Source organism: Moraxella sp. Pampa (assembly GCF_035181385.1).
Lineage (GTDB): Bacteria > Pseudomonadota > Gammaproteobacteria > Pseudomonadales > Moraxellaceae > Moraxella.
The window spans coordinates 1-57,671 of the sequence record NZ_JAXCJK010000002.1; the positions used below are offsets into that span (position 1 = coordinate 1).

Genomic DNA, 57,671 nt, shown 5'->3' on the forward strand with positions numbered 1-57,671 from the left:
TTCAGTTTAATCTTTATAACTAATTAACCCATTGAGTGGGTCAGTCTTGGCTCATTTATTACTAGCAAATTTGCTCATCGTGTAAATGAATTAACTTTGAGTATTTTTGCTTGATAAATGATAATTTATGTATTATCTTGTATTAGCAAAAATCCACACAAGTTGTTCTTTAGTTTTGATTTTAAATAGTGTCATTCGTTGTCTTCCAGCGAATGAGTGCGTATTATACGCTTTTTAAAATTGATGTCAAGCACTTTTTTCAATTTTTTTTAAATTATTTTGAGAGTCAGTATTTATCTAATTATCTCAAAATGTTTCATTAAATTATTGAAATTAAACAAGTTTTTTCATTTGCTTGTCTGCTTGAGTGGTGCGTATTATACGCTAATTTTAATGGTTGTAAAGTGGTTTTTTGGGGGAAATGGGAGAAAGTTTGTATGTTGTTGATTTTTTTGGGGTTTTTTAGAAAAACAAAAAGAAAGGAAAAATACCGAATATCATAACATACATTGTCTTAGACCATCATTAATACATCATATACCATATTCATTTTATAGTTGATCAAGATAGATTTGGTTTATCATTTCTGTTTAACTGCCAATTTTCATGCAATATTGCAAGCCTGAATTTAAAACTTCAGTTTTTTGGTTTTAATGAATCAATTTGCTATTGGCATTAATAATAGATTGTGTGTTTAATTTTTCTTTGAGTTTGGCAATGATCACTGCAACCATGAATGAGATTGCTTGCAACAATACAATCGTTGCCCCTGTGGCCGAATCTAAATGATAACTCAAAATTGCACCAAGCACGCTGGTCAAGCACGAACTTAACACCGCAACCACCAACATAGGAATAAACCGCTTACATAACACAAAAGCAGTAATACCTGGTGAAATAAGCATCGCCACCACCAAAATCACACCGACTGCCTGCATTGCCATCACAATCGTAGCAGACAACAAAACCAACAGTCCATAATGCAGTAGCTTGGGCGACAACCCCACCACTCGTGTATGACTGACATCAAAGCAGTACATTAACAAATCTTTGGCTTTTAACAAAACCAGCAATAAAACCAACCCACATACTACCGCTGTTTGCCACAGCATTTCCCTATCAACACCCAAAAGATTGCCAAACAAAATATGTTTTAAATGCTGTTCGGTGTCAATCTTAGTAAAAATCACCAGACCAAATGCGAACATACCAGCAAAAATCACACCCATCAGTGTATCTTCCTTGATGCGGGTATTGTTCTTCAGATACCCCACTGAGACGGCACAAAATAATCCTGCCACAAAAGCACCAAAAAACACAGGCAGTCCAAGCCATGCAGCAATCACAACTCCTGGAAATACTGCATGAGAAATGGCATCGCCCATAAGCGACCAGCCCTTTAACACCACAAAACAAGACAGCACGGCACACACTGCTCCCACCGCAACAGCTGATAATAAGGCGTGTTGCATAAAAATATGGCTAAGTGGCTCGGTAAAATAATTAAGTATTTGCATAACTTTAATCGGTTTTATTTCAAGTTAGTCTTTTAATTTAAATGGGTGGACTGGCTTTGGTGCTTTATCATATTGCTTTTTTGGCGGTATTTTTGAGTAATCATGCCAAATTTTGGCGAGAATAAAAATGCCAAAACAAACAACAAGGTTTGTAATGATACAATCACACCACCTGTCGTACCATCAAGAAAATAACTTAAATACGCACCGAATCCACTTGTTGTAATTCCAAGCACACCTGCAATGATGATGAGCGGTCGAAATTTGTCAGTCAATTGATAGGCTATCGCCCCAGGGGCAATCACCATTGCAATGACAAGAATCGCCCCCACTGTCTGCAACGCCGATACTACACAAGCAGACAAAAGACCGAAAAATAAAATTTGGTAAAATTTGGGCGACAGCCCTACTGATTTGGCATGAATCTCATCAAAAAACACCAACAGCAAATCCTTCCAAAAAATCAACAAAAAAATGAGTGATACCACCATAATAATGCCAATCTGTACGATATCATCGTCAGAAATGCCCAAAATATTACCAAAAATAATCTCTTGAATATTAACTGAAGTGGGATTGATGGAAATGATAAACAGCCCAAGTGCAAAAAAAGTGGTGAAAATAAAGCCAATTACCGCATCTTCTTTGAGTTTGGTGATGGATTTTACCCACAAAATCGCCAAAGCAGCTAAAATCCCAGCAAAAAATGCCCCCACTGCATACGGTAAGCTAAGTGCATAAGCTATCGCCACACCTGGCACAACTGCATGGGATAACGCATCGCCAATAAGAGACCACCCTTTGAGCATCAGATATGCCGACAAAAAAGCACAAACTCCACCCACAACAGATGACATCACCATCGCTTTTATCATGTACTCGTAAGCAAATGGTTCAGCAAGCAAGGTGATTAATTCGCTCATTTACCACCTCTTGAACGACTATTAGATATCAGGCTCTCGTCTTGCCGCTCGTTGTCATCACAAGATAACAGCATGACAAGATTGGTTTTTGGGTCATACAGTTGCACGCCGTCATTTTTGGCAGTCTTAGGAAGGTTCATATTTACCTGACCGACACGACTTGCCTCAACGGTCTCAGTACAGTACATGCTCTCAGGCGTATTGCTCTGCACCCCGTAGAATACCGCTGGCACTTCATCATCAGCCAAAATCGTCAAAGAACGACCATCATCATCATCGTGCAAGTCCTTGCCAGACAAGCGGATTTGACGCAATACACCACCGAAGACTTTTTCCAAATTTTCCTGTGTGAAAGTTTCTTTGGTTGTACCACTCGCCAGCACAGTACGATTTATCATCACCACCTGATCACAAAATTCTGGGACCGTCCCTAGATTATGCGTAGATATTAAAATTAAATGCCCTTCTGCTCGTAAATCATCAAGTAATGTCATGATGGCCTTTTCGGTCTTGACATCTACACCAGTAAATGGCTCGTCCAGCAAAATAATTTTGCTTTCTTGTGCCAATGCACGAGCTAAAAATACTCGCTTTTTTTGACCACCAGACAGCTCACTGATTTGACGATCTTTAAGATGGTCAATATTGACACGAGCCATCGCATCAGCAACTTTTTGCTTGTCAGTCGCCTTGGGAATACGCAAAAAATTCATGTATCCGTAGCGACCCATCATCACAACATCATAGACAGACACAGGAAACTGCCAATCTACCTCTTCAGACTGAGGAACATAAGCAACCAAATTATGTTTTAAGGCGGTGTGAATCGGCATATCACACAGTAGAATTCGCCCTGATTGTGGCTTCACCAAACCCATGATGGATTTAAATAGTGTTGATTTCCCCGAGCCATTGACACCCACAAGAGCACAAGTTGCACCCCCTGTTAAAGTGAAATTGACATCATACAAAGCGGTATGTCCATTAGGATAATGAACAGAAATATTTTCAACAGATATTTTGGTAGCAATCAATGAATTTTTCATAAAAAGTAAATAGATAAATTTAAAAAAACATAAAAAAAATAAAAAACAGCTTTAATGACAACATCATCATTGAACTTTTATGTTTTTTTTAAATCTAAAAATAACACATTCAAACAAAATAAAGCATCACCCATCTAAAAATGACTTATATGGCACTGACAAAGCTGTATTGTAAAAGATGGTTGGTATTTTGAAAAGTAATTTTTGTAAGGATTATTAATTGAAAAAATCAATTATCTTTTAATCAAACCCAAACCTGATAAGATGCCAATTCATCAAAATCGCCCCTTGCGAACAAAGCAATCATTCAAAAGTATTGCATCAAAAACAAGGGCTATGGCAACAAAACTCAATCATTACACCGCCATAGCCCAAAAACACAATCAAAGCTTTTAAAAAGCAAGGGATAAAAGATGAATAAAAAGACAATATTTCACTTTTCTATCCTATTTTTTGGCGTTTTCAAAGCCCTCAACTATTGTGCTTACTGTAACATTCAATAAGTCTAGATAAGTTGGCACCTTACCGCCTGCTTCGCTCAACGAATCCACATAAAGTACGCCACCATAATGTACGCCAGATTCTTTGGCAACCTGCTTGGCTGCTTTATCTGAAATGGTACTTTCACTAAATACGACAGGAATATTATTGGCCCGCACGGTATCAATTAGGGCTTTGACCTGTTGGGGCGTGCCCTGCTGTTCGGCATTAATATCCCACAAATAAGCCTCTTTTAACCCATAATCCTTAGCAAGATAGCTAAACGCCCCTTCACTTGTTACCAACCAGCGTTCACCCTCTGGAATGCTGGCTAATTTCATGCGAAGTGGCTCGTCCATCGCTTTGATTTTTTGGCGATACTCTTCAGCGTTTTTAATATAAATGTCTTTATTTTTTGGGTCGTGAGCAATGAATGCCTCTTTGATATTATCCACATAAACCAATGCATTAGTCGTAGACATCCATGCGTGCGGATTCGGCATATCTTTATATGCACCTGCCTTAATCGGCAATGGCTCAATACCCTCTGTTACCACCACCGCAGGCACATCTTTGGCATCTTGGTAAAATTTTTCAAACCAGCGTTCCAAATTCATGCCATTCCACAAAATCAAATCAGCATCTTTAACCTTGGCAATATCTTTTGGCGTTGGTTCATAATCATGAATCTCCGCCCCTGCCTTAGTGATTGAATGCACATCAGCAACATCTCCTGCAACATTTTTAGCAATGTCTTCAATAACGGTAAATGTAGTAATGACGGTCATCTTGTCTTTTTGGTCCGCCTTAGTACTTGGCTGTTGACCACCGCAAGCTGTCAAAAGCAAAGTTGCACCAGCTAAGATGGATAGTATTTTTTTCATCATCTACTCCTAAATTTGTCAGTGTAATCATCAAAAACCCAAGTTTTCATCATGGGATTATTTGATAATGATAACTGTTTTTATTAATAAATGCAAGCAATTCACTTAGAGTTTGCCTAGCAAGTACTTTTGCATGACTTAAAAAAAATAGCTTGTAGCATTATTTTGTTTTTTTATTCACTTAAAATGACTCGGTCAAATGGCTTGGCTAAATGGCTTAATTTAGTTCAAACGACAAGTCCAGACTCACCTTTTTTTAGCCCCAAAAACCTGCTATAATAATTAAAAGTGCTTGGTATGCACTTTGTTTTGTTCGCACCGATTTTTGGTGTATTTTATTGTATCCACTGGTAGCGGTTATATGGTTGATAGTACCAACCATCACTACCAACGCCACAACTAGGAATATTTTATGATTGCAATCACCTTGCCAAATGGCGATATCAAGCACTTTGATGCCCCCACCACCGTAATGGACATCGCCCAAAGTATCGGAGCAGGACTTGCCAAAGCGTGTGTGGCAGGCAAAGTCAATGGCAAACTTGTGGACGCCTGCGATCCTATTACGACCGATGCGACCGTGCAAATCATCACCCCAAAAGACGATGAAGGGGTTGAGATTATCCGCCATTCTTGTGCTCATTTATTGGGACACGCCGTCAAGCAGTTATTCCCTGAGGTCAAAATGGTCATCGGGCCTGTGATTGACGAGGGTTTTTATTATGATATTTATTCAGAAAAACCCTTTACGCTTGATGATATGGCAAGTATTGAAAATCGTATGACCGATTTAATCAATCAAGATTATAATGTGATCAAAAAAATGACCCCAAGAGATGAAGTCATTGAAGTATTTAAAAACCGTGGCGAGGATTATAAATTACGCCTAATTGATGATATGCCAGACGAAACACAAATGGGGCTATATTATCATCAAGAATATATTGATATGTGTCGTGGCCCACATGTACCCAATACTCGGTTTTTAAAAGCCTTTAAATTGACCAAAATCAGCGGTGCGTATTGGCGAGGCGATGCCAAAAACGAACAATTACAACGCATTTATGGTACAGCGTGGGCGGACAAAAAACAATTACAAGCCTACATCAAACGCATAGAAGAAGCCGAAAAACGAGACCATCGCAAAATTGGCAAGGCACTCAATTTGTTTCATTTGCAAGAAGAAGCCCCTGGAATGGTATTTTGGCACCCCAATGGCTGGACAATCTACCAAGTGCTTGAACAATATATGCGAAAAGTGCAAAAAGACAATGGCTATTTGGAGATTAAAACCCCACAAGTGGTGGATAGAGCCTTGTGGGAAAAATCAGGGCATTGGGAAAATTATGGCGATTTGATGTTTACCACACATTCAGAAAAACGAGATTATGCCGTCAAGCCGATGAATTGCCCCTGCCATGTGCAAGTTTTTAATCAAGGCTTAAAGTCGTATCGTGATTTGCCTTTGCGGTTGGCAGAATTTGGCTCGTGTCATCGCAACGAACCGTCAGGCTCATTGCACGGCATTATGCGTGTGCGTGGTTTTGTGCAAGACGATGCACATATTTTTTGCACCAATGAACAAATCAGCACCGAAGCGCAAGATTTTATCAAATTGACTTTGCAAGTATATAAAGACTTTGGTTTTGATGAAGTGCAAATGAAACTGTCCACTCGCCCAGAAAAACGAGTGGGGGCAGACGAGCTTTGGGATTTGGCAGAAAAGGATTTGGCGGACGCACTGGACAAAGCAGGGCTTGACTGGCAATTACAAGCAGGCGAAGGGGCGTTTTATGGCCCAAAAATTGAGTTTAGTCTCAAAGACTGCTTGGGGCGTGTGTGGCAATGTGGCACGCTACAACTGGATTTTAATTTGCCAGAGCGATTGGACGCTGAATTTATCAACGAACACGGCGAGCGTGCCAAACCTGTGATGCTTCACCGTGCGATTTTGGGCAGTTTTGAGCGGTTTTTGGGGATTTTGATTGAGCATTATGCAGGCTTTTTCCCTGCATGGCTTGCCCCCCAGCAGGTGGTGGTAATGAACATCACCGACAAGCAAGCAGACAGCGTAACCGATGTTACAAATACTCTAAAATCAAAGGGTTATCGTGCGATTAGTGATTTGCGTAACGAAAAAATCGGCTTTAAAATCCGTGAGCAAACCCTGCAACGAGTGCCGTTTATGCTGGTATTGGGCGATAAAGAAGTAGAGAGCAATACAGTCAATGTGCGTACAAGAGAAGGCGAGAATTTGGGCAGTATGAGCTTAGATGACTTTGTCAAAGTGCTGGATACAGCGATTGATAAAAAGGGGCGAGTTGAAAGTAAAGCCGAGTGATTTTGTCTTTTTAATAAAAAAATCCATTCAAAGTAATTTTGGGTGGATTTTTTGTAAAAAATCTAAAAATTTCAATGATTTAAAAAAATTAGGGGCTGTCCTAGATAACTAACCTAAACTGCCCTTAACTAATTGTTTTAAAATGGAAATTTGAGATTTAAGGTCACTGTTATTAAAACGCCATTCGCATTCTTTAAGATAAAGCTCAAAGTGTTCTTTGGGAACACCGTTAAATTTGCGTAAATGGCGTTTTGCTTGATTCCAAAAATTCTCTATTCCGTTAATGTGATTTTGTTTTTCTGCAAAGTGCGTACTGTGATTGATTCTAAAGTGATTAAACTCACTGACATCAAGCACATCATAACTTTTGTAGAAATCTGTGTAAACAATGCTGTCAGGCTTTACTTTTTCTCGTATAATGGGTAATAAAGTAGTTGACTGTGTATTGGGTGCAGCAACGGTACAAACTTTGCCATTGCGCTTTAATAAGCCAAATACCGCAGTCTTGCCGCCTGCACCACGACCACGCTTACCTTTGCGTGTTCCACCGAAGTAGCTCTCATCAGCTTCAACTTCACCATTTAGCATTTCTAGGTGCTGACTGTGGTGATAGATGAGTAGGCGTAATCGGTGAAAATAGTAAGCAGCTGTTGTTTTGTTTACATTGGCTAATTGAGCTGCCGTTCTTGCAGTAACACCTGCAACAAACAGCTCAATGAGTTTGTTTTGTTTGTACTGACTTAGACGACTTTTTCTCATTGGGTTATTTTAACCTAAATGAGGTTTTTGGTCATTATCTAGGACAGCCCCAAAAATATTGTTTAATCAGTCAAGGTTTTAGGAGCATAAAAATGACCAATTCTACCCCACCCAATCAGCTAATCCCAAGCCAAACAGGGCTGACCCTACGCCGTACCGATACACTCATCAATTTAACCCATAAACTGCTCGCCCATACAGGGGGAAAGGGTATTGGTCAGATGAGCGATGATGAGCTGTGGGAATGGTGGCTATCGCTTAGTGATGAGTGGAAGTGGTTGTTTTTAAGATATGGATTGGAATTGGACTTATGGCAAAATGATGATCGGGAATTTAATAAAGCGTATGATTACCAAGCGGATTTTGATTGGTTAAATAGAAACCTAAGTTTGCACTATGTAAAACAGTTGCAAGGATTAACAGAGCTTGGTTTGGGCGAAAACCAAATCCAAAACATTGCACCGCTTGCTAATTTAACCCAATTAACAGAGCTTTGGCTGTACGACAACCAAATCCAAGATATCACACCGCTTTCTAATTTAACGCAATTAACAAGGCTTGATTTGGATATTAACCAAATCCAAGATATCACGCCGCTTGCTAATTTAACGCAATTAACATATCTTCATTTATCAAAAAACCCAATCAAGCCCCAAGATATTGACTGGCTACAACAAAAACTCCCAGATTGTGAAATTTTTTTTAAGGACAAAAAATGCACACCCAAGCCCTATTTGACAATATCCCACAGCATATTATCGCAGAATTAAATAAAGCCAAAGAAAGCATTTATATTGCGGTAGCGTGGTTTACTCGTGCTGATATTTTTGCCGTATTATCACAAAAAGCCCGTGCAGGCATTAGCATTCAGCTTGCCTTATCCAATGATCGTATCAATAAAAATGATAAAATCGCCATTAACCAAGATGAATTAAATCATTTTAATATACCAATTCAACTTAAAAATTACTACAAAACTCTCTCAATCAATCATCTTTACAAAATCAAAAATTTATATAATAATGACTTAAATGACTGATTAAATGGTCAATTGGTCTAACGACCGTAGTAAATTTCTACTATTGTAGATATAATTGCCAAACTTATTGGATTGGCGATGGCATTTTTAAGGCTCGCTCCGAAACGGTAACGGCACTTGATAAATTAAAAATCATCAAACAGCAATTAAGCCAAAAAGTCGCCCAATTAAAGCAAGCGATTGATGAGATTGAAAATAGCGAAAGTTATCGTTTGGTGAGTGAGATTGTGGATTGGGATAGCTATTTTGATGAGCAAAAAGAACAATTAACCCAAGAAAGAGACCGCCTAACAAAAAAGCTAGGCGATATGCTATTTTGATTATCGTAAACAATATGCCATTACCATTTGTGCCAAAATGCGTGCGGTAACTTTTGCCCCACGCCCGTCAATATCATAGGTGGGATTAAATTCAGCAATGATAAACGAACTAACTTAGGGATAATTTTGCTATAATCAATCATTGTTTGTATATTAATTACTCATTAATTTTTGATGAGCCACATACGATGAATAGATACATCAGTAAGTGGCTTCGCTACTCTTTATCATGAAAATCATCACTTCATCATTATGTATTTCATTTGCATTTTTAATGGGACAGCAATTAATTATTGGTTTGTCCACATATTTTATTGCAAATCTTGCCATAGACATTGCTCAAAATGATAATTTTTTGATAAATTTAGGTGGTTTTGTTTTATCATTAATCATTGTTTATATCCCTGCTTATTTTGCAACCATTTACTTAGAAAAATCAAAATTTGACCTACTAAATAATTATGTGCAAAAATTTATTATGACTTTTTTTGGCAAAACTGCTTTACTTAATAATAAAGAACTAAAAGATCAAAGTACTGTTTTTATTAGTCAAGAAGGTAAATCAGTGATAGATGACATGTTGGACTTTGCATTTGATGGTGTGGCACTGATTTTAAATTTATTGATTAATATCCTAATTTTGGGGTTTTTTCTTGATTATAAATTATTGGCGGCTTATATCGTTGGATTTTTATTGGTGGAATTTTTTATTTTTTACTATCAAAATAAAATATCCAAGATGTCAAAAATATCTCAAAAATCTAGAATATATTTTATCGCTATTTTAAATAAAATTTGGGACAATGTTATTATTTTTAATAAATATAATATAGGCATTTTCAATCATATTTATAAAAATAATTTCAACCGCTCCAAAAAATATCATATTTACAGTCAATCTTTAAATCAATTGATTTCAAGTTTTGGTATGATTCTATTTATGATTCCTGTATTGAGTTTGATTGTTTATTTATTCATAAAACATCAAAATGATTATGTATTTTTATCATTGTTGGTGGCGACATTGCCAAGACAAATACAATTATTGCAAATGGGTCAGGCACTTGTTTTTCATCAAACCAATTTTTCTAGTATTAAAGCCAGATTTATTGGTTTGCAAAATTCTTTAAATGTGCCTGATATTGATATATTGAGCAGAATTAAATTTAAAGAGATTTTTGTTAATAATATGCCATTGAGTAGTTTTGATTTAAATAATTTGCCAAAAAATGGTAGAATGACGATTAGGGGGCGTAATGGCGTTGGCAAAAGTAGTTTTTTATTGTATTTAAAAACATTGTTATCAAACGGAGCTTTTTATCTGCCTGTTAACCATGATTTATTTTTTCATCAAAATAATAAAAAATCAACAGGTCAAAAATTACTATCTCAATTAATGGAAATTAAGAACAATAAAAACGATGTTGATGTTATTATTCTTGATGAGTGGGATGCAAATTTAGATGATGTAAACAGAAATTATCTTGATGAGCTGATAAATGAATTGGCAAAAGAGAAATTGGTTGTGGAAGTCAGACACTAAAAATCCTAAAAAATCCCTGTAACTCTTGAATCCACCCAAACATCAACGATGTAGTTTACACCAAAGTCACCCTACCCAAAAGCGATATCAAAGGCAAATTGCCTTGGCGCCCATCTTTTATAAAATGCAAAATAAGTCCTAAAATATAGGACTTATTTTGTATGGTGCAATCTTATAAATAAAAACCAAGACCATCAGCCAATCACATCAACACCACCCATATAAGGCCGTAATGCTTTTGGGATACTGACCGTACCATCTGCATTTTGGTGATTTTCCAATATGGCAAGTAGCGTACGACCTACCGCAAGACCAGAGCCATTGAGCGTATGCACTAACTGAGTTGTTTTACCATCTTTTAATCTGGCAGACATACGGCGTGCCTGAAAATCACCACAATTTGAGCAGCTAGAAATCTCACGATAAGTGTTTTGAGATGGTAGCCATACTTCAATATCATAAGTTTTTAACGCACTAAATCCCATATCTTTGGTGCACAGCGTCAGCACACGATAAGGCAGCTCCAAGGCTTGTAAAATACTTTCAGCTTGTGCGGTCATTTCCTCTAATGCGTCCAATGAAGTATCAGGATGTACGATTTGAACCATCTCTACTTTTTCAAACTGATGCTGACGAATAAGCCCACGAGTATCTCGCCCTGCCGAGCCTGCCTCACTACGAAAACATGGGGTATGTGCGGTCAATTTGATTGGCAAAGCATTGGGGTCTATGATGCTGTCTCGCACGGTATTGGTCAAAGGAATCTCAGAAGTTGAAATCAGATAGTAATCTTTTTCACGCAGACGGAACAAATCTTCTTCAAATTTTGGTAACTGTCCTGTGCCTTGCAAACTATCAGCATTGACTATATAAGGTACATACATCTCAGTATAGCCACGCTCAGTGTGAGCATCTAGCATGAACTGCACAAGTGCACGATTTAACTTGGCAAGCTGTCCACGCAACACACTAAATCTTGACCCTGTCAATTTTGCTGCCAATTCAAAATCCAACTGCCCCAGATTCTCACCAATGTCAGTGTGATCTTTGATTTCAAAATCAAACTCACGAGGCAAACCCCAGCGGCGTATCTCCACATTATCACTTTCATCTTCGCCCACAGGCACACTTTCATGTGGCAGATTTGGAATTTTTAGACTCTCAGACTTAATGACGGCAAGCAAATCACGCAATCTCACCTCAGCGGTCTTCATGCACTCACTGACCTGCTCCATCTTTGCAAGCAACTCATCAGCATTTTCACCTTTGCGCTTTAGCTCACCAATTTGTTTTGCCCCTGCATTTTTTTGAGCCTGTAAATTCTCAGTTTCAATCTGCAAGGCCTTGCGTTGATTTTCCAAATCCTGCCAAAAATCAATGTCAAATTCATAGCCACGAGTTGCCAGCTTTTCTTTAAGCTCTGTCAAATCGCCACGCAGTAGTTTTGGATCAAGCATACCTAACCTTATTTCTTTATAAAAATGTGGTTATCATAGCAAAAAAAGCGTGAAATTTCAGCAAATTTAGTATTTTTGAATCAAGTTTAGAAAAATTATCCAACTTTGGCAATTTTTTATTGTTTTTTTGGTTTATTTTTTTGCATAAAAACAGTAATATAAGCACTACTCTTTTTAAGAAAATTTTTCATCACAGGAATCTATCGTGAGCAAGGCTCTTTATCCTTACACTCTAAAACCCATTGCACTTAACATGACAGAAGACGAATTTCGTGGTGCACAGCTTGCCTTATTTGAAAAAGGGGCAGACAATTTTACCCTAAAATCCATTCGCACCAAAGAATGGATTGTCATGGCAGTTGTTGTGGCAGCTGCAATTGCAGGCTTGCTACTTGTTACTGGCTATTCAAACATTATTTTTTGGATCATGCTTGTGCTTGTGGCATTATATTTGGCCGTGCGTACACTTGGATTAAAATGGTATATGCGTCGTGAATACGATAAGCAAGTCAGCAATACCAAAATACCTGATGAAATGACCCAAATTCAGCTCGGGGTACAATCACATGGGATTGTGATGAGCATACCCGCACCAGCACACATGAGCAACAGCTCACAGATGCGTGGCGTGCAGATGCGTTCTGCACCCATGCAGTCGGCAGTAATCCCATGGAGTGCAGTAAGTAGCTGGGACGAGACAAGTGATTATGTATTTGTGATGTTTGACATGAAAGGTCAAAAGGGCAGTCAAATCATTCCAAAACGCTTAGAAAAAAATGGCCTGCCTCTTAAAACCATCATCAAACATTTGCATGAGGTGAAAGCCAAAGGTCTGGAATCTTTGACACAATCACCGTTGTAACCAATCATTCATCAATTGTGATGTGCCATGACAAAATAGTAACGATTTTGCCTTGCTGTTTTGTCATTTTTAGCGTAAGATAAAAATAAAATTAAGATAAAGCAAGATAAGAATGCTTGCCTAATTCTTTTAAAATTTCATTTAAGATGAAAAATTTAAGATTAAAAAACATACTTAACTTTCAATTCACACAACAAAAGGTAATCTATCATGACAGACACCATTAACCAAATTGGTCTTGAAAAAGCAGAACTAACCCCTGTCATCAAGGCATTGAATTCTCTATTATCCAGCTATCATTTGTTTTACATCAATGTGCGTGGCTACCATTGGAACATCAAAGGTGAGCACTTTTTTACCCTGCACCCAAAATTTGAAGAGCTTTACACCGAGCTACAACTACAAATTGATGAAATTGCCGAACGCATTCTTACGCTAGGTGGCACACCATTACATGCTTATAGCGACTTCGCCAAGCGTTCAAGCGTTCAAGAAGATAAGGGCGTATTTGACAGTCGTGGTTGCGTTGGCGGTTTGGTTAAGGGCTTGCAAACTCTCATTGAAGAACAACGCAAAGTTGCTGAGCTTGCTGAAGAGGCATCTGACCAAGGTACATCTGACATTGTTACAGGCTATGTACAAGCTCAAGAAAAAGAAATCTGGATGTATAACGCTTTCTTAGGTTAATTTGTGCTTTTATTGATTGGCAAAACACAAAACATCTCAAAACCTTATAAGTTTTGAGATGTTTTTATTAAAACCAATGAGTGATCAAATGATCTGGTAAAAAAATCAGTATTTTAATTCAATGATTTCAATCCAATAGCCATCTGGGTCTTTAATAAAAGCAATGTCCTTCATACTGCCATCTTCTGGGCGTTTTTGAAATTCAACATCATTTTCGTCAAACCATTTGACCGCATCAGTCATATTTGGTACGCTAAAACAAATGTGTCCAAATCCCCGTGGCTCACTGTTGCCATTATGATAACCAAAATCAGCGTCGTCTTCTGTGCCATAATTATGCGTCAATTCCAAGACGGCACGCTGACGAGAAACATAAGCGGTCAGATTGTCAATATGTGGTAAGTTGTCTTGCTCTTCTTTGGTCAATTTGGCTAAAAAGTACAAATCAAATTTGGCATCTGGAAATTGACTGTGACGCAACAAAGTCATACCAAGCACTCCAGTATAAAATTCCAGCGATTTCACAGGGTCTTTGATGCGTAGCATGGTATGATTAAATACATAACCTTCTGACTGGGCTGGAATGACTTGTACGCCATCAGCAGCCAAAACCTGTGTGGGCTGTATGCTTGTTGTCATAAATAAATTCTCCGACCTTGACTAAAAACTTTAAAAAATTAACTAAAAAAATCTACACGCCCTGTGGCGACATCGTACTCAGCACCAATGATGGTTAGGCGTCCTGCATTGACCATATCCTCCAAAATTCGAGACCCATGTTTAAGCTGACTGACTGACATACGCACATTGGCACGCACAGCACGGTCAATGAACTCATCCATATCAATTTCCCCATCACCTGCAGTGGCAATTTCATGTAGATTATAGACACTTGGGCGGATTCTATCAACAATAGATTGTAAGTTTGGTGAATAATATTGATCTGGGTTGGCAAGTGCCTCTACGCACGCCGTTACCGCACCACAATGGCTATGACCAAGAACCACCACAAGCTGTGTGCCAAATTTTTCAGCAGCAAACTCAATCGAACCGATCTGACTGGGTGCAACAATATTCCCTGCCACACGAATCACAAATAAATCCCCAAGTCCTTGATCAAAGATCAGCTCCACAGGCACGCGTGCATCTGAACAACCCAAAATGATCGCATTGGGGCACTGCTCATTCACCAAAGTTGGTGGCGAAATATTCAAAGGCTCGGTGCTGGCAATATTTGCCATATAGCGTTCATTGCCTTTTTTTAACATTTCAAGGACAGACTTAGCATCCAAATTATTCATCGCATTTCTCATTATCCACTATTCGCTGCCAGGGACTTTTGAAGTATTGACATTCGGTACAGCACTCGCCTTTGGTGATTTTTGCTCCAATTCACTCATCTTTTGAGTTTTGCCTTGTTCTTCTTTTGGCTTATCGGTGGCAGGTTTTGGCTTATCAATATTAGGTTTTGGCTTATCGTTATTGATATGCTCAGCTGCAACATCCACCGCCAACGAACCATCATTCTCTTGCACCTGATTCACTTGTTTTTCCACCGATTCATGACTCTCATTTGCATTGGCAAGCATTTCATCATCAAAAGTTTCTGGCTGCACAGGAATCTCTGTTAAAGTTGCTTGTAGTTTTATCTGTCTTGGCTGATGACTTGCTAGGTCTTGTGCCGTATCAGCACGCTCATAGTCCTCAATAATTTTAAGATAATCCGCCATTGCTACCACACTGACATTCACGCTGGCTGGCAGATTAAAATTGACCGTACGCACGGCATCATTTGCCAGTTTTATACCATCAAACTTACCATAAGTCAAAATGTAACGAGGGTTTTGATTGTCATCAAGATAGCGAAAATAGGCAAATTTATCACGGTCGCTATGCGTGTTGAGATAATTAACAATCACATCATTGTGGCTGACATCCATCACTTGAATGGTGAATTTTTTGACATCAAAATATCTTTTATCCTTAAATTCAGCAGGATAAGTACGAAAATCACGAATCAAAGTTGAAAAATCTATCGGTGGCACAGCAGTATTCAACTCACCAAGTGATTCAATATGAACAGGCAACTCTGCGACTTCTGCAACCTGTTGCTTGACATCTTCTTGACCATCAACAACAGCAGTCCTGCTGGTCAGCCACAAAATCAACCAAGCAACAAGCACTACCAATGCCAATACAAGCCAATGCAAAGCCTGACGGCGAAAATATTTTTCTTTCATTGCGGCGCTAATCGCCATAATAAGTGCCTTTTTTGCTGAATTTTTGGATATTGTACCAATTTTCTGGCCATTGTAAATACTTGTCAGACATCGCAAGCCAATTAATCACGATGCCAGCTGGTCGCAATTATTCATAAATATTCATCAATTGAGCTTAGCGTATCAACCAGCACTTGATGATCAAAATCAGCCATCACAAACCCTTTACCAATGCCATTTAGTAATACCAAGCGTAATTTGCCTGATTGGACTTTTTTATCATGCCCCATTAAATCAAGTGCTTGGTCAATAGGAATGATAGGTGGTCTGATTGGTAAATGGAACTGGGTCAAAAGTCGTGCGACACGAGTGACTGATTCACGCTCAATCAACCCAAGCTTATGCGACATGACCAACGCTTGCATCATGCCAGCCGACACCGCCTCACCATGCAACCACACGCCATAGCCTTGGTGCGTCTCAATGATGTGCCCAAAAGTATGACCAAAGTTGAGCAAGGCTCGTAATCCAGACTCTCGCTCATCTGCTGCAACAATATCCGCTTTGAACTGACAGGAGCGACACACCATTTTGGCCAACACCTTTGCATCTCGTGCATTGATGGCATCAGCATGGCATTCAAGCCAAGATAAAAACTCTTCATCTAAAATCAGTGCATATTTGACCACTTCTGCTAACCCTGCAAAAAACTCTCTGGCAGGCAAAGTATCAAAAGTTGTCATGTCTGCAAGCACCGCCACAGGTTGCCAAAATGCACCTATCATATTTTTGCCACGCAGATGATTGATGCCTGTTTTGCCACCTACCGATGAATCCACCTGTGCCAAAAGCGTTGTGGGTACTTGGATAAAATTCACACCACGCATAAAGCTGGCAGCCGCAAAGCCTACCATATCACCAATTACCCCACCACCCAAAGCAATCATCGTACAGTCTCGGGAAAAGTGATGCTCAAGCAACACATCATAAATGCGATTGATGCTGTCTTGATTTTTATGATGCTCACCATCTGACAATACACAAGTGAGCACCGTAAAATTTGCCAATTTTAAGGAATTTTTAAGGCCATCTAAATAAAACGGTGCCACCACATCGTTGGTTACAATCAGTACTTGCTTACCTTTGATAAAAGGAATGATAGGACCTGCCAAATCAAACTGACCGTTCAAATCTCTTGGACTGGCAACAATAAAAATCGGATAATCATGACTTTGGGTGTGTACAATCAATTCATGTTTTATCGTGTCATGTGTGATCATGGTAAACTCGCAAAATTTCCAACTTTGTTTTCATCAAATATTTAAATACAAAAAAATTTATCTGGTCATTAGGCAGGCAAAACAGACTGATTGTATCCAATCGTTACCAGAAGCCCATCGACGCATCAAAATGGCCCTGATGCTTGTTGCGACTGGACATATCTAGACAGCATTTGTACGATATCATTCATCATCTGCTTGGGATAGGCACGCCCTGTGGGTACAGTGATGGTGGCAACTTCTTGGTACAAAGGGTGGCGAATTTGATACAGTTTTTCTAAAACTTCTCTGGGGTTATCGCTTTGTAATAAGGGACGATTTTTGTCTTTTTTGGTGCGAAATAGCTGGGTATCAACATTGGCTTCCAAATAAATCACCAAACCTTTTTTGAGCAATTTGCGATTTTCGGCACGCCCTACCGCACCACCACCAGTCGCCATCACAATATTTGACCGAGCGGTCAGCTCCATCAATGCACGAGTTTCACGCTCACGAAAGCCTTCCTCACCCTCTTTGGTAAAAATCCAAGGAATGTCCGCACCTGTCTGCGATACGATATAATGATCGCAGTCAACGAATTCACGCCCCAATTGCTTGGCAAGCAATTTGCCAATCGTGGTTTTGCCCGCACCCATTGGACCAACCAAAAAAATAGACGGTAGCATCTTGGCGAGCCCTTCACCCGTCTTTTCAACCACCACATTTGCAATGATTGAATTATCTTCTTCAAACATGATTGCTCTATTTATCAACTCTCAAATTGTCTTATCATACAAGGTTTAAGCAAATCTTGCTACTATTTTTCATGAAATCCATGTGCAATTTTTTTTGCACACCTCACCACCTTGATGGTTAAAATTCAAATTAGCAGACACAACTTGAATAATTTTTGAATAATTTTAGTGAATTGGCACCAGCTTTGGTGTAACAAAAATCAGCAACTCTTCTTTTCTGTCGGTGCGATTTTCCTGACGGAATAAGTGCCCAACAGCTGGTAAATCACCAAAAAATGGTACTTTGGTCACGCCTGCATGATTTGTCTGTCGATAGATGCCACCTAAGACAACCGTTTGTCCATCATCAACTATGACATTGGTTTCAAGAGCATCTTCTTGAATGGCGATCACCCCCAAATTGGTTACAGGCGTGCCGTTTTTAACATTAAGTTTTAAATGAATTTTACCATCTAAGGTGATGGTCGGTGTGGCTTCAAGCACCAGTGCCGCCTCTTTAAATGCGACATTGGTTGCACCGCTAGAGGTTTCTTCTTGATAAGCAATCTGCATTCCTGACGAAATGCGTGCCGTTTGTTTGTCAGCAGTCAAGACCTTTGGTGTGGAAATCACCTCGCCAAGGCGGTTTGCCTGCATGGCAGACAGCTCCAAATCCAAGAGTACATCGGGCAAATTAATAAGACCAAAAGCAATACGGCCTGCAGGGTTGGTCGCTCCTAAATTGACCGATAAGTTAGCTGGGCGTGTGATTTTATTGGTCAGATCCCCAGAGCGACGCATATCCCAAAGCGACGCATGAGAGCCCCCAATTTGTAAGTGCTTGGCGTTTGATAATAAACCAAAACTTACCCCCAATTCACGACTAAATCCATCATTAGCACTGACGATTCTTGCTTCTATCATCACTTGTTGCACAGGCACATCTAAGCGAGTTACAAGTGCCAAAATATCATCAACAACAGGTTTGATGTCCTTAATGATGAGTGTATTCGTGCGTGCGTCAACATTGGCCATGCCACGCTTAGAAAGCATGGTGGTCGAGCCGTCGCCATCATTTTTATGAGTGATGAGTGCCAAAATATCCTTAGCCTCGGCATGATTGATGTGAATATATTCAGTCTGCAAAGGCAAATATTGCTCAGATTGATGGCGTGATTGGGCGTGTCTTTGGCTGATTTGTGCAAGCTCATCGGCCGACGAAATACGAATCACACCCTCTTGTTCATGCTTGATAAGATGCTTGGCATCAACAACGACATCAAGGGCCTGTTCCCATGGAATATTATTGAGTCTCAGGGTGATATTCCCCGTTACACCATCACTTGCCACGATGTTTGCCTCTCCTGCGTGTGCCAACACATCTAAGACTGTACGCACAGGCATATCTTGAAACTCTATTGAAATGCGTTTACCCTGGTAACTTTTTTGTGAGGGCTCGCTGGCCAATGCTTTGGGTGCCAGCAGTAGCATGAGTATTATTGCCAGTTGTATTTTTATGATATTCATTATCCGACCAATCCAAATTCATCATAACCTATTCATTACCAACAAATTTTAGCTGCACCAACCGCTCATAATATTGCCCATCTGCCTGCACTACCGCCTCTGCGACGGTGATTTTCTCACGGTCGATATGTATGATTTTACCATGATTTTGCCCAACATATTGACCAATATGCACAGGATACGCCACCTTATCAGGGCCGATAAGTAATGCCGTCAGGCGACCATCTTGTTCTATCCGACCTTGATATTTTAACGATGACAACAAATGTTTTTCAAGCATTTGGCGTGAGCGATTGGGGTTTACCAAAACCTTTTTGCCAAAAACAACTTCCGCAACCACAGCATTTTCTTGCCTTTGATTCTGAGTGGTTTTGGGCATTTGATTGCCTACCAATTCAGCACTTGTATTTGCTGATTGTGCCTGCGTCTTTAAATCGGTTTGGCGTTCTGAATTGGCAACATAAAACGGTGAAACAAAAGGGTTATTTTTTGCCTGATAGTGTGTCTTTTTGACCACCATATCAAGATGTCTGACAGCAGGCGGTGGTGTGCTGGCAGCATGAATGCCAGCAACTTTGGCATCAATCTCATCACTGACAGTTGATTGACGACAACCTGCCATACTTATGCCACATACCATCAGTATGAAGATCAGTTGCAAATTTTTAATTGGCATCATTGGTATTGTCAGCCCTCTTTTCCAGCTCTTTTTTACTCTTAGCTCGATAAGTCTTGGCTTGAATGCTGAGACGAATTTCGCTGACAGCTTGATGTTGGGTAAGTTTGGTCATTTCAAAATCATGAAAGGTAAGCGGTATGGGCAATAACGATAGCTCAGCCAACATTTGCCCAAGCTGATGATAATTACCAATAAAAACCAGACTTACTCTGCGCTCAAAAAACATCGGCGATTCACTTTGCACACCTGTTTTGACATCAGCCACCTGTACACCACTGCGTATCGCTAACGCATGAATCTGCTCAATCAGCGAGTTCATATCAAAAGCATTTGGTAGCTGTTCGGTAATGTCAGTCAGCTCATGATGCAGTGCTTGCGTCTGCAACTCAACTGCCTTTAATTGCCCTGCTTTGGTATATTTTTGAGCGTATTGTGCAATCAAAGTATTTTCTTGGACAACCAGCGAATGTCTTTCAAGCATGATTGGCTTGATGAACAACAACCAACCAAACAGTGCAATAAATACCGCCAACATGACAAGCACCAGTACTCTTAACCAAGCAGGTGCTACACCAAAATTATCCACAGTCAGCTCACCGAGCTGCCGCCATGTCTGACGAAACTTGTCAAAGTCTGGGCGATCATCTGGTAACTGATGATTCATGGATTATTCTCCATATTCATCGCACCAGATGACAAATCCTCACCCAGCGTTGCTGCATGATTGTCCGTATCATGATTTTTTATTTTGTGTGCATCGCTCATTAAGTTTAGCCGAGCTGTCATCACAAAACTCACCCAAGTACCCTCAGATGACTGTTGCAAACTGGTTACTAGCACATCACTCATCATGGGTGTATCTGACATATCAGCACCCAGTCTTTGAGCAAATTGACTCACAGTAGTAGAATTTTTGGATACGCCTGTCATGGTCAATGTCTCGCCTGCATGATTGATGTGTGTAAAATAAACCAAACCGTCACTTAGATCTGCCAGTTGTTCAAAAAATTGCACCATCATCATTCGATTTGACCGCAAATTATTGATACTATTTGCTTTATTTATTAGTTCTTGCTGTTCGTTTTCAAAGGTAGCAATACGGGCAATATCATCATCAAGCGCCGCCATACGCTGCCTAATACCATCATTGATGGCCTGTTGATGGTCAAGTCTGTATTTTTGATAAGCATAAATCATTGACACCAATACCAAAGCTCCAACCGCCACCAACAAGAATGCACGACGAAATTGTGCATTTTGACGAATTTGGCGAAGCTGTCGCCATGGCAACAAGTTTATCATTGGTGCATTCATGCGATACCACCCACATCAGCTCGCATGGCAGCACCGCATGCCATCATCATTTTTGGTGCAAGACAAACATCGATCCGCCCCAAACTCATACCCTCAAAAGCATTGGCCAACAGCACCGTTTTAGTAGTTTTTGCCGATAGTGCACTTGCCAGCCTCTCATCTACCAAGCCTGACAACACCACCACATCAACCGCTGATTGTGTACCAAGTTCATAGGCATCTACCACCTTTTGAATACTTGCTACATCATCGGCATGATTGATATTGTTGGCGTTAGCACCCATCGTCATGTGTTCGGTTTTTTTGCCCAAATCATCATTTGGTTCATCATCACAGTCATTTAAGTCATTAAAACAAATCGCATAGTCATTGTTGCTCTTTACATGATGATGCGTAGCGATTGATTCATAAGATGTTAATGCACAATTTTCTGGCTGGGCGACAGTTCCACAAGCAACATGATCGCCATCACTGATTTGGGTATTGATTTGGGTATTGATTTGGGTATTGATTTGGGTATTGATTTGGGTATTGATTTGGGTATTGATTTGGGTATTGATTTGGGTATTGATTTGGGTGATGCTTAGGTGTGTACTCTCATGAGTTTGGTCTTGTGCAACATATTGCTTGCTGTGCATCGCCAAAAATTCATCAAAACCCATGCCAGTAATTTCTCCGCCATTACTTACGCCCATGTCATCACTTACTTTAGTTTTAGTATCAATTGTGGTGTCCTCTTGGTTTGTTTCATCATTCAAAGATGGATTTAATGTCAAAATCTCGCCCAATTCATCTGCCACATCATGCGACTGCATTGAAGGCTTTAGACTTGCCCTTAGGTACTCTTGACGATAATCAAAGCCTTCAAAATCACCATCATTGTTGATATGGACAGCATACACATGAATCTTAGCATCATTCATGTGTACAACCAACACACGACCATGCACACTTGTTATCGTTAGCAAAAGTGCACGAGATAATGCAAATTCAGACACATCAAACACATTGATTTCAAGCCCACAAGATGCCAAAAGATCCACACACTCATCTATCACCACTGTGCGCACCACCACAAGCAACACCTGCATTTGCTTGCCATCATCGCTGACTACCGAAAAATCAAAATTCACCTCATCAAGCGGATAAGGAATGTGCTTGTGTGCATCTAGACGAATATGGACATCAATCTCATCATCACTTAGACCTGTTGGTAGCATAATCATGCGGCTCATCACAGGTGCAGATGACACCACCGCCACCCGACCTCTATCAATACTTTGCTTTGTCAGCAGTTTGGATAACGCCAATTGCACAGCAGCCACATCATCGCCATCAACATATTCCATGGCACACTTTTTGACATGAAATTTTCCCAAATGGCGAGTAAGTACAACCGTCCGCACCGACAGTGCGTCCAGCTCTATGCCAATCAAATTGTCATTTGGCCGCCAAAAGCTCAGCCAATCCAAGATACGCTCAAACCATCGACCCACGAGACATTCACACCCATAATTTTAAAACATTTTGATGATTTTATCAGTCGTTTTGCCGACTGTTTTGCCGTGTATCCATATCATCGTTGGTCTTTTTTAAATTGAAAAGCATTTTGATGCTCATCATTACAAAAAAACCACTGACCATCGCCATCATTTTGCAAAATCCCACGATAAGTGGCAAGTGAATGCCCACAATAATCGCAAGTACGCAGGCTTGTATCATCGCCTTGTTTTGGAAAAAATGCTTTGGGCGGCTTTGGATACATGAATTTGAAAAAAATTTTCATCGCAATTAAGATGATGATGACATTAATAAAAAAAGCAAACATAAGACCTTCAACCAAAATATCAATTACACAAACTTATCAAACTTTTTAAAAATAACATTCGCCATCTGACGATTGATAACCCCATCTTAATATAGCATAAAAATCCCCCACAAAACACGCAAGCGATGCCAAAAAACGCCAAAAAGTGAATTTTATGCTATACTACTAAGAGTGTGCCAAGTTATTTTACAAAAGAAGTTTAATCATTAAACCAAACACAGGATTTGGCACAAGTGCAAATATGGAATTTGCCCAACACGCCAATGATTCATGGCGATTAACCAAGATAACACTTTTTAAATTTTAAATCATTTGGAATTATAAAAATGTCAAAAATCACAACCAATAACCAAGAAATGTCTATACAAAGTACAGATACGCCACTGGGTAAAATTACTTTTGCCATCATGCAGACCAACTTTTGGGTTGGGGACATCGCAGGCAATGTAAAAAAAATGAGTGCGTTGGCAATTGATGCTAAAAACAAAGGTGCGGACATTGTCATTTTCCCAGAGTTATCACTCATCGGCTATCCACCAGAAGATTTGCTACTTCGCCCAACACTGGCAGAGCGTGTAAAATTTGCCATGGACGAGCTGACCAAAGTTGAGGACATTATCATCATCTTAGGATACCCACATATTGACCAGCACGGTACATTCAACTCTGCTGCCATATTACAAGGTGGCAGTCAAAAAGGATTTTATCACAAGCAGTGCCTACCTAATTATGGCATTTTTGATGAGCATCGCTACTTCACCAAAGGTCGCAATCAGGTACTTTTTGACTACAAGGGCATAACGATAGGATTGCTGATCTGCGAAGACATCTGGCATGAGGCACCCATTCGCACACTCAAAAAAGAAGGTGCCGACCTTGTTGTGGTCATCAATGCCTCGCCATTTGAGGTGGGCAAACAGCAACAGCGTCAAGCGTTATTGCATCAACAAGCCAAAACCAATAGCCTTCCTATCATCTATGCCAACACAGTCGGCGCACAAGATGACATTGTCTTTGATGGTGGGTCACTCATCATGCAAGCGGACGGTGCTATTGCTCATGAAGGTTCAAGATTTTTGAATCAGCTGATCATGGCGAAGTTTGACCCAAATACCAAGACCTTTGATAAACAAATAAAAGCTCCTCTTGTACTGTCTGAAGAATCTGAAATGTATCAGGCACTTGTTGTCGGCCTGCGTGATTATGTCAATCGCTCGGGATTTAAGGGCGTGATTATTGGATTGTCTGGCGGTATTGACAGTGCCTTGACACTGTGTCTTGCGGTTGATGCCTTAGGTGCGGACAAAGTGTATGCCGTAATGATGCCCTATGACTATACCTCAAACATGAGCTTAGAAGACGCTGCTGCCCAAGCTGCACGCCTAAATGTTTCGTACACAGTATGTCCAATTCATGATGCGGTTGAGGGCATGCGTGCAACACTTGCCCCACTACTTGCCAACAGCACGCCTGACAACACTGAAGAAAACCTGCAAGCTCGTGCTCGTGGCAATATTTTAATGGCTTTATCCAATAAGTTTGGTCATATGGTTGTCAGCACAGGTAATAAATCTGAAAATGCGGTCGGTTATGCTACGCTATATGGCGATATGGTGGGCGGGTTTGACATGCTAAAAGATGTCTACAAAACCGATGTCTACCGCCTTGCCAACTACCGAAATCGCCTAGAAGATGATCCTGTCATTCCAGAACGAGTCATCACACGCGCACCATCTGCCGAGTTACGCCCAGATCAAAAAGACCAAGACAGCTTGCCAGAATATGAAGTGCTTGATGCCATCTTGCGTATGTATATTGATGAAGATTTGGGCTACAAAGCAATCTGTGCAGCAGGATTTGAGCCCTCACTTGTTGAAAAGGTATTGCATATGGTTGATAATGCCGAGCATAAACGCCGACAAGGAGCCATTGGCACAAAAATCAGCAAAAAATCTTTTGGTCGTGAACGACGCTATCCGCTTGTAAACGGCTGGTCAGTTACTGGGTCGTTTTGATTGTCTGTACAAAAAGCACCGTCAGTAAGCGGTGCTTTTTACTTTTGACTTACCTTTGAGCAGTCTTGTTTGCTTTGCTGCCAAACATATAGACGATTTGACCATGCAACAAAGCCACAAAGGTAAAACCAACCACAGCAATGATTTACATGACTTATCAAATCTGATTTGCACGCCACAAAAGCAAATCCGCCACATCTTTAGCGATGCCCTGCTTTAGATCATCTAGGTTTGCATATTTTTTCTCACCATGTAAAAAAGTGCGAAAAACCACCTTTAAGGTCAAGCCGTATAAATCCGCCGAAAAGTTTGGCAAATGCACTTCTAGGCGGTTTTGTACACCATTGACACTTGGGCGTGTGCCGATATTGACCGCACCCCATAGACTGCCCTTTGCCACACCTGATATGCCTTTTTGGTTACCAAGTAATGACAAGTCAATCACTCTATCATCTTGATAAGCAAAAATATCCGCACCATAAATTCCCCACAAAGCAGGCTTTGGACGGTTTAAGGCGACATTAGCAGTAGCAAAATTTAGCGTGCGGCCTATCTTATCACCATGTTCTACCACACCTTTGATGGCATAATCTCGCCCCAAAAGTCGCTTGGCAAGGAGAAAATCATTATCCATCAATGCCTGACGCACCGCTGTTGAGCTGATGCGTACACCATCATCAAATACAGTCGCCAAGTTGCTCACACCCAACCCTGATTGGGCGAGCAACTGAGCATCACCCAATCTACCATAGCCAAAACGAAAATCATCGCCAAGCACCAAATGCTGGACATTTAAAGAGTGTAAAAGTTGGATAAAATCATCAACTGACAGCGAACGAAACTCATCATCAAACTCAGCAACGATCAGATAATCGATACCATTCACAGCCATAATCTCTGCTTTTTCAGACAGGCTTGCCAATCTAGGCGGTGGATCGTCAGGACAAAAAAATTCCCTAGGCTGGGGCTCAAATACCATCACTGCCGTTGTCAAATTTCTTGCCTGTGCATCTTTGATAAGGGCACCAAGCATCGCCTGATGACCCAAATGCACGCCATCATAATTGCCAATTGTCAAGGCAATCGGGGGTAGGCTGGCAGGGTTGGCAGGGTTTAGACAAATGATTTGCATGATGTTATGTGATGATAAAAAAACCATTTTAGCATATTTGCCATCAAAATTTGGCGGTTTTGATTATTGTTTTTGTGCCATTGCATCAATAAACAATCCATCTTTTTCGTTGGCAATCTCCCAAGCAGTCTTAGCGTTAATATCTAGCCCCTTGATGATCGGCAGACTCATCACATCAATACGCTTTCGCACTGATAGGCTGACAGGAACCATGCGTGCAAACTCAAACAAATGCAACCACATTTCTTCCCCACCATCAAAGTCTTCTGTATCATCTAGGCGAATGGCAGCAATTTTTGATAAGTCTTTAACCACTTCTTGTTCTTCTTTGGTGAGTACCACACCTGCCACGCCAAGCCCTGTGATATAGCCACCTGCCCAATCTTTCAGAGCAAGCACACGCTCATGCAAATCATGCTCATCATCTGGTACAAGTGGTTCATAATCATAAGCATCGTCCTTATCTTTTAGGGCAAAACTCACATCTTCGCCATATTCAGTCAGCAATTGTAGTGCAGTGTCGCTTGGCATCTCAAAGCTCAGCTCTTCTAGTAGTCTTGCCCAGCCTGCTTCATCGGGTGCATTGCATGCTGTCATCACGCCTGTCATGATGCCATGCAATTCACTGATAGAAACATCTGACCAACCGTCAAATGCAGTCGCCCAATCATCAAAACCTGACAAAAAATCACTCACACCCAATCTCCTAACTTAGAACTTAGATTTGTTATGCAATACCAATCAATGCCAACCCCATTCACCAACAGCGACAAAGTAAGCAAACATTGATATTAAGAAAAATGACAAAAACTGCCTCGTTTTTATGATAAAAATTTATCCAAATCAATGTATTATATCATTTTTAAGAAAAATTTTTGTGCAAAATATCATTTGACAGCACACATCATGACAGCGATAATATGATCATTATAAATGAATCAGTTTCATATTTTCATACTTTATTTTAAGTTTTCAAGGAATCACCATGCTAAGCCAGCTGCAAACGCTAGAACAAAACATTTTAGAGATAAAAAAACAGCACAATGTTACAGCAACCGAGCTTGCCAATCTCAAACATAAACTTGCCAATGATGACAGCCCTGCCATCATTCGTAATTTACAGCTAAATCTAGACAAAGCCGAACAAGATTTAAAAGAACAAACCAAGCGAGCAGATGGCCTTGAACAATCTCGCAATGCCTTACAAGCACAAATCGAAGAATTGATTGAAAAAAATCAAACACTTTTGGCACACAACCAAGAACTGAAAGATAAAAACAAACTTGCCATCTCGCGTGCTGAAATCATTCAAGAGTGGCTTGCTAAAATTGACAATTAGTACCAGCTTTTAGCAATGTTGGTAAACAGCACTGACCATAACACAACCTATTAGCATTTTAGCAAAATTAAAAATTAAGGATACGCCATGACCAATCACAATGACCTAAATATCAAAGACGCCACCGAGTTCAAACCAGTTCATATCAGTATCGCAGGCACGCCACACCGCATCATTTGCCCCATTGATCGCATCAAATCACTTGAAACCAATGCCGACAAACTTAACGAAAAAATCCGAGAGATTCGCCAAGCCACCAAAGGCAAAATGCTCAACAATGAAGAGCTTTTGGTCCTTGCTTGCCTAGATTTGTATGACCAAGTACAGTTTTTGACAAATGATATTCAGCTACGCACCCAAACAACCACTCAGGCTGCTGCTTTGCTTGAAAAAATCAACAAAGACGCAAAATCAATACTCAGATGACATAAATTCTAGATGCTTATTCATCTGACACACAATCTGATGCTTGCCCAATCTGTATATTTAAAATAAATCTATAATCTATGCAACATTGTATGGCCGATTGTTATTGACAAATGATGGCAGATTGGTTAAATTTACCATCAAGACGGTTTAACTTTTTATTGGTTTTATATTATTGATTTTATAAGGATATGTCTTATGACCATAAATTTCAAAACTTTGGCACTATCTGCCACTTTCGGTTTTTGCACCCTTGCTTTGTCTGCTTGCGATGGCAACAAAACCAAGACCGCTGATACTGCTAATGAACCACAAACCCAAGTTGCTACTGCCGATGACAAGCTAGAAACCAAATTTGTTACCGTTGGTACAGGCGGTGCGTCTGGCCCTTACAATATCATTGGTACAGCATTAACCGACCACTATGCCAAACTGTTTGGTGCAAATGCCAAAACTCAAACTACAGGTGCATCGGTTGAAAACCTAAATCTACTGGCACAAAAAAAGCTTGAAATGGCATTTGTGATGAGTGATGCATTAAGCGATGCAGTACAAGGTCAAAACAGCTTTAAGACCAAAATTGATAATGTCTCACAAATCGCCAGTTTATATCCAAACTATGTGCAAATTGTTGCATCTGGTGCATCAGGCATTAAGTCTATTGAAGACTTAAAAGGTAAGCGTGTCGCCGTAGGTGCTCAAGGCTCTGGCGTAGAAGTGGCAACTCGTGCCTTACTCGAAGGCTTTGGCATGACCTATGATGACATTACTGCTGACTACTTAGGTTATGCAGAAGCTGCTGACAGCCTAAAATCAGGCAAACTGGACGCAGCATTTTTGACCAGCGGACTACCAAATTCATCATTGATGGAGCTACAACAAGGCTTTGATTTACAAATTGTTAGCATACCTGCCGATAAGCTCAATGAAATCGCCAAAACCAAAACTTTCTTTATCCCAATGGATATCCCAGCTGGCACTTATAACAATAGCGGTGCCGTACCAACAGCAGCCATTTTAAACGCCTTGGTAGTACGCTCTGACATGAGTGATGACGATGTTTATAAGCTGACCAAAGCCTTTTTTGAAAATTTAGATTCACTCAAAAATGCTCATCAGGCCGCTGCTGACATCAGCATCAAAAATGCTCAAAACGGCTTGGTCGCACCACTACACCCAGGTGCCAAACGCTACTATGACGAAGTTGCTACCAAATAAATATGCCTCTTAGCCTCAGTCATAAAACAGCCGTCGTGTCAGTCATGGCGGCTGCTGTGGTTATTTTTATGTTTTTTATGCCAATAAAAAGTACGCCTGTCGTATTTGGCGATAACATCACTTGCAAATTACCCAGTACATTTAGCCTAAAATGGCAACATTCTGTTGAGAAACAATACTGGCAGGAAGTGTATCAGCTAGATTTTCCCAAACTGATCCTGACCAAAGCTTATCTACAAACCTTTGGTGCTGGCACACCCAGCACAGGCAAACCTACGCTTGCACCCAAAGGCTATCTTGGCAAACGGCTTGATATACCAGTAGAGACACTCAACTGGCTTGTTTCAACCAATATGCAAGGCGAGATTTTATTAGGCGACGCCATTCAAAGCACGCCCAATGTTTTGCCAATTCACCAAATTGTAAGCAACCAAAGCACTGTCGTCATAAAACCAATACGGCTGACTGTTTGGCAAAGCGTGCAGATTGACAGTTGCCAAACCTTTTCTCATCAACCAAGCTGATCGCCTCATGACACCTTAATATCACATGGATAGCATCATGAATAACAACCAAACCTCCACCAGCCCAGACCATACCCAACAAATTTTAGAAAAATATGACCGTGAGTCAGTCACTCGCAATGGGCTTAACAAGATGACCAATCACATCATCGCTGTCATCGCTGTCATTTATTCAATTTTTCATTTATACATCACATTTAACCCCATGCCAGAACTATTGCAACGCTCCATTCATGTTGCAGTAGGCACCGCCTTGATCTTTCTGATTTATCCTGCCACCAAAAAATCTGCTCGCAATAAGATTGGCATCTTTGATTGGCTGTGGTCGGGTGCTTCTTTGACAAGTGCAGGCTATTTGTTGTGGCAATATCAAGACATCGTTACTGTGCGTGGCGGCATACCAAACAGTATAGACATTGTCTTTTCGGTCATTACCGTGTTGGTGGTGCTTGAAACAGCACGACGCATCACAGGTTGGGTTCTGCCAGTATTTGCACTTATCTTTTTGGCTTACCCATTCATCAGCCATATGGATTTTATGCCAAATCGCTTACTAACCAGACCTTATGATTTGGGTGATATTTTTGGGCAATTATACCTAAAAACCGAAGGCATATTCTCTACCGCCATCGGTGCATCAGCAACCTTTATTTTTCTATTCATCTTATTTGGTGCATTCTTAGCACGCTCTGGCATGGGGCAACTATTTAACGACCTAGCACTCGCCTTGGCAGGGCATAAGCAAGGCGGACCTGCCAAAGTGGCTGTCATTTCAAGTGGTTTTATGGGCTCCATCAATGGTGCTGCGGTTGCCAATGTCGTTGGCACAGGTGCATTTACCATTCCGCTGATGAAGAAAGTTGGTTATGACAAAAACTTTGCAGGTGCGGTTGAAGCCAGTGCATCTGTTGGTGGTCAAATTTTACCTCCTATTATGGGTGCAGCAGCATTCATCATGGCAGAAACCACAGGCGTTAAATACAGTACCATTGCCCTTGCAGCAGTACTACCAGCCTTGCTCTACTATTTAGGTGTGGTCGCCCAAGTGCATTTTCGTGCTGGCAAAAATAACCTAAAAGGCATTCCAAAAGCCGATTTGCCAAGAGTTAAAGCGGTTCTAAAAGTTCGTGGGCATATGCTCTTACCCATTGTATTTTTGGTATATCTACTAAGCAAAGGCATGCCTGTTGGCTATGCAGCAGCCTACACGATTGGCATGACTGTTGTTGTTAGCTGGTTGCGTCCTGAAACACGCATGGGGTTTGCCGATATCATCGCAGCACTTATCGATGGTGCTAAGCAGTCACTGTCTGTTATGGTTGCCTGTGCAGTGGTTGGCATCGTGATTGGTGTTGTAAACTTAACAAGCTTTGGCATGGTGATGACCTCATCAATCGTGGCTTTGGGTGCAGGCTCATTATTGCTAACACTATTTTTGACCATGCTGGCATCAATGGTGCTTGGCATGGGTCTGCCATCTATCCCCGCTTACATCATCACAGCAACGATGGCAGCACCTGCACTTGCCAACTTTGATGTACCTGTGATCGTTGCTCATATGTTTGTATTTTATTTTGGTATTTTTGCTAACATCACACCGCCAGTAGCACTGGCCGCCTTTGCTGGAGCAGGCATCTCTGGCGGAGATCCTATGAAAACTGGGTGGCAATCGCTCAAACTGGCCCTAGCAGGATTTATCGTGCCATTCATGTTTGTCTATAACCCCAACATGATGATGATTGATACAACAGGCATTGCTGTTACGGCTAAAGAATTTACCATGCCAGCATGGCACATCATCGCCAGTGTTACTATAACATCAGTCATCGGAGTGCTTGCTTTGTCTGCCGCTGTTGAAGGCTACTTTAAAACCCTAATGCCCATCTGGCAAAGACTGGCTCTCTCGGTAGGTGCGTTTTGCTTGATTGTGCCTGAAACCACAACCGACATCATTGGCATCATTATAGTGTCAGCGATTGTCTTACTCAATACTCGCTCTGCCAAGCACGCCACCATTTAATCATCAAATGATCAGACCGCAGCACCAAAAAAACAAAAAACCAAGTTTAGGCTTGGTTTTTTGTTTAATAGTCCAATCGCACGCCCTTTTGTCAATCAGAGTTTATCAACAATTTGCTTGACGCTTGGTTTATTATGAGGTATTTTTATTCGCAGACAACTTTTTTTATTAATTTACCTATCATCTTATATGCTACGATATTTTTTACGCTATAGCAATATTAAAATCATTGCCATCTTATTTGTTTTATTTTTACAATTTGCCCACGCCACCATCACAGCCCCCACTCTCATTGCCATTCATGACAGCGACGAAAATGCTTTTGTGCAGGGCTTTGAAGTGATAAAAGACGACAAGCTACTCATGGCAACAGGTCTTTATGGCAAGTCTTTCATCGGGGTTTTTGATTTAGCGACGCAACGCTATACAATCAAAGACACATTGCCTGCTGAATTTTTTGGTGAAGGAGCAACAGTTACCCCTTACGGCATTTGGCAGCTCACATGGCGTGAAAACACAGCGTTTTTGCGTAGCTTACAAGATTTGCGACCAATACACACCAAACACTACGATACAGAAGGCTGGGGGCTGGCTTATGATGATGCCAACGACCGTCTTTATATGTCTGATGGCACATCAAAACTACAAATCCGAAACGCCCAAACCTTTGAACTCATTAGCACCCTACCAGTGCGTTATCATGGAAAGGACATCAAATTCATCAATGAGTTGGAATTTGCCAATGGTTTTATTTACGCCAACATCTGGCAGACCAATTTCATCATAAAGATAGACCCAAAAAACGGAAACATCTCCCAAATTTATGATGTCAGCAACCTGCTTGGCACCCATCTCAACCAAAGGGTACAACAAAATATAGATGTCCTAAATGGCATTGCCCACATCAAAAATGATCGATTTTATATTACAGGTAAGTTTTATCCTGTGATTTTTGAGGTTGAGCTACCCTAGTGTTTGCTGGTTCAATCCACCCTACAAATACAAAAAAAGCAGGTCTGACAACCTGCTTTTTTAAATGATGAAACCAAAAATTAGCTAAAACGCAATTTTTCAAACACAAGCTGACCATCATCCACACTCACCGAGATGGTATCACCTGCAACAAAATCACCTGCCAAAAGCTTTTGGGCCAATGGATTTTCAATTTGCTGGGCGATGGCACGCTTTAAGGGGCGAGCACCGAACACAGGGTCATAGCCTGCCAAGACCAACTCACTCATCGCTTCATCGGTCAGAACCAGACCCAAATCACGCTCTTTTAGGCGGTTACGCAAACGGTCAAGCTGAATATCTGCAATACCTGCCACCTGCTCTTGCCCAAGTGGGTGAAACACGACAATTTCATCAATCCTATTGATAAACTCTGGGCGAAAGTGTGCGTTTACCGATTCCATCACAGCGGATTTGATGTCCTCATAGTCGCTTCCTGCCATATCAAAGATGCTATGGCTACCCAGATTTGAAGTCATGATGATTACTGTATTCTTAAAATCCACCACACGCCCTTGTGAATCCGTCAAACGACCATCGTCTAAGACTTGCAGCAGAATATTAAACACATCAGGGTGTGCTTTTTCTACCTCATCAAAAAGCACCACGCTGTATGGCTTGCGGCGTACCGCTTCGGTCAGAACACCCCCCTCTTCATATCCCACATAGCCTGGTGGTGCACCCACCAGACGACTCACGCTGTGCTTTTCCATGAACTCGCTCATGTCAATACGCACCATCGCCGTTTCATCATCAAACAAAAAATTTGCCAATGACTTGGTCAGCTCTGTTTTACCCACACCAGTAGGCCCAAGAAATAAGAATGAACCGCTAGGCTTATTTGGATCAGAAAGGCCAGCTCGGCTACGACGCACGGCATTAGCAACGGATTTAACCGCCTCATCTTGACCAACGACACGATCGTGCAATTTATCTTCTATTGCCAGCATTTTTTCACGCTCCCCTTGCATCATCTTGGCAACAGGAATGCCAGTAGCGGCAGCAACAACTTCGGCGATTTCTTTATCGGTCACTTTATCACGCAACAACTTAGGCTCGGTATCATCAGCCATCTCATCATGTTCAAGCTGTTTTTGTAGCTCTGGAATCACGCTATATTGTAGTCGCCCCGCTTCGGTGTAATCACCTTCTCGCTGAGCCTTTTCCAACGCAATACGAGCTTGATCTAGTTTTATTTGAATATCTTTTGTGCCTGCAACCAAAGCTTTTTCTGCCTTCCAAACTTCCTCTAAATCATTGTATTCTTTGGACAATTCAGCAATCTGACTTTCTAGATGTGCCATCTCAGACTTAGCACTTTGACCATCATCGTTTTTTACTGTTTCTAGTTGCATTTTTAACTGAATGATTCTACGATCCAGTTTGTCCATGACCTCAGGCTTGCTGTCAAGCTCCATCTTGATACGACTTGCCGCCTCATCAATCAAATCAATCGCTTTATCAGGCAATTGACGATCGGTGATATATCGATGCGACATTTTAGCAGCAGCAATGATGGCACTGTCTAATATACGCACACCATGATGCAACTCATAGCGTTGTTTTAAGCCACGCAAAATTGCAATCGTATCCTCAACACTTGGTTCATCAACCAATACTTTTTGAAAACGACGCTCCAATGCAGGGTCTTTTTCTATATACTGACGGTATTCGTCCAAAGTTGTCGCCCCCACACAGCGTAGCTCGCCTCGTGCTAAGGCAGGCTTTAACATATTGCCTGCGTCCATTGCCCCACTTGTCTTACCTGCACCAACCATCGTATGTAGCTCATCAATGAACAAGATGACATTGCCATCTTGTTTGGCTAGGTCGTTTAGCACACTTTTTAGACGCTCTTCAAACTCACCATGATATTTTGCACCTGCGATGAGCGAACCCATATCAAGCGACAATACTTCTTTGTTTTTTAGGCTGTCAGGCACTTCTGCATTAACAATACGCTGAGCCAAACCCTCGACAATGGCGGTCTTTCCCACACCAGGTTCACCGATTAAAACAGGATTGTTTTTGGTGCGTCGAGACAAGACTTGCACAGTGCGGCGAATTTCATCATCTCGCCCAATTACAGGGTCCAATTTGCCATCACGGGCACGCTCGGTTAAATTGATGGTGTATTTTTCTAGGGCCTGTCTGGCATCTTCAACATTTTGGTTTTTCACGGTATCTCCCCCACGAATATGATTAATAATTGCTTGAAGTCTTTGGGCGTTCACACCCGATTTTTCTAAAATGGTCTTGGTATCAGAAGTTTGCATCATGGCAAACAACAGCCATTCACTTGCCACAAATTCATCACCCGCCTTATCGGCAAATTTTTGTGCCAAATTCAAGACCTGCACCAAATCAGGTGCAAGATTGGCCTGACCTGTTGGTGTGGCCAGCGTTGCCAGTGCTTCTAGTTTACCAGCAAGCTCGCTTTGTACCCGACCCAAATCCGCCCCAGCTTGAACAAGCATGGACAAACAACTTTCATCTTCAATCATCGCAGACAACAAATGCACGGCAAAGATGGCGGTATTATCACGAGCCACCGCAAGAGCTTGGGCGGCCTGCAAGGTTTTTTGTACTTTTTGAGTCAATTTATCAAAATTCATATTATTTTTTCACCCATTCGTTGTTTATGGGAAAAATATTTTCCCCAGATGCCAAATATATGCTTGACAAATTTAATTTTTTCAATGAAGTTTTTTTTCATTATGCCAAAAATTTTGTAACTTATTGATTGTAATGGTAAATTATAAATTTTTTAAAAGACCTTGTAATTTCTTAAACAATTCCTATAATAGATTGATGGCACAAAATTAGTGGAAATTAGTGGAGCAAAATAGTAGCGTAAAATAGTAAAAATTTGGTATGAATTTGTTGGTATATGCCATCACAGCCATTTGATTAAAACATTTGATTAAAAATAGCAAATACCAAATAACCTAATTAACAAAGTTGCCATACTTAAATGGCTTAAATAAAATCACTAAAAAATAATGAACCTTAATTAATAAAATATCTAATTAAATCAATATCTTAATATTACCATCACAACCAAGCATGAATTTTAATAGGAGCAAAATGATGACTCGTCTGACCTTACACACCTTAGACACCGCCCCAGAAAAGGCCAAAGAGCGTGTAGAAGCAGTACAAAAAGCCAATGGTTTTATCCCCAATCTGATCGGTGTACTGGCAAACTCGCCACAAGCTCTTGAAATGTATCAAGAAGTAAGTAAACTCAACAGCAAAAACTCTCTGACCCCAGAAGAAATAGAAGTTGTACAGATCACCGCTGCCGTACATAATGGTTGCGATTTTTGTATTGCAGGACACACTAAAATTGCCGAGTCTCGTCTAAAAATGTCGCCAGCAGTGGTCGAGGCTTTACGCACTCGTACTAATATTGACGAGAATGCCAAATACCAAGCATTGGCACAATTTACCATGGCACTTATTGATCAGCGTGGTCAGATTTCTAACGAAGAGCTGGCTGTTTTTAAATCGGCAGGTTACAATGACCAAAATGTCCTAGATGTCATCATGGGTGTCGCACTGGCCACTTTGTGCAATTATGCCAATACCGTCGCACAAACAGACATCAACCCAGAATTGATGGCATTTGCTCCAAATCGTTCAGCCTGATTAAAACCGATTAAAAAAATTAATTCAATCATCATTTGATCCAAATGATTTTATTAAATAAATTAAAAAAACCTGCTGATATGGCAGGTTTTTTTAATTTTGGTGTTTTTTTATTAAAGAGCTTTTGGCTTTTAAATTCACATCATCGGCATTTACCATCACATTGAATATAGGCCTAAATGATACAAAACTTGTAATGATGAACGATGAATATTCATAAAGATTTAACTTGGATGAAACAGCTTAAAATGGTAGATCAGCCATAAACCTATCGCCCAAACAATAATTTGAAACATCAACACAAAACGCTTTTGCCCCACGGTGGCAGTCGCCATCTTATTGCCTGATTTAATACTGATCAAGTCAGCCAACACCGACAATAATGCACATAATGCAAAAGCATGATAAGCATGGCCATTATTCTGAGTGATACTGATGGCAACCGCCACCACGCCAACAAAAAACAGCGTCAAAGATAAGACATTGGCAAGTCGTTTGTTCATAAAAATCCTACTGGTTCATCAACCCAAAATCAGCGAATCGTCTGTTACTTTTTCACCACGAGTTCGTTCAAACATTTCCAATAAATCATTAACCGTCATGCCACATCGCTCACTACCTGACACATCAAGCACCACTTTACCCTGATGCAGCATGACCGTACGAGTGCCATGCGTGAGTGCCTGATGCATGGAATGCGTAACCATCATGGCAGTAAGCTTACTGCCGTGGACGATTGTGTCGGTCAATTCTAGCACAAAGGCGGCTGTTTTTGGGTCTAGGGCAGCAGTATGCTCATCTAGTAGCAAAATCTTGGACGGTTGTAGGCTTGCCATCAGCAAACTCACTGCCTGACGCTGACCACCAGAAAGCAAACCCATGCGATCAGTCAAACGATTCTCCAAACCCAATTTTAATACAGACAGTTTTTCACGAAAAATTTCACGGTTATTTTGATTAAGTGCCGCTGACAAAGTACGCACACTGCCACGCTTAAAGGCAAGTGCCATATTTTCTTCAATCGTCAACGCTTCACAAGTGCCTGCCATTGGGTCTTGAAACACTCGTGCGACCAAGTGACTGCGCTGATGCGTGGGTAGCTTTGTAACATCTTTGCCGTCAATCACAATAGAGCCTGAATCTGGGCGTAATGCACCACTAATGGTATTTAAAAATGTGGATTTTCCTGCACCATTAGTGCCAATGACAGTAACAAATTCACCAGCGGCAATATTTAAGCTAACACCTTGTAAAGCAGGGTTTTCAATGGGCGTGCCTTTATTAAAGGTCAAGTATAAATCGTTTGCGGTCATCATTAGGCTGTCTCCTTTGACCTACTTTTCGATAAGTCTTTTTGGGTATTTCTACCAAAACCCAAGACATACAAGGCTTTTGAACGATATTTTGGCAACATCAGCACAATCACAACCAAAAGTGCCGTTACTAGGTTTAAGTCTTGGGGTCCAAACCCAACACTACGCAAAGTCTGATTAGACAAGGCAATCTGAATGAACAACTTATATAACACTGCACCAATAACCACCGATAAAGTAATCCAAAAAATCCGCTTGGCAGTCAATACTGTCTCACCAATAATGACCGCCGCCAAGCCAATCACAATTGTTCCGATACCAATCGATACATCAGCACCACCTTGGGTCTGTACAAATAGTGCTCCAGATAAAGCAATCAGGCCATTACTGATCGCCATACCAAGTATGATGACCGCCGAGGTATTGATGCCTTGTGCTTGTGCCATCTTGGCATTTGAGCCAGTAGCACGCATGGCAAGACCGATTTGTGTACTAAAAAACCAATCCAGCAACAGCTTAACAACCACAACCACGCACAGTGCCACAACCACTCGCACCCATACGCCATTAGTGCCATCAGTAAAGATGCTAAAAACAGTGGATTCACCAAGCAATGATAGATTTGGCGCACCCATAATTCGTAAGTTCACCGAGTACAGTGCTGTCATCACAAGAATACCCGCCAGCAAATGCAAAATGCCCAGCTTGACATTGAGCAATGCCGTCGCCATGCCTGCCATCATGCCTGCCATCATGGCAAAAATACAAGCCAACCAAGGGTTAAATCCCGAGACAATCGCCAACGCTGCCACCGCACCGCCAAGCGGAAAACTGCCGTCTGCCGTTAAATCTGGAAAATCTAAAATACGGAACGAGATAAGCACGCCCAACGCCATCAGTGCATAAATCAAGCCACTTTCTAACGCCCCAAAAAAGGCAATCATCGACATAAGTATTCCTAAAACTGAATATAAAGACACACACCAAAAAAAATTGCGGTGTGTGCCCAACTATCCTATTGTAACATTTTAACAATCGTGATGGCTATTTTGTATGCAGCCATCACAAGAACCAATCAATACATCAATTTATTCATGTCATTCATAAAATCTAACAAGATTGGTTTGTACCACGAACCAACACAATCACTCAGCCACTTTACTGGCACGGTCAATGATAGATTGAGGCACGCTGATGCCTTGTTCGGCAGCGTATTTTTTACTCACCAACAAGTCAAGTTTTTGTGATGAATATACAGGAATGTCGCCTGCTTTTTCACCTTTTAAGATGCGTGCAGTGATTTTGCCTGTTTCACGACCCAAATTCAGATAATTCACACCAAGTGCAACTGCCGCACCACGCTCAATCACTGATGGATCAGAAGACACCAATGGAATTTTGGCCTCTTTGGCGACCTGAGTCAAGGCCTCATAAGCATTAATGACATTATTATCTGTTGAAGTATAGATGACATCTACTTTGCCAACCAAACTTTGGGCAGCCATAGCAATATCACTAGATTTTTGTGCTGGGGCTTCAACAATATTTAAACCTTGCATTTGTGCTATCTTTTTTAGGTTTTTTAGGGTAACTGTTGAATTAACTTCACCTGGGCTATACACAAAACCGATATTTTTCACGCTTGGCAAAAGCTCTTTAATCAGCTCAATTTGTGGTTCAAGTGGTAAAACATCAGAAGCACCTGTAACATTGGTGCCAGAGCCATCTAACTTGCTGACCAATTTGGCCTCAACAGGCTCGGTTACCGCAGAAAAAACCACAGGAATGGTATTGGTCGCTGACACAACAGCCTGTGCTGATGGCGTAGCAATAGCAATAATGACATCGGGCGTATCTGCCACAAATTGCTTGGCAATTTGTCCTGCGGTCGCCATGTTGCCTTGTGCTGATTGGAAATTGACCGTTAAGTTTTCACCCTCTTTATAACCTGCCGCCGCCAGCTCTTCAATCGCACCTTTGCGAACCGCATCAAGTGCTGGGTGCTCAACGATGGCGGTGATGGCAACTGTTTTTGTTTCTGTGGCGGTATCAGCTGGCGTGCTTGCTGTTTTATTATCACCACAACCAAATAAGACAGCACCCAACAAAGTCATACCCAGCAGTTTTGAAAATCCATTCATGCGATTGGGGTTGAACATAACATTCTCCATTTTTTTAAGATGACGCCTCACAGAGCGAAAATTTAATAAGATATCATTCATCATAAACAAAATATTTGTAAATTTCAATCATATATTGAAAAAATATTTAATTTATTGGATATTCCAATAATTAACCAATGAGCCACAAAAAAACACCCACAGATTGCAACTAAACCCTTGGGGTGTTTTTATGATGAAATTTAAACAAAAACAGATGTTTTGACGATCAAACAATCATTATTTTTTAGGCACTACATCTACATCAATGGCGTCTTTTTTGATTTCATCAACCAAGGCCACTCCCTGTTCTAAAGCGTGCTTTGGACTGATATACAGCGTCAAATCATTCATGATACTAGGCTTGATGTCAGCAGGTTTTTTACCATCAAGCACGCCTGCAACAAGCTTGGCAGTTACCACACCAAAATCAAAATCATTCACACCAAGAGCAGCCGCCGCACCACGACGCACCGAAAATTCATCTGAGGCGATGATGGGTAAGTCAAGCTCATTTGCCACCTGAACCATCGCTTCCATGGCTGAGGCGACATTATTATCAAGCGATGTATAAATCAAATCAGCACGGCCGTCCAACGCACGAGTTGCAGCCGCCACATCTGCTGAACGATTGGCAGGGATATCCACAAGCGTCATGCCGTATTTTGGCAAGAGTTCATTTAAGCGGTCTTTTAAGGCCACCGAGTTGGCCTCACCTGGGCTGTACACATACCCAATGCGTTTGGCATTTGGCTTTACCTTGGTAAATAACTCAATCTGCGGTTCAAGAGGCAACTGACTTGATAAACCTGTAATATTAGCCTGAGTAGCCACACCGTTATTGTCAATGAGCTTGGCTGCCACAGGGTCGGAAACAGCAGTGTAAATGAGCGGAATGGTTTGGGTTGCTGCCGCAAGACTTTGGGAAGTTGGTGTTGAAATGGCAACTATTGCATCTGGGTTTTCTGAGGCAAATTGTTTTGCGATTTGGCTGGCGGTTGCCATGTTGCCTTGTGCTGATTGGAAATTCACTGTTAAATTTTGACCATCTTTATAACCCAAATCTGCAAGACCTGATATGATGCCACGACGAATGTCATCAAGCGATGGATGCTCAACAATGGCACTGATGGCGATGGTTTTTGAGTCTTTGGCGATTTCAGCTTGTGATTCGGCTTTGGCAGAATCGGCAGTATCCACTTTTTTTTCTTGGTTACAACCAAATAAGGTGAATGCTGACAGCATAAAAGCTGATAACTTAAGAACAGGATTATATTGCATCTTTTTCTCCAAAAGGAATTTGCCAAATTGGGCAAATTCGACACTATTAATTTTTCCGTTGTGCTAATACTTGGGTACTAAGCAGTCTTGGCTTAGCGATTAATAAAGTCTCAACATGAGTTTTTGATAAAATGGCGATATTTTTTGATTAATTTGCCTGCAATTGCCAAGACCACCTGCTATTATACCGCATTTGTCAGCGTTTTTTATCATGATTAGTAAATACATCAAAACCCCAAATTAAGCATATAATTTGGGGTCGTCAAATCAATCATTAAAATGATATTGGCTGATATCAGTAAGTTTCATTGCTTTCAACAATGGTCAGCTCAACATTTTCATCTGCCACATGATTGCGTTTTGGCTTAGATTCGGTTTTCGTTGACTCTGCTTTTGACTTGGTCTCAGCTTTTGGCTTGTTTTTGGCAGGCGTATCAACTGGTGAACGACCTTCTGTTGGTGGCAAAAAAGCCTCATGCTCACGAGCTTGTGGCTCTTTTACCGCTTCTTCTGACGATTGAACTCGTGGCGTGGCAATTGGCTCAACTGGCTCTAAGCGAACTGGTGCATTTTGAGCATTAGTTCGTGATTGGCGTACCATGCTATGCGTTGATGCCACAATGGTATCTGCCACCAAATCAAGAATTGCATTATCCGAATCGAGCAAGGCTCTATTGTCCTCAATGGCATAAGAAAAACCTTTGGTCATCAATCGATTATTACCAATGAGTGCCGAACCAATCTCAGCGGCTTGCTCATCAAGCGGTGCAAGACCCGATTTTTTAAAGGCTTGACTGGCATGAGTCATGGTTTGAGCAGGCAAGGTAAAATGCACATCAGCACTACAAGTCGCTCCAGACGATGCGACATTTTGTAGGTCAATATTCACCTCGGTAAGTTTTTGACGAACTTGTTGTTCCAATCCCAAACGCATGGCATCATCGTAGTTTTGAATCGCCATCAAAGCACTGTCAAGCAAGCCTGCTTGCAGAGCATCAACCAGACGGTTACGCAAACTTGGCTCATCACAGACAACCTGAATCTCTTGAACCACAGGCTCAGCAACTTCCATTTCTGGCTCAGCAGACTGCCCCTCTTTATTGCCACATGCCGACAGCACCACAGCCACCAAAGATGCACTCACAGCATATTTTAATGCGTTGATTTTTCTCATAAAATACCTATTTGCTTTTTTAATTTAACAATTCCGCACAGCTTTGCTTTATGATAAAATACACACAAAGTCCGTCCGATATACTTTTTGTTATTATAACACAGCAATAACACAGCCATCACGACTTTTTGAGCACAAACCCAGACAAAAAACCCAATTCAAACCCAAATCTTGTTAAATATTCGCCATTATTACCAAAATGCGACAACATCATGAATGAAATTTTTACACCAATCATCACACCCACCGACCGCAATTTTGACTGCATTGCCGACCACTTTGCCAAAAAAATCTATGGCGGTCTAAAAGGACAAATCCGCTTGGCCGTACTCAGCCGAGACATTGACAAGATGACAGCAAAGCTTGGCAAAAAACTTGGCAGACCTTTAAAAATACTTGATGTTGGTGCAGGACTTGCTCAGATTAGCCTACAACTTGCCAAAACTCATCACTGCACCATCAACGACATTTCTGCCAATATGCTAAACAAGGCACGCCAGACTGCTTGTGATGAAAATCTGGCAAATATTCGCTTCATCACTTGCCCTTATCAAGATTTACCAAGCACCATTAAAGGTGAAAAATTTGATCTTATCTTATGTCATGCCGTACTTGAATGGCTTGGCAATCCTGAACAAATCATGGATTTTTTTGATGAGTTTTTAGCAGATGATGGTGTGCTTTCGCTGTGTTTTTATAACCCTGCCAGTCTGGTTTATCGCAATCTGATTATGGGAAACTTTTATCAGCTCGATAAACCAAAACCTGCCGACAACAACAGCCTGACACCAAACAGCCCTGTTGATAACAACACGGTCGAACATTGGCTGTCATCTTACGGTTATACCGTTTATGCTCACTCTGGCATTCGGGTGTTTTCAGACTACACGCCCTTAAAGCGTGGTGGGCTAAATAATGATGATGCCGTCATTGAAATGGAGCTAAAATATTCACAAGTCATGCCATTTCGTCTGATGGGGCGGTATTTGCACATTTTGGCAGGTAAAAACCATTCATCGCCTTAAACGGCTTGGGCTTGGTGTTATGATTCACGCCAAGCCAACCAAAAATTTGTCGCCAAATTCTAATGGTTGGTTCAATATATTTGCCACAAATAGCGTTCTAACCATACACCAATTTGCCGTCATCAAGATTTAAAATCTTTGTTAATCATCATAATAAATAGCGACCAAGTACCGCATTAACCACACCCTCGGTGCGTAAAATTCGCTCGCCCAAAGCCACAGAGACAACACCAATTGACCTTAATAGCTCAATCTCATATGGCACAAATCCGCCCTCTGCACCGATAGCAACAAAAATAGGCAAGTCATTTTTACCACAAAATTCACCAAAACCCTGAGAATCATAGGGGTGAAACACCACCGCACGATTTGGCGTGATAAGAGCTGGCAAGCTATCTTGAACAAAAGGTTTAAAACGCTTGGCAAGGGTAATCTTTGGGGCCATCGTATCTACACCCTGCTGCAATCCCTCTATGATAAACTCATCAAGGCGACCAAGCAAGGGTGACCCCCAATAGCTTTTATCAGTACGGACACTGTTGATTAAAATGATGTGATCAACCCCAATGGCTGTCATATCTATGATAAGCCGTCTTAACACCTTTGGGCGTGGCAAAGCAAGCATGAGAGTAACGCCAAGTTTGGCAGGTGGCGACTTGTCCAGCACAACATTGGTAAACACCGCTTGAAAATCACTCAATTTAGCCAATACACCAATGCCCAAATGGCCACCAAGCTGACCTATTTTTAAAACATCGCCAATTTTGGCTTTTAATACGGTTTTAATGTGCAAAATTTGCCCTGCATTTGTGATGACGGCCGTATCACCATTAAAGCATTCACTACCTAACAATAAGACATTCATCTTAGTTTTCCTAATCATACATTACCAGTATCAATTGATGTGCCAAATTGATGAACTGGCATGGCAATGCCAACCATCAACCATATCACCCACAACCATTGTCATATGACTAAAACATATCAGCATTTCAAGATGATACGCATCATACACCAAAAAAATGCACAAAAATCAGCCTTACAGTTTTAAGTTGTCATATCAACAACCAAGTTTTGGCTCACATTTTAGCTCACACCAAAAGCCCAATTTCAAAGCCTTCTTTAATCGCACGCTTGGCATCTAGGCGTTCAGACTTTTTTGCCCCACCGATGACATGATACTGTGCGTGCGGTGCATCGCCAACATGAGGCATGAGTGCATTGACCGACTCTTGCCCCACACAAACAACCACCGTATCCACACGCAATAATTGCAACTGACCATTCACGGTGATCCACAGACCCTCATCAGTGATTTTGTTGTAAGTCGCCCCACCAATTTGCTTCACGCCCGCTTGTTTAATGACAGCTTTATGCACCCAACCTGTGGTCTTATTTAAAGTTTTTCCAAGCTTGCCCTCAGAGCGTTGAAGTAGATAGACTTGACGACATGGCTTGGCAGGACACGGCTTAACCAATGCCCCACCAGTTGTATAGTGAGCATTGCCATCTACACCCCATTGTTTAAAAAATTCATCTGGCGTCTGCCCATGGGGCTGATGATTGAGTGTATTGTTCTGCCTATCAATACCCAACCCATGCACCAAAAATTCCGCCACATCAAACCCAATGCCACCAGCCCCAAGCACCGCCACACGCCTGCCAGCCACCTTCTTACCCGACAGCAGATCAGCATAGCTCATCACATTTGGCAAATTCACCCCTTCAATATCAAGCTGTCTTGGCATGACGCCAGTTGCCACAATCACATCATCAAACGCCATATCATCTAGCATTTGGCGAGTTACGCTTGTATTGACACGAACATCAACCTGATGCAAGGCCAGTTGTGCATGAAAATAACGAATCGTCTCAAAAAACTCTTCTTTGCCAGGGATAACTTTTGCATAATTAAATTGCCCACCCAATATCTCTTTGGCCTCAAACAATACCACACGATGGCCACGACGCGCTGCTGTCAAAGCTGCCATCATACCAGACACACCGCCACCAACGACAGCAATATCTTTGGGCTTTTTGGTAGATTTGATGGTATATTCACTCTCATGGCACGCCAAAGGATTTACCAAGCAACTGACACGATGATGATCAAAAACATGATCCAAACACGCTTGATTACAACCAATGCAGGTATTAATTAGATGCACTTGATTACGCTCTACCTTATTCACCCAATGACTATCTGCCAAAAATGGGCGTGCCATTTGAATCATGTCCGCCTGACCATCTGCCAAAATCTTTTCGGCAGTTTGGGGCATATTGATGCGATTGGCGGCAATAACAGGAATGTCAACCGCCTGTTTGACCGCTTCGGTATAACGCACAAAACTGCCACGAGGAACAGAGGTTATGATGGTTGGTATGCGAGCTTCATGCCAGCCGATGCCTGTGTTTAGCAAAGTTACGCCAGCGTCCTCCAACCATTTGGCAAGCTTGATGACATCTTCCATAACCATACCGTTGTCTACCAGCTCCACCATAGACAAACGAAAGCTGATAATAAAATTCTTGCCCACCTGCTCACGCACAGCACGAACAATATCAAGGGCAAATCTGGCACGATTTTCAAGGCTACCGCCATAATCATCGGTACGCTGATTGGTGCGCTTTGATAAAAATTGGTTAATCAGATAGCCCTCTGAACCCATGATTTCCACACCATCATAGCCTGCTTTTTTGGCAAGACTTGCTGTATGAGCAAAATCCTGCACCGTTGCATGGATATTTTTCACACTCATTTGGCGTGGCTTAAAGGGGGAAATTGGCGACTTAATCGCACTTGGCGCCACCACAAAGGGGTGGAAACCATAGCGACCTGAATGCAAAATCTGCAAAATAATCTTTGCCCCATGTCGATGCACCGCCCGAGTAACACGCACATGATGAACAACATCACCCAAGGTATTGAGTGTGCCACCTAATGGGGTCAGCCAGCCTTCACGATTAGGAGAGATGCCACCTGTAACAATCAACCCAACACCACCTTTGGCACGCTCTTCAAAATACGCCGCAAGCTTTGCATAATTAAAAAATCTGTCTTCAAGCCCTGTATGCATTGACCCCATGACAATGCGGTTTTTTATTGTGGTAAAACCCAAATCCAACGGGCGTAGCAGGTGTGGATACGCCAGATGCCCCTCGTTTTGTTCGGCTGGTTGATTCGGCTGGTTGAGGTTTTTGGCTGATTTATTAAGCAGTTTGGCAGATGGTTTTTGGCTGATTTGTAGGGCGTTTTGCAGTACTGACTTCAACAATGCTTTCATAATGATCCTTATGGCTGGCGTGAGCTGGCATCTTGTCAATTTTATCATAATACCATCTTGATATTTTAGGATTTTTTGGGCGTTTGACCACATGGTCATGACACACTCAGAATAAAGCTTTGTCTTTTTTATTATCATAATCATTATCATAAAATACCATTTGCCAAAAACCATAAAACAAGGTAATCTAATCTTTTTCCCCCATGCTCATATTTTTAATATTTTAAGTACCAACTTTTAAGCACCAACAAGGATAAAAAATGACCGAAGTCGCCCCAGAATTTCGCATCACCATCTCAGGACAAATCACAGCCAATGATGTTGTCAATCTTGCCGAACAAGGCGTAAAAACCATCATCAACAACCGACCAGATGGTGAAGAAGCAGGTCAGCCAACTTCTGATGAAATCAAAGCCGCCTGCACCAAACATAACATCGCCTATCAACAAATTGCCTTTGCTGGTGGTATGCTTGACATGAATCATGTACAAGAATTTGCCGATTTTTTCAATGCCACTCAACGCCCATTACACATTTTTTGTCGCTCGGGCAATCGTTCTAGCAACATATTGCAGGCAGCTCGAGAACAAGATTTGTTAGATGAAGAGTAATTTTCACTGAAAAACTAAGCAAAATTTGTCAATTTTTAGTAAAATGGGCGTTAAGATTCGCCCATTTTTCATTCTAAAAGTGTGCAACCAAGTTCGTTTATGAGCAAAAAAACATGAGTAAATAGAGTAAAAAACCATGAGTAAAAATATCCCCATTTTAAGCAACGAAGAAATTGAAAAAATGAAAATCGCAGGTCGTTTGGCCGCAGAAGTATTAGAGATGCTAGACTCTCATGTCAAAGCTGGTGTCAGCACAGGTTTTTTGGACGATTTGGCATACAAGCACATTACCGAAGTTCAAGATGCCATTCCCGCCTGCCTAAACTATCAAGGTTATCCATTTACGCTTTGCACCTCAATCAATCATGTGGTCTGCCATGGTATGCCCGACCATGAGCGTATCTTAAAAGATGGTGATATCATCAATATTGATGTTACTGTCATCAAAGATGGCTACTATGGCGATACTTCGGCCATGTGGATCATTGGCGAGGGATCTATCATGGCAGAACGCATTTGCGACACCGCTCAAAAAGCCCTGTACGCTGGCATGAAGGCTGTCAAAAATGGTGCATATCTTGGCGACATTGGTGCTGCCATTCAAGAGGTGGTTGAGCCTGAACGATTTTCTATCGTGCGTGAATTTTGTGGGCATGGCATTGGCAAGACATTTCATGCCGAACCACAAGTGCTACATTATGGCAAAAAAGGCACGGGCGTACAGCTAAAAACAGGCATGGCACTTACCATAGAACCTATGATTAATCAAGGCGTGTGGCAAACCAAAATCATGAAAGATGGTTGGACTGCCATCACCAAAGACCGCAAACTATCCGCCCAATGGGAGCATACACTGATTGTTACTGACAATGGTTGTATTGTTACCACACAAAGACAAGGTGAGGATTTAAGTTTTTTGCGTGCATAATTGTTTAGCATGGCCTAATTAAAATGGCATACCAATCAAGCCATCAATCAAAATGCCAAGCACAGGATATTTTAATGGATTATTTTTTTATCCATTAAAATATCCACCCAATAAGCCAATAAATCAATAGGCCATCAAGTTGCAATAAAACTAAAAAAATAAAACTAAAATTAGCCACAATGTTTAAATTTTTAAACCGTCATGAATGCACCTGCAACCCTACCACCCTTACCGCAAATTAATCAGCCAGCCGATAACACACCCTTTGATGGCACAACCATCAAAACATGGCTTGATGAATTAAACCGCCAAATTGATGAACAGTTATTAATTTCAGACGACCCCACCAGCCAGATTGGCAATTTAATCAAACAACGCACACACGCTGTTGATTTGTTACTGACCAAGCTATTTGATCAACACCTACCCAATACCCTTGCCTTGTTTGCCATTGGCGGTTATGGACGCACGGAGCTATTTCCTCAATCCGACATTGACATACTCATCTTGGGCGATGAAATACAGCCCTTTGAACAATCCATTGAACGCTTTGTGGCGGTGCTATGGGACATTGGCATCACACCTGCCATCAGTGTACGCACAGTAAAAGACACCGCTTTTGCCGTTACCGATCACACCATCGCCACGGCATTGCTTGAATCTCGGCTCATTGCAGGCAACCTTCATCTTAAAAATATCCCCATGCAGTCAATAAAAAAAGCATGGAGTATCAAAACTTTTTTTTATGCCAAATTTGATGAATTAAAGACTCGCCACTTGGCTCATAACGCCACCGAGTACAACCTAGAACCCAACATCAAAAACGCCCCTGGTGGACTTAGGGACTTGCATATTTTGGTTTGGCTTGGCAAGTTTTATTTTGATGGCGTGCATGATTTGGCAGATTTGGTCAAGGTGGGCTTTATCAGTGATGATGAATTCATTGACCTAAAAAATGCCCAGCAATTTTTATGGTGCATTCGTCATCATCTGCATATGCTGTCAGGTCGCTGTGATGATCGCTTGCTTTTTGACCAACAAAAAAATATCGCCAAACGCCTAAATATTTTGTCAGATTCAACCGATGGTAAAATACTCACACACGCCCTAGAGAACATGATGCGTACTTATTATCAACACGCCATGCAAGTTGCTGCCCTTTGTGAGATGCTGTGTGCCTACTATCAAGAGTCCCATCTGACGCTTAATCATCATCACATCAGTATCGATCAAGACTTTTATCAAATCCTCCAAGCACATCAAACTGCAGAAACCAACAGCCAAAATAATTCAAATTCACCCGCACAAATCGCCGCTAAAGATGGCAATATTTTTATCAAAAAACCTGAAAACTTGCTAAAAATTTTTCTCATCATGGGGCAGCGTGGCATTAAAAAGATTGCCGCCAGCACACTTCGTGCTCTACGCCTTGCCAGCCATCAAATTGATGATGATTATCGTCAAAGTCATATCAATCGCACGCTGTTTTTGGCCAACTTACAAGAGAGTAACTTGCTTTTTTACCGCCTACAAATCATGAAACGATATGGCATTTTGGGCAACTATTTACCTGCTTTTGGGCAAATCATGGGGCTGATGCAGTATGACTTATTTCATCGCTATACAGTAGATGAGCACACGCTGCTACTTGTAAAGATTTTACACCACTTTGGTGATGCGAATAATATTGAATATCAACAAAAATTTGACCTAGTTGGCGAGGTGTATCAAAAAATCAACCGCAAAGACCTGCTCATCATCGCTGCTATTTTTCACGACATCGCCAAGGGGCGTGGTGGCAACCACAGCGAACTTGGTGCAGACGATGTGCGTGAATTTGCCAGCTTACACGGGCTGTCAGATGAAGATACAGATTTTGTGGCTTGGCTGGTGCGTGAACATTTAACCATGTCTTTAACCGCCCAAAAACAAGACATTTTTGACCCTGATGTGATTCGCAACTTTGCCAGATTTACAGGGACGATTGCACATCTAAACCATCTTTATGTATTGACAGTTGCTGATATGAACGCCACCAATTCACAGCTTTGGAACTCATGGCGTGCATCGTTATTAAAACAGCTTTATATCAGCACCCACCGTGTACTCAGTCTTGGTGAGGAAGTCATTGATAAAGACGCTGTCATCACTCACCGCAAAGAACGAGCAAAAGTCTTGATGAATGCACCAAATGATGCGATTGATACGCTATGGACAAATTTTGGCGAAGATTTTTTCTTAAAGCAAAAACACTCCGACATTGCATGGCAAAGCCAAGAAGTCATCACCCATGCCAGTCAACTCAAAGAACATCAGCCCATAATCTCCTTACGCAGGCATTCTGATTTGGCATTAAATGCAGTGCAACTATTCATCTGCACACAAGACCAAGACGATTTGTTTGCCGCAACAGTGAATGTGCTTGACCAGATGGGGCTGTCCGTGCTAGATGCAACAATTTTAACTGCAGACATCGATGGCATATCTGCCGCACTAGACTCTTATGTCTTGATTGACCGCTATGCCATCGGCGCTGGCAATGAACAAGACAACATCTTAACCAACGACATTCGCAGGCAAATGCTCATTGACAATCTAAGCAGAGCTTTTAAAGATGGCAAAAGTAAATTTGCACCACGCCGCTTTAGTTTGGATAGACAGCTCAGACATTTTAGCGTACCAACACAGGTACAATTTAGCGAAGCGACATCATTAACTCGCTCAGGTCAACACATGATGCTCATCACCACCAAAGACCGCCCCACACTATTGGCAAAATTAGGTAATGTATTTAGCCAGCTTAATATTGAGGTGCACGGTGCACGCATTACGACACTGGGTGAGCGAGCCGAAGATATATTTTATTTAAGTGATAAACACAAACAAGTGTTAAGCAGTGATAAACTAAATGCCCTAAAAATCGCTGCCATCGATGTTTTGTCATGATACAATAGGTACAACTTGATTAATGATATTTGATTATGAAACCAGCAACACTCAAACCAATACCAATATCTCTTGCCACAAGCATCATCTTGTCTTGTACTGTCAGCCATGCCATGCAATCACAACCACTCAACTTACCAGAATCGGCCATCGCTTGCGAAAGTCAAATCACCCTATCTGATGGCTATCAATTTTTGCACGAAAGCGAAGACTGCCAATACAACGAAAATCTCACTGTCGTCAAAAAAGGCAATCTGTATGGTTATGCCAACGCCCAAGGTAAAATCATCATTGAAGCACAGTTTGATATGGCAGCCAACTTTGATGATGGCTTGGCACTCATCAAAAAAGGTGGTAAATACGGCTACATCAACCCCAAGGGCAAAATCATCATAGAGCCACAATTTTCTAACGCATGGGGCTTTTGGGAAGGTCGTGCCAAGATCAAACAAAACGGCAAATACGGTTTTATTGACAAAAAAGGCAAAATTGTCATTGCCCCTATTTATCTTAATACTGGTGATTGGTTTGAAAATGGCTTGGTGCGTGTGGCGGTTAATGGCAAATGGGGCTTTATCAATAAAGATGGTAAAATTATCGTTGAACCAAGATTTGACACAGCAGAGGATTTTTCCGAAGGATTGGCATCTGTCGGCATTAAAGTTGATGATGGCTATAAATACGGCTACATCAATCCCAAAGGCGAGCTGGTCATTGCCACCATCTATGATACACCTGCCAATTTCATTGATGGCACCGCCTTTGTTATCAAGGACAATCATGCTTACTACATTGATAAATCTGGCAAAGAGGTTAGTTTTTGATACCAAGATACAAAACACTACATTCAAACCGTTGCAATTTGGCAGCTTATTTGTTAGGATACTAAGAATTGGGGATGTTCTGGCTTCGACGCTGGTAATGAAACTCAATAGTGCATGTCAAGAGTGGTAATCTCTTGTAAATACAATACCAATTAAAATAGTCGCAAACGACGAAACTTACGCTCTAGCAGCCTAAGGGCTACTTGGGTCGGCACAGATTGCCTTTGGTCTGGTTGCTCACCCCGAAGCGAACGCACAAAGGATAGTGCCTGTTAGTGTTGCGATGACAGGTGCGAAACTTTTAGCAAATCGTCCAATCCATCCTGACTGTCGGTTCGGTGCGGATTAAAGCCATAGACAGATTCTAAGCATGTAGAACTATGGGCGTAGTGCTGGCGGACGCGGGTTCAACTCCCGCCATCTCCACCATTTACATAAATCAAAGAAAATTAAAGTTAATCAAACTTAGTCAAAAACCCTTGAAAATAATAGTTTTCAGGGGTTTTTTGTTGTATAATCTTAGGCAAACTTAAACACGGTTAATCAAGGTTAATCAAGGTTAATCAAGGTTAATCAAGGTTAATCAAGGTTAATCAAGGTTAATCAAGGTTAATCAAGATAAAAAGTTACATTTTTGTTACATAAAATGTAACACCTAAGACGGTACAACTTATGCTAACAGATACCAAAATCAAAAGCCTTGTAAATCAAGGCTTTTTTGATGGTTTGTTGTGCATCATAGTCAATCAACAAATATTAAAACAATCGCCAAAATTTTTAAGACAAATCCAAAAAAATGCGTTATAATACTTCAGACTGGAGACGTGGCTGAGTGGTCGAAAGCGCACGCCTGGAAAGTGTGTATACGTTAATAGCGTATCGAGGGTTCGAATCCCTCCGTCTCCGCCAAACTGGATTTTTAGCAGTAAAATCAATCATTATCACACCGTATCAAACAACATAAAAAACCCCATTCAAACCCTTGTAGCATAAGACCTACAGGGGTTTTTAATGCCTTGTCATTGTCTCAAAGCGTATCAAAAAACATCAATGGTTTGCTTGCAAGCTCAAGTTTTTAACAGTAAAATTGACAGTAAATAAATTTACCGTTAGGGCTTTTTTTGGCATAGCAAGAACCACTATGCCGCCCAAATCATCAAAACCACCAGCCCAAAATCTACAGCCGTGAATTGGTTGATATGATTTTTAAGATGTCGTATTGTCAGATTATCAATATGATTGATAAGGGCATTGCCAAATACCAAACCGCCAGAAGTGTGAGTAAAATCTAGGTAATTTAGCAAACAGGTCGTCTTTGAGCAGATTAATGACCGTATCGTCAAATTGCGCTATGTTATTTATGATAGCCTATGTTTGTATTGTTGAGATTTTTATGGTATCGATACTTGCATTGGATAATATTTATTGATACTATGGCGTGATGCCAGACAAGCCAATATCTTAAAAAACATCAAAATACCACAAGCCATTTTAGACCACACCCAAACCCAAATACCAACAAAATGGAGGGGGTAGGTGTAAAAAAAACGAGTTGATGGTACAAACATCGCACCAACGGAGCTAAAACAATGACCAACACCATGACAATTAATGACCACGAAGCCATCATCACTTTTGACAGTGAGATTGGTTTATTTTATGGGGAGTTCATCGGACTAAACGGCAGTGCAGGCTTTTATGGTGATAGCACAGACGACTTATACGAGCAAGGGGCGTTGTCATTACACAGGTTCTTGGAAGTATGTAGTGAACAAGGCATCAACCCCTATCAATCATAATCACATTAGAGCAATCGCACGCCCGCCAAAAAAACCATACAAAAAACCCTGCTTGCACTGGCAGTCTTTAGTTATACAGTATCAATAAGAAACTGGTGAGTTTGACTCAGCCATCAAATTGACAGCAAAGCGTTAGACAGCTCAAAAACCCACTTAAATGCTCCAAATAGGTTTGTATGTATAGTCATTATTACCGCATGGGCTGTAGGGCAGGGTCTGATCTCCCATATAATTCTAATTTGGTACAACAAATCTCACCAAACAGTGATTTGTACGGCTTTAAAACATCAATGACGCCACCTATAGCTCACCGATGATTTAAGTGCCAATCCACCATACTCTCCACCATATCCAAAAATTTCTCTCGCTCCAGCTCATCTAATCTGGACAAAATATCATGCATGCGTTCAAGTTGATCTATCAGCCGTGGACTACTACCAATCAAAAAGTCCGTCGTCTTACAATCCAAAATCTCTGCAAGCTGTATCAATCGTGGTATGCTGGGCATGATGCCACCCCGCTCCATTCTGGACATGGCATCATTGCTGATATTCATCTTTTCAGCAAGCCCAGCCTGAGTAAGCTGCTTTTGTTTACGATATTTAGCAATCATTTGTCCGATACGTTCTGCAATTTTTTGATTATCATCACTCATGGCCGTCATCTTATTGGCATAATTTTACGCAATATTAGACATTTACCACTTGATGTACAGGGAGTTTTAGTTATATACTAAGAGTTTAATTCTTATATATGGCTATTTGGGTTAATTTTGTAAGCATATCGTAAATTTTTACCAAAGAAAACAGCCAACAGACAGTGTTGCGACATACTATGACGGAGCTTTTAGACAAATGCCTATATTTTTGGTGAGGATTTTGTTATTTTATTAACAACTTAACAAACTTAGTGAAACAAAATGAGTATAACCAACGAAAATCACATCAAAAGACAATGGCAGATTATCCAGTTTTTAATCGGGCAAGGCAACTATACATCTAGCGATGATGTATTGAGGCATTTGCAAAATTTGGGCTTTGATGTTAAAGAACGCACTGTGCAAAGAGACCTAAATGCTTTGGCAAACATCTTTCCGCTTGAATGCCGAAAAGATGACAAGCCGTACAGCTGGCGGTGGCAACGAGTAGCGGGTAGTAAAAAGAATAAAATGAGCTATGAGCAGGCGTTGATTTTTATGTTGATGGATAACGAATTAAGAGATATGCTGCCTGATGATTTGCTACAGCGATTGCAACCACTATTTGTCAAAGCAAAAATGGTGATGGCAGGGGTAGATTATCAAAAACGTGAAATGTCCGCACCTGACCGTAAAACCACCTTACCTGGCTCTCATCTCTATAATCGCAGAAAAAATGCAATTCCACCAGGGCCGCCCAAAAAGTTTTTTGCGATTGCAGGTAAGTTAAATGGTTTGTTTAGAAAAGATAAACTTGGTGTCATGCTGGGTTTTTATGATGATGGTGTGGATAAGGACAGTTTGCTTGCTTTAAAAAGTGAATTGGAAAAATTTGGACTGTCAGAATTTGTTGTAGAAGTGGAAAAATTTATTCAGTTGAATAGATTGTGATTTTGTATTAACTTTTTGGAGTAAGATTGTGTCTCAAATCAGGAATTTGGATATAGAAAATCCCAAAACTGTTTATAGTTTTGTAAAAAATATGGTTGATGTTATTGTCCAAGATTTAGGTAAGGTTCAAGGCAATACAAAAATGGATAAAGAAAGCTATCAAAAATCTGCTGAGATTTTGCAAAAAGTTCAAAGCGAGATTGACGGGTCTGTCATTCAGCTAGAAAATAATGCTGAGTGGGATACATTTTCTATTGCTTTTTTTGGGGAAACCAAAGCAGGTAAATCAACTTTAATTGAAACTCTGCGTATTTTAATGAAAGAGAAAACCAAGCTGGAACAGCAAGAACAATTTAATAATTTAGCCAATCAACTCGGTTTATCTGAAGATAAATATTTAGATGCAAAAGAAGAATTAAATAGCATTCAAGAATTACTTTATAGATTAAATGATAAAAAATCAGAAATCCATGCTACATTTAATGAAAATATTTCAAAAATTCAGCATAAAAAAAACGATATCGAAAAACAATTTCGGCAACAACTCATTAATTTTGGTAGAAAGCCAAAGATTAAACAAAAAAAGCATCACAAACCAAAAAATGACATTGCAGAATGGCAAGAGAGTTTAAGATTTTTTGAAAAGCTTTTTTATATAATGATCGAGTTTTTAAGAAAAACTGATGCTGAGAAAGAGTTTATTTTATCAACCTATCGTCTGAATAAGTTGACAAAGAAAGATGAGTCAACCGAAAAAATTAGCGAATTAATGAATCAGGAACTTAGCCATATACAACCAAAAATCAACCAACTGCAACAAGAAAAATCAAATAAACTAAACCAAATTGAAGGTGAAATCTCTAATGCAAACGACGTATCGGCTAAATTAACAAACTGGCTAAATAGCTTTGAATTCCAAACCAAGCAATTAGAGCCTTATGCTGATGGTGGTATTATTGGTGATGGTACGTCCGACTTTACAAAAAATATAACAGCTTATTTATTTAATATTAGCAATCAAAACATTAGCATTTTTGATGTGCCAGGTATCGAAGGCAACGAAAAAATTGTTACTCAAGAAATTAATAAAGCTGTGCAAAAGGCTCATGCCGTGATATATGTTATTAATAAAAATGGTAAACCAAATGAAGGAACTTTAGAAAAAATAAAAAGTTACTTAACCAGTCAAACGGAAGTTTGGGCAATTTATAATAAGTCTATAAGAAATCCTAAGGCCTTAAAAGAGAACCTGATTTCTAACGATAATGAAAAAAATGCCCTTGATGAATTTGAGACTACATTAAAGCAAAGCCTAGGTCAAAACTATAAAGGGTTGCTATCAATAGCAGGGTTACCCGCATTTTTATCACAGGCAAAATGCCTGGTTCCTCTATCACAACATTTTAATTACCAAAAAAAATTTTTGGAAAACACCGATTCTGATGGTTTATATTCAGCATCAAAACTTGATAACTTAGAAAAATTGCTAACTGAAAAAATTATTTATAATGCTCAGGGTAAAATTAAAAAGAGTAATTTTAATAAAGTGAAAGTTGTCTTAGACAAAACAGCAGAACAACTAAAACTTGCGTTAGAGACCTCAAAATTATTTGAACAAGATATCACAAAAAAAGTACGATTAGCCAATAAAAATATTGATAGTCATTTTCAAACAGTTGAAATGCAATTAACGGCTAAGCAAAATACTGAAATTAATAACTTTAGAAATTGTGTCCGTAAAGAGATATATGCATACATCGATTCAGATGTCAGCAATGATAGCTTTAAATCTGAATTTAATGATATTTTAAAATTTCAATCAAATGATTTTGAAGTGGCATTAAAAGACTCGTTTGGGCAAGTTTTTGATGAACTTCGTGAAAATATTGAAAAGACACAAAATGAATTGATGCATAATATACAAAAATTAAGCTCAGATTATCAAAATTTTTTTGATATGAATAATAGCCTTGACTTTGATTTAG

51 protein-coding genes, 1 tRNA gene, 1 other RNA gene and 1 pseudogene (1 of these 54 running past the window's edge) are annotated in these 57,671 nt (G+C 40.7%); 25 read left to right on the forward strand and 29 right to left on the reverse strand.

Features of this window, described 5'->3' with window-relative positions; translation table 11 throughout:
* Window positions 1-650: 650 nt before the first annotated feature.
* The 4 genes from R0123_RS04420 to R0123_RS04435 form a co-directional block, all read right to left on the reverse strand.
* Complete coding sequence (locus R0123_RS04420) at window positions 651-1,517, reverse strand: metal ABC transporter permease (protein ID WP_323841264.1); 867 nt, start codon at window positions 1,515-1,517, stop codon at window positions 651-653.
* 32 nt (window positions 1,518-1,549) lie between these two features.
* Complete coding sequence (locus tag R0123_RS04425; protein WP_323843247.1) at window positions 1,550-2,440, reverse strand: metal ABC transporter permease; 891 nt, start codon at window positions 2,438-2,440, stop codon at window positions 1,550-1,552.
* Window positions 2,437-3,486, reverse strand: coding sequence for a metal ABC transporter ATP-binding protein (locus R0123_RS04430; RefSeq protein ID WP_323843248.1), 1,050 nt, complete (start codon window positions 3,484-3,486; stop codon window positions 2,437-2,439). Before R0123_RS04430 ends, R0123_RS04425 begins: the two co-directional genes overlap by 4 nt.
* Before the next feature lie 446 nt (window positions 3,487-3,932).
* On the reverse strand, window positions 3,933-4,850 hold the full coding sequence (locus R0123_RS04435; RefSeq protein ID WP_323843249.1) for a metal ABC transporter substrate-binding protein: 918 nt from the start codon (window positions 4,848-4,850) through the stop codon (window positions 3,933-3,935).
* Window positions 4,851-5,262: 412 nt separating this feature from the next.
* Between R0123_RS04435 and thrS the strand changes: the two genes are divergently transcribed.
* Window positions 5,263-7,191, forward strand: coding sequence for a threonine--tRNA ligase (gene thrS, locus R0123_RS04440; protein WP_323843250.1), 1,929 nt, complete (start codon window positions 5,263-5,265; stop codon window positions 7,189-7,191).
* 108 nt (window positions 7,192-7,299) lie between these two features.
* On the opposite strand, the gene R0123_RS04445 is transcribed toward thrS, so the two are convergent.
* On the reverse strand, window positions 7,300-7,950 hold the full coding sequence (locus R0123_RS04445) for an IS1595 family transposase (protein WP_323843251.1): 651 nt from the start codon (window positions 7,948-7,950) through the stop codon (window positions 7,300-7,302).
* Window positions 7,951-8,042: 92 nt separating this feature from the next.
* Here R0123_RS04445 and R0123_RS04450 point away from each other — a divergent pair, with 92 nt between their 5' ends.
* The 3 genes from R0123_RS04450 to R0123_RS04460 all read left to right on the forward strand — a co-directional run bounded on the left by R0123_RS04450 (window position 8,043) and on the right by R0123_RS04460 (window position 10,852).
* Window positions 8,043-8,720 carry a leucine-rich repeat domain-containing protein gene (locus tag R0123_RS04450; protein ID WP_323843252.1) on the forward strand — a complete coding sequence of 226 codons (678 nt, stop codon included), beginning with the start codon at window positions 8,043-8,045 and terminating at the stop codon, window positions 8,718-8,720.
* The gene (locus R0123_RS04455; RefSeq protein ID WP_323843253.1) at window positions 8,666-8,989 is read left to right on the forward strand and encodes a hypothetical protein; all 324 of its coding nucleotides are present in this window, start codon (window positions 8,666-8,668) and stop codon (window positions 8,987-8,989) included. Before R0123_RS04450 ends, R0123_RS04455 begins: the two co-directional genes overlap by 55 nt.
* 549 nt (window positions 8,990-9,538) lie before the next feature.
* Window positions 9,539-10,852, forward strand: a complete 1,314-nt coding sequence (locus tag R0123_RS04460; RefSeq protein ID WP_323843254.1) for an ABC transporter ATP-binding protein — start codon at window positions 9,539-9,541, stop codon at window positions 10,850-10,852.
* Window positions 10,853-11,046: 194 nt separating this feature from the next.
* Here the strand turns inward: R0123_RS04460 and serS are convergent, their stop codons facing one another.
* A complete protein-coding gene (gene serS / locus R0123_RS04465) occupies window positions 11,047-12,309 on the reverse strand; it encodes a serine--tRNA ligase (protein ID WP_323841257.1) in 1,263 nt (420 codons plus the stop codon).
* Between the two features lie 205 nt (window positions 12,310-12,514).
* Between serS and R0123_RS04470 the strand changes: the two genes are divergently transcribed.
* Window positions 12,515-13,171: a YcxB family protein gene (locus R0123_RS04470; RefSeq protein ID WP_323843255.1), complete on the forward strand. Its 657-nt coding sequence runs from the start codon at window positions 12,515-12,517 to the stop codon at window positions 13,169-13,171.
* 210 nt (window positions 13,172-13,381) lie between these two features.
* A complete protein-coding gene (locus R0123_RS04475; protein WP_323841255.1) occupies window positions 13,382-13,858 on the forward strand; it encodes a Dps family protein in 477 nt (158 codons plus the stop codon).
* A gap of 105 nt (window positions 13,859-13,963) precedes the next feature.
* Here the strand turns inward: R0123_RS04475 and gloA are convergent, their stop codons facing one another.
* The 11 genes from gloA to R0123_RS04530 all read right to left on the reverse strand — a co-directional run bounded on the left by gloA (window position 13,964) and on the right by R0123_RS04530 (window position 23,418).
* Window positions 13,964-14,497, reverse strand: a complete 534-nt coding sequence (gene gloA / locus R0123_RS04480) for a lactoylglutathione lyase (RefSeq protein WP_323841254.1) — start codon at window positions 14,495-14,497, stop codon at window positions 13,964-13,966.
* A gap of 38 nt (window positions 14,498-14,535) precedes the next feature.
* Window positions 14,536-15,159: a carbonic anhydrase gene (locus tag R0123_RS04485; RefSeq protein WP_323843256.1), complete on the reverse strand. Its 624-nt coding sequence runs from the start codon at window positions 15,157-15,159 to the stop codon at window positions 14,536-14,538.
* Between the two features lie 18 nt (window positions 15,160-15,177).
* On the reverse strand, window positions 15,178-16,116 hold the full coding sequence (locus R0123_RS04490) for a hypothetical protein (RefSeq protein WP_323843257.1): 939 nt from the start codon (window positions 16,114-16,116) through the stop codon (window positions 15,178-15,180).
* Between the two features lie 113 nt (window positions 16,117-16,229).
* A complete protein-coding gene (gene aroB, locus R0123_RS04495; protein WP_323843258.1) occupies window positions 16,230-17,357 on the reverse strand; it encodes a 3-dehydroquinate synthase in 1,128 nt (375 codons plus the stop codon).
* A 125-nt stretch (window positions 17,358-17,482) separates the two neighbouring features.
* Window positions 17,483-18,091: a shikimate kinase AroK gene (gene aroK, locus R0123_RS04500; protein ID WP_323841250.1), complete on the reverse strand. Its 609-nt coding sequence runs from the start codon at window positions 18,089-18,091 to the stop codon at window positions 17,483-17,485.
* A 165-nt stretch (window positions 18,092-18,256) separates the two neighbouring features.
* On the reverse strand, window positions 18,257-19,597 hold the full coding sequence (locus R0123_RS04505) for a type IV pilus secretin PilQ (RefSeq protein ID WP_323841249.1): 1,341 nt from the start codon (window positions 19,595-19,597) through the stop codon (window positions 18,257-18,259).
* A gap of 28 nt (window positions 19,598-19,625) precedes the next feature.
* A complete protein-coding gene (locus tag R0123_RS04510) occupies window positions 19,626-20,219 on the reverse strand; it encodes a pilus assembly protein PilP (RefSeq protein WP_323843259.1) in 594 nt (197 codons plus the stop codon).
* Window positions 20,220-20,262: 43 nt separating this feature from the next.
* Window positions 20,263-20,940, reverse strand: a complete 678-nt coding sequence (locus R0123_RS04515) for a type 4a pilus biogenesis protein PilO (RefSeq protein WP_323841247.1) — start codon at window positions 20,938-20,940, stop codon at window positions 20,263-20,265.
* A complete protein-coding gene (locus R0123_RS04520) occupies window positions 20,937-21,590 on the reverse strand; it encodes a PilN domain-containing protein (protein WP_323843260.1) in 654 nt (217 codons plus the stop codon). The genes R0123_RS04515 and R0123_RS04520 overlap by 4 nt, the downstream gene beginning before the upstream one ends.
* Entirely contained in the window at window positions 21,587-23,086 is a 1,500-nt protein-coding gene (gene pilM / locus R0123_RS04525; protein ID WP_323843261.1) for a type IV pilus biogenesis protein PilM, read from the reverse strand. Before pilM ends, R0123_RS04520 begins: the two co-directional genes overlap by 4 nt.
* Before the next feature lie 80 nt (window positions 23,087-23,166).
* A complete protein-coding gene (locus tag R0123_RS04530) occupies window positions 23,167-23,418 on the reverse strand; it encodes a hypothetical protein (protein ID WP_323841244.1) in 252 nt (83 codons plus the stop codon).
* Window positions 23,419-23,744: 326 nt separating this feature from the next.
* Between R0123_RS04530 and R0123_RS04535 the strand changes: the two genes are divergently transcribed.
* Window positions 23,745-25,433, forward strand: a complete 1,689-nt coding sequence (locus tag R0123_RS04535; protein WP_323843262.1) for an NAD+ synthase — start codon at window positions 23,745-23,747, stop codon at window positions 25,431-25,433.
* 157 nt (window positions 25,434-25,590) lie between these two features.
* Here the strand turns inward: R0123_RS04535 and ribF are convergent, their stop codons facing one another.
* A complete protein-coding gene (gene ribF / locus R0123_RS04540; protein WP_323843263.1) occupies window positions 25,591-26,565 on the reverse strand; it encodes a riboflavin biosynthesis protein RibF in 975 nt (324 codons plus the stop codon).
* Window positions 26,566-26,628: 63 nt separating this feature from the next.
* Window positions 26,629-27,261, reverse strand: a complete 633-nt coding sequence (locus tag R0123_RS04545) for a UPF0149 family protein (RefSeq protein ID WP_323841241.1) — start codon at window positions 27,259-27,261, stop codon at window positions 26,629-26,631.
* 289 nt (window positions 27,262-27,550) lie between these two features.
* Between R0123_RS04545 and R0123_RS04550 the strand changes: the two genes are divergently transcribed.
* The 6 genes from R0123_RS04550 (at window position 27,551) to R0123_RS04575 (ending at window position 33,064) form a co-directional block, all read left to right on the forward strand.
* Window positions 27,551-27,904, forward strand: a complete 354-nt coding sequence (locus R0123_RS04550) for a hypothetical protein (RefSeq protein WP_323843264.1) — start codon at window positions 27,551-27,553, stop codon at window positions 27,902-27,904.
* An 87-nt stretch (window positions 27,905-27,991) separates the two neighbouring features.
* Entirely contained in the window at window positions 27,992-28,330 is a 339-nt protein-coding gene (locus R0123_RS04555; RefSeq protein WP_323841239.1) for a cell division protein ZapA, read from the forward strand.
* 198 nt (window positions 28,331-28,528) lie between these two features.
* The gene (locus tag R0123_RS04560; RefSeq protein WP_323841238.1) at window positions 28,529-29,548 is read left to right on the forward strand and encodes a TAXI family TRAP transporter solute-binding subunit; all 1,020 of its coding nucleotides are present in this window, start codon (window positions 28,529-28,531) and stop codon (window positions 29,546-29,548) included.
* A gap of 2 nt (window positions 29,549-29,550) precedes the next feature.
* Window positions 29,551-30,072 (forward strand): DUF1850 domain-containing protein, encoded by a 522-nt coding sequence (locus R0123_RS04565; RefSeq protein WP_323843265.1) that lies wholly within the window; start codon window positions 29,551-29,553, stop codon window positions 30,070-30,072.
* A 37-nt stretch (window positions 30,073-30,109) separates the two neighbouring features.
* Window positions 30,110-32,092 (forward strand): TRAP transporter permease, encoded by a 1,983-nt coding sequence (locus R0123_RS04570; protein ID WP_323843266.1) that lies wholly within the window; start codon window positions 30,110-30,112, stop codon window positions 32,090-32,092.
* Window positions 32,093-32,281: 189 nt separating this feature from the next.
* Window positions 32,282-33,064: a glutaminyl-peptide cyclotransferase gene (locus R0123_RS04575; RefSeq protein WP_323843267.1), complete on the forward strand. Its 783-nt coding sequence runs from the start codon at window positions 32,282-32,284 to the stop codon at window positions 33,062-33,064.
* Window positions 33,065-33,144: 80 nt separating this feature from the next.
* On the opposite strand, the gene clpB is transcribed toward R0123_RS04575, so the two are convergent.
* Window positions 33,145-35,718 (reverse strand): ATP-dependent chaperone ClpB, encoded by a 2,574-nt coding sequence (gene clpB / locus R0123_RS04580; protein WP_323843268.1) that lies wholly within the window; start codon window positions 35,716-35,718, stop codon window positions 33,145-33,147.
* Window positions 35,719-36,190: 472 nt separating this feature from the next.
* Here clpB and R0123_RS04585 point away from each other — a divergent pair, with 472 nt between their 5' ends.
* The gene (locus R0123_RS04585) at window positions 36,191-36,754 is read left to right on the forward strand and encodes a carboxymuconolactone decarboxylase family protein (RefSeq protein ID WP_323841233.1); all 564 of its coding nucleotides are present in this window, start codon (window positions 36,191-36,193) and stop codon (window positions 36,752-36,754) included.
* Between the two features lie 224 nt (window positions 36,755-36,978).
* On the opposite strand, the gene R0123_RS04590 is transcribed toward R0123_RS04585, so the two are convergent.
* From R0123_RS04590 to R0123_RS04615, 6 genes are all read right to left on the reverse strand, one after another.
* On the reverse strand, window positions 36,979-37,257 hold the full coding sequence (locus R0123_RS04590; RefSeq protein WP_323843269.1) for a hypothetical protein: 279 nt from the start codon (window positions 37,255-37,257) through the stop codon (window positions 36,979-36,981).
* A gap of 18 nt (window positions 37,258-37,275) precedes the next feature.
* Complete coding sequence (locus R0123_RS04595) at window positions 37,276-38,070, reverse strand: ABC transporter ATP-binding protein (RefSeq protein ID WP_323841231.1); 795 nt, start codon at window positions 38,068-38,070, stop codon at window positions 37,276-37,278.
* On the reverse strand, window positions 38,070-39,017 hold the full coding sequence (locus R0123_RS04600) for an ABC transporter permease (RefSeq protein WP_323843270.1): 948 nt from the start codon (window positions 39,015-39,017) through the stop codon (window positions 38,070-38,072). Before R0123_RS04600 ends, R0123_RS04595 begins: the two co-directional genes overlap by 1 nt.
* Before the next feature lie 195 nt (window positions 39,018-39,212).
* Window positions 39,213-40,226, reverse strand: a complete 1,014-nt coding sequence (locus R0123_RS04605) for an ABC transporter substrate-binding protein (RefSeq protein WP_416381694.1) — start codon at window positions 40,224-40,226, stop codon at window positions 39,213-39,215.
* Window positions 40,227-40,466: 240 nt separating this feature from the next.
* Complete coding sequence (locus tag R0123_RS04610) at window positions 40,467-41,507, reverse strand: ABC transporter substrate-binding protein (RefSeq protein WP_323843271.1); 1,041 nt, start codon at window positions 41,505-41,507, stop codon at window positions 40,467-40,469.
* Window positions 41,508-41,802: 295 nt separating this feature from the next.
* Complete coding sequence (locus tag R0123_RS04615) at window positions 41,803-42,681, reverse strand: hypothetical protein (RefSeq protein WP_323843272.1); 879 nt, start codon at window positions 42,679-42,681, stop codon at window positions 41,803-41,805.
* Window positions 42,682-42,893: 212 nt separating this feature from the next.
* Between R0123_RS04615 and R0123_RS04620 the strand changes: the two genes are divergently transcribed.
* Window positions 42,894-43,706 (forward strand): methyltransferase domain-containing protein, encoded by an 813-nt coding sequence (locus R0123_RS04620; protein WP_323843273.1) that lies wholly within the window; start codon window positions 42,894-42,896, stop codon window positions 43,704-43,706.
* A gap of 148 nt (window positions 43,707-43,854) precedes the next feature.
* Here R0123_RS04620 and R0123_RS04625 read toward each other — a convergent pair whose 3' ends face one another.
* A complete protein-coding gene (locus R0123_RS04625) occupies window positions 43,855-44,571 on the reverse strand; it encodes a 16S rRNA (uracil(1498)-N(3))-methyltransferase (RefSeq protein ID WP_323841226.1) in 717 nt (238 codons plus the stop codon).
* 226 nt (window positions 44,572-44,797) lie between these two features.
* A complete protein-coding gene (locus R0123_RS04630) occupies window positions 44,798-46,990 on the reverse strand; it encodes an NADPH-dependent 2,4-dienoyl-CoA reductase (protein WP_323843274.1) in 2,193 nt (730 codons plus the stop codon).
* Between the two features lie 260 nt (window positions 46,991-47,250).
* On the opposite strand from R0123_RS04630, the gene R0123_RS04635 reads away from it, so the two are divergent.
* From R0123_RS04635 to R0123_RS04670, 8 genes and pseudogenes are all read left to right on the forward strand, one after another.
* Complete coding sequence (locus R0123_RS04635; protein WP_323841224.1) at window positions 47,251-47,601, forward strand: beta-lactamase hydrolase domain-containing protein; 351 nt, start codon at window positions 47,251-47,253, stop codon at window positions 47,599-47,601.
* Between the two features lie 136 nt (window positions 47,602-47,737).
* Complete coding sequence (gene map, locus R0123_RS04640; RefSeq protein ID WP_323841223.1) at window positions 47,738-48,529, forward strand: type I methionyl aminopeptidase; 792 nt, start codon at window positions 47,738-47,740, stop codon at window positions 48,527-48,529.
* 201 nt (window positions 48,530-48,730) lie between these two features.
* On the forward strand, window positions 48,731-51,475 hold the full coding sequence (gene glnD / locus R0123_RS04645) for a [protein-PII] uridylyltransferase (RefSeq protein ID WP_323843275.1): 2,745 nt from the start codon (window positions 48,731-48,733) through the stop codon (window positions 51,473-51,475).
* 35 nt (window positions 51,476-51,510) lie between these two features.
* Window positions 51,511-52,299: a WG repeat-containing protein gene (locus R0123_RS04650; RefSeq protein WP_323841221.1), complete on the forward strand. Its 789-nt coding sequence runs from the start codon at window positions 51,511-51,513 to the stop codon at window positions 52,297-52,299.
* 70 nt (window positions 52,300-52,369) lie between these two features.
* Window positions 52,370-52,728, forward strand: a transfer-messenger RNA (tmRNA) gene (ssrA, locus tag R0123_RS04655).
* Between the two features lie 389 nt (window positions 52,729-53,117).
* Window positions 53,118-53,208: transfer RNA gene (locus R0123_RS04660), tRNA-Ser, on the forward strand.
* Between the two features lie 260 nt (window positions 53,209-53,468).
* A pseudogene (locus R0123_RS04665) lies at window positions 53,469-53,591 on the forward strand (Fic family protein); the annotation flags it as partial.
* Window positions 53,592-53,888: 297 nt separating this feature from the next.
* On the forward strand, window positions 53,889-54,098 hold the full coding sequence (locus tag R0123_RS04670; protein ID WP_323841220.1) for a type II toxin-antitoxin system HicB family antitoxin: 210 nt from the start codon (window positions 53,889-53,891) through the stop codon (window positions 54,096-54,098).
* Between the two features lie 307 nt (window positions 54,099-54,405).
* Here R0123_RS04670 and R0123_RS04675 read toward each other — a convergent pair whose 3' ends face one another.
* Window positions 54,406-54,753 carry a helix-turn-helix transcriptional regulator gene (locus R0123_RS04675; protein ID WP_323843276.1) on the reverse strand — a complete coding sequence of 116 codons (348 nt, stop codon included), beginning with the start codon at window positions 54,751-54,753 and terminating at the stop codon, window positions 54,406-54,408.
* A gap of 264 nt (window positions 54,754-55,017) precedes the next feature.
* Here R0123_RS04675 and R0123_RS04680 point away from each other — a divergent pair, with 264 nt between their 5' ends.
* Together R0123_RS04680 and R0123_RS04685 are read left to right on the forward strand one after the other, a co-directional pair.
* Entirely contained in the window at window positions 55,018-55,686 is a 669-nt protein-coding gene (locus R0123_RS04680; RefSeq protein ID WP_323843277.1) for a hypothetical protein, read from the forward strand.
* Window positions 55,687-55,714: 28 nt separating this feature from the next.
* Window positions 55,715-57,671 carry the 5' portion of a GTPase gene (locus tag R0123_RS04685; protein WP_323843278.1) on the forward strand. Its footprint extends 404 nt past the window's final position, so the window shows 1,957 of its 2,361 coding nt (coding positions 1-1,957); it begins with the start codon at window positions 55,715-55,717; the stop codon falls past the right edge of the window.

What these genes read in the sequence shown, in the direction of transcription:
- R0123_RS04420 (WP_323841264.1), bottom strand. Translation starts at nt 1,517, where the DNA reads ATGCAAATACTTAATTATTTTACCGAGCCACTTAGCCATATTTTTATG.
- R0123_RS04425 (WP_323843247.1), bottom strand. Translation starts at nt 2,440, where the DNA reads ATGAGCGAATTAATCACCTTGCTTGCTGAACCATTTGCTTACGAGTAC.
- R0123_RS04430 (WP_323843248.1), bottom strand. Translation starts at nt 3,486, where the DNA reads ATGAAAAATTCATTGATTGCTACCAAAATATCTGTTGAAAATATTTCT.
- R0123_RS04435 (WP_323843249.1), bottom strand. Translation starts at nt 4,850, where the DNA reads ATGAAAAAAATACTATCCATCTTAGCTGGTGCAACTTTGCTTTTGACA.
- thrS (WP_323843250.1), top strand. Translation starts at nt 5,263, where the DNA reads ATGATTGCAATCACCTTGCCAAATGGCGATATCAAGCACTTTGATGCC.
- R0123_RS04445 (WP_323843251.1), bottom strand. Translation starts at nt 7,950, where the DNA reads ATGAGAAAAAGTCGTCTAAGTCAGTACAAACAAAACAAACTCATTGAG.
- R0123_RS04450 (WP_323843252.1), top strand. Translation starts at nt 8,043, where the DNA reads ATGACCAATTCTACCCCACCCAATCAGCTAATCCCAAGCCAAACAGGG.
- R0123_RS04455 (WP_323843253.1), top strand. Translation starts at nt 8,666, where the DNA reads ATGCACACCCAAGCCCTATTTGACAATATCCCACAGCATATTATCGCA.
- R0123_RS04460 (WP_323843254.1), top strand. Translation starts at nt 9,539, where the DNA reads ATGAAAATCATCACTTCATCATTATGTATTTCATTTGCATTTTTAATG.
- serS (WP_323841257.1), bottom strand. Translation starts at nt 12,309, where the DNA reads ATGCTTGATCCAAAACTACTGCGTGGCGATTTGACAGAGCTTAAAGAA.
- R0123_RS04475 (WP_323841255.1), top strand. Translation starts at nt 13,382, where the DNA reads ATGACAGACACCATTAACCAAATTGGTCTTGAAAAAGCAGAACTAACC.
- gloA (WP_323841254.1), bottom strand. Translation starts at nt 14,497, where the DNA reads ATGACAACAAGCATACAGCCCACACAGGTTTTGGCTGCTGATGGCGTA.
- R0123_RS04485 (WP_323843256.1), bottom strand. Translation starts at nt 15,159, where the DNA reads ATGAATAATTTGGATGCTAAGTCTGTCCTTGAAATGTTAAAAAAAGGC.
- R0123_RS04490 (WP_323843257.1), bottom strand. Translation starts at nt 16,116, where the DNA reads ATGGCGATTAGCGCCGCAATGAAAGAAAAATATTTTCGCCGTCAGGCT.
- aroB (WP_323843258.1), bottom strand. Translation starts at nt 17,357, where the DNA reads ATGATCACACATGACACGATAAAACATGAATTGATTGTACACACCCAA.
- aroK (WP_323841250.1), bottom strand. Translation starts at nt 18,091, where the DNA reads ATGTTTGAAGAAGATAATTCAATCATTGCAAATGTGGTGGTTGAAAAG.
- R0123_RS04505 (WP_323841249.1), bottom strand. Translation starts at nt 19,597, where the DNA reads ATGAATATCATAAAAATACAACTGGCAATAATACTCATGCTACTGCTG.
- R0123_RS04510 (WP_323843259.1), bottom strand. Translation starts at nt 20,219, where the DNA reads ATGGCAGGTTGTCGTCAATCAACTGTCAGTGATGAGATTGATGCCAAA.
- R0123_RS04515 (WP_323841247.1), bottom strand. Translation starts at nt 20,940, where the DNA reads ATGAATCATCAGTTACCAGATGATCGCCCAGACTTTGACAAGTTTCGT.
- R0123_RS04520 (WP_323843260.1), bottom strand. Translation starts at nt 21,590, where the DNA reads ATGAATGCACCAATGATAAACTTGTTGCCATGGCGACAGCTTCGCCAA.
- R0123_RS04530 (WP_323841244.1), bottom strand. Translation starts at nt 23,418, where the DNA reads ATGTTTGCTTTTTTTATTAATGTCATCATCATCTTAATTGCGATGAAA.
- R0123_RS04535 (WP_323843262.1), top strand. Translation starts at nt 23,745, where the DNA reads ATGTCAAAAATCACAACCAATAACCAAGAAATGTCTATACAAAGTACA.
- ribF (WP_323843263.1), bottom strand. Translation starts at nt 26,565, where the DNA reads ATGCAAATCATTTGTCTAAACCCTGCCAACCCTGCCAGCCTACCCCCG.
- R0123_RS04550 (WP_323843264.1), top strand. Translation starts at nt 27,551, where the DNA reads ATGCTAAGCCAGCTGCAAACGCTAGAACAAAACATTTTAGAGATAAAA.
- R0123_RS04555 (WP_323841239.1), top strand. Translation starts at nt 27,992, where the DNA reads ATGACCAATCACAATGACCTAAATATCAAAGACGCCACCGAGTTCAAA.
- R0123_RS04560 (WP_323841238.1), top strand. Translation starts at nt 28,529, where the DNA reads ATGACCATAAATTTCAAAACTTTGGCACTATCTGCCACTTTCGGTTTT.
- R0123_RS04565 (WP_323843265.1), top strand. Translation starts at nt 29,551, where the DNA reads ATGCCTCTTAGCCTCAGTCATAAAACAGCCGTCGTGTCAGTCATGGCG.
- R0123_RS04570 (WP_323843266.1), top strand. Translation starts at nt 30,110, where the DNA reads ATGAATAACAACCAAACCTCCACCAGCCCAGACCATACCCAACAAATT.
- R0123_RS04575 (WP_323843267.1), top strand. Translation starts at nt 32,282, where the DNA reads ATGCTACGATATTTTTTACGCTATAGCAATATTAAAATCATTGCCATC.
- clpB (WP_323843268.1), bottom strand. Translation starts at nt 35,718, where the DNA reads ATGAATTTTGATAAATTGACTCAAAAAGTACAAAAAACCTTGCAGGCC.
- R0123_RS04585 (WP_323841233.1), top strand. Translation starts at nt 36,191, where the DNA reads ATGATGACTCGTCTGACCTTACACACCTTAGACACCGCCCCAGAAAAG.
- R0123_RS04590 (WP_323843269.1), bottom strand. Translation starts at nt 37,257, where the DNA reads ATGAACAAACGACTTGCCAATGTCTTATCTTTGACGCTGTTTTTTGTT.
- R0123_RS04595 (WP_323841231.1), bottom strand. Translation starts at nt 38,070, where the DNA reads ATGATGACCGCAAACGATTTATACTTGACCTTTAATAAAGGCACGCCC.
- R0123_RS04600 (WP_323843270.1), bottom strand. Translation starts at nt 39,017, where the DNA reads ATGTCGATGATTGCCTTTTTTGGGGCGTTAGAAAGTGGCTTGATTTAT.
- R0123_RS04605 (WP_416381694.1), bottom strand. Translation starts at nt 40,226, where the DNA reads ATGTTCAACCCCAATCGCATGAATGGATTTTCAAAACTGCTGGGTATG.
- R0123_RS04610 (WP_323843271.1), bottom strand. Translation starts at nt 41,507, where the DNA reads ATGCAATATAATCCTGTTCTTAAGTTATCAGCTTTTATGCTGTCAGCA.
- R0123_RS04615 (WP_323843272.1), bottom strand. Translation starts at nt 42,681, where the DNA reads ATGAGAAAAATCAACGCATTAAAATATGCTGTGAGTGCATCTTTGGTG.
- R0123_RS04620 (WP_323843273.1), top strand. Translation starts at nt 42,894, where the DNA reads ATGAATGAAATTTTTACACCAATCATCACACCCACCGACCGCAATTTT.
- R0123_RS04625 (WP_323841226.1), bottom strand. Translation starts at nt 44,571, where the DNA reads ATGAATGTCTTATTGTTAGGTAGTGAATGCTTTAATGGTGATACGGCC.
- R0123_RS04630 (WP_323843274.1), bottom strand. Translation starts at nt 46,990, where the DNA reads ATGAAAGCATTGTTGAAGTCAGTACTGCAAAACGCCCTACAAATCAGC.
- R0123_RS04635 (WP_323841224.1), top strand. Translation starts at nt 47,251, where the DNA reads ATGACCGAAGTCGCCCCAGAATTTCGCATCACCATCTCAGGACAAATC.
- map (WP_323841223.1), top strand. Translation starts at nt 47,738, where the DNA reads ATGAGTAAAAATATCCCCATTTTAAGCAACGAAGAAATTGAAAAAATG.
- glnD (WP_323843275.1), top strand. Translation starts at nt 48,731, where the DNA reads ATGAATGCACCTGCAACCCTACCACCCTTACCGCAAATTAATCAGCCA.
- R0123_RS04650 (WP_323841221.1), top strand. Translation starts at nt 51,511, where the DNA reads ATGAAACCAGCAACACTCAAACCAATACCAATATCTCTTGCCACAAGC.
- R0123_RS04670 (WP_323841220.1), top strand. Translation starts at nt 53,889, where the DNA reads ATGACCAACACCATGACAATTAATGACCACGAAGCCATCATCACTTTT.
- R0123_RS04675 (WP_323843276.1), bottom strand. Translation starts at nt 54,753, where the DNA reads ATGAGTGATGATAATCAAAAAATTGCAGAACGTATCGGACAAATGATT.
- R0123_RS04680 (WP_323843277.1), top strand. Translation starts at nt 55,018, where the DNA reads ATGAGTATAACCAACGAAAATCACATCAAAAGACAATGGCAGATTATC.